Source organism: Pseudarthrobacter sp. RHLT1-30-1 (assembly GCF_059383415.1).
This window is the reverse complement of sequence record NZ_JBWZCG010000016.1, coordinates 1-57,671: the sequence shown is the minus strand read 5'-3', so window position 1 is coordinate 57,671 and position 57,671 is coordinate 1. Positions and strand designations below refer to the sequence as shown.

General features: G+C 67.6%; 45 protein-coding genes, 1 pseudogene and 1 riboswitch (1 of these 47 running past the window's edge). Of the genes and pseudogenes, 26 read left to right on the top strand and 20 right to left on the bottom strand.

The features are described 5' to 3' along the window. The 4 genes from AC50YM_RS12790 to glyA all read right to left on the bottom strand — a co-directional run. On the bottom strand, positions 1 to 611 hold the 5' portion of the coding sequence (locus AC50YM_RS12790; protein WP_494957327.1) for an ABC transporter permease. It extends 292 nt beyond the left edge of the window; 611 of the gene's 903 nt are visible here — the first part of the coding sequence; the start codon lies at positions 609 to 611; its stop codon lies off the left edge, out of view. Then, positions 604 to 1,554: an ABC transporter ATP-binding protein gene (locus AC50YM_RS12785; protein ID WP_494957326.1), complete on the bottom strand. Its 951-nt coding sequence runs from the start codon at positions 1,552 to 1,554 to the stop codon at positions 604 to 606. Before AC50YM_RS12785 ends, AC50YM_RS12790 begins: the two co-directional genes overlap by 8 nt. 215 nt (positions 1,555 to 1,769) lie before the next feature. Next, a complete protein-coding gene (locus AC50YM_RS12780) occupies positions 1,770 to 2,720 on the bottom strand; it encodes a bifunctional methylenetetrahydrofolate dehydrogenase/methenyltetrahydrofolate cyclohydrolase (RefSeq protein WP_494957325.1) in 951 nt (316 codons plus the stop codon). Positions 2,721 to 2,723: 3 nt separating this feature from the next. Further along, on the bottom strand, positions 2,724 to 4,025 hold the full coding sequence (glyA, locus tag AC50YM_RS12775) for a serine hydroxymethyltransferase (RefSeq protein ID WP_494957324.1): 1,302 nt from the start codon (positions 4,023 to 4,025) through the stop codon (positions 2,724 to 2,726). A gap of 171 nt (positions 4,026 to 4,196) precedes the next feature. Next, positions 4,197 to 4,282: riboswitch (ZMP/ZTP riboswitch) on the bottom strand. A gap of 60 nt (positions 4,283 to 4,342) precedes the next feature. On the opposite strand from glyA, the gene purU reads away from it, so the two are divergent. The 3 genes from purU to AC50YM_RS12760 all read left to right on the top strand — a co-directional run bounded on the left by purU (position 4,343) and on the right by AC50YM_RS12760 (position 6,266). Further along, positions 4,343 to 5,203, top strand: coding sequence for a formyltetrahydrofolate deformylase (gene purU / locus AC50YM_RS12770; protein ID WP_494957323.1), 861 nt, complete (start codon positions 4,343 to 4,345; stop codon positions 5,201 to 5,203). 41 nt (positions 5,204 to 5,244) lie between these two features. After that, positions 5,245 to 5,655 (top strand): class I SAM-dependent methyltransferase, encoded by a 411-nt coding sequence (locus AC50YM_RS12765; protein WP_494957322.1) that lies wholly within the window; start codon positions 5,245 to 5,247, stop codon positions 5,653 to 5,655. Between the two features lie 92 nt (positions 5,656 to 5,747). After that, positions 5,748 to 6,266, top strand: coding sequence for a gamma carbonic anhydrase family protein (locus tag AC50YM_RS12760; RefSeq protein ID WP_494957321.1), 519 nt, complete (start codon positions 5,748 to 5,750; stop codon positions 6,264 to 6,266). A gap of 4 nt (positions 6,267 to 6,270) precedes the next feature. On the opposite strand, the gene AC50YM_RS12755 is transcribed toward AC50YM_RS12760, so the two are convergent. Both AC50YM_RS12755 and AC50YM_RS12750 read right to left on the bottom strand, forming a co-directional pair. Continuing rightward, positions 6,271 to 7,974 carry a flavin monoamine oxidase family protein gene (locus AC50YM_RS12755; protein WP_494957320.1) on the bottom strand — a complete coding sequence of 568 codons (1,704 nt, stop codon included), beginning with the start codon at positions 7,972 to 7,974 and terminating at the stop codon, positions 6,271 to 6,273. After that, positions 7,971 to 9,512 (bottom strand): amino acid permease, encoded by a 1,542-nt coding sequence (locus AC50YM_RS12750; RefSeq protein ID WP_494957319.1) that lies wholly within the window; start codon positions 9,510 to 9,512, stop codon positions 7,971 to 7,973. Before AC50YM_RS12750 ends, AC50YM_RS12755 begins: the two co-directional genes overlap by 4 nt. A 149-nt stretch (positions 9,513 to 9,661) precedes the next feature. On the opposite strand from AC50YM_RS12750, the gene AC50YM_RS12745 reads away from it, so the two are divergent. Continuing rightward, the gene (locus tag AC50YM_RS12745; protein WP_494957368.1) at positions 9,662 to 11,440 is read left to right on the top strand and encodes a PucR family transcriptional regulator; all 1,779 of its coding nucleotides are present in this window, start codon (positions 9,662 to 9,664) and stop codon (positions 11,438 to 11,440) included. Here the strand turns inward: AC50YM_RS12745 and AC50YM_RS12740 are convergent. Then, positions 11,419 to 12,210, bottom strand: coding sequence for a nitrilase-related carbon-nitrogen hydrolase (locus AC50YM_RS12740; protein ID WP_494957367.1), 792 nt, complete (start codon positions 12,208 to 12,210; stop codon positions 11,419 to 11,421). The genes AC50YM_RS12745 and AC50YM_RS12740 overlap by 22 nt on opposite strands. Before the next feature lie 265 nt (positions 12,211 to 12,475). Here AC50YM_RS12740 and AC50YM_RS12735 point away from each other — a divergent pair, with 265 nt between their 5' ends. The 7 genes from AC50YM_RS12735 to AC50YM_RS12705 all read left to right on the top strand — a co-directional run bounded on the left by AC50YM_RS12735 (position 12,476) and on the right by AC50YM_RS12705 (position 21,461). Continuing rightward, positions 12,476 to 13,666, top strand: coding sequence for an ROK family transcriptional regulator (locus AC50YM_RS12735; RefSeq protein WP_494957318.1), 1,191 nt, complete (start codon positions 12,476 to 12,478; stop codon positions 13,664 to 13,666). A gap of 130 nt (positions 13,667 to 13,796) precedes the next feature. Beyond that, positions 13,797 to 15,353 (top strand): multiple monosaccharide ABC transporter ATP-binding protein, encoded by a 1,557-nt coding sequence (mmsA, locus tag AC50YM_RS12730; RefSeq protein ID WP_494957317.1) that lies wholly within the window; start codon positions 13,797 to 13,799, stop codon positions 15,351 to 15,353. Between the two features lie 58 nt (positions 15,354 to 15,411). After that, the gene (gene mmsB, locus AC50YM_RS12725; RefSeq protein ID WP_494957316.1) at positions 15,412 to 16,680 is read left to right on the top strand and encodes a multiple monosaccharide ABC transporter permease; all 1,269 of its coding nucleotides are present in this window, start codon (positions 15,412 to 15,414) and stop codon (positions 16,678 to 16,680) included. Positions 16,681 to 16,754: 74 nt separating this feature from the next. Next, a complete protein-coding gene (locus tag AC50YM_RS12720) occupies positions 16,755 to 17,855 on the top strand; it encodes a substrate-binding domain-containing protein (RefSeq protein WP_494957315.1) in 1,101 nt (366 codons plus the stop codon). Between the two features lie 201 nt (positions 17,856 to 18,056). Further along, on the top strand, positions 18,057 to 19,511 hold the full coding sequence (locus AC50YM_RS12715; RefSeq protein WP_494957314.1) for an ABC transporter permease: 1,455 nt from the start codon (positions 18,057 to 18,059) through the stop codon (positions 19,509 to 19,511). Positions 19,512 to 19,513: 2 nt separating this feature from the next. Then, positions 19,514 to 20,221 (top strand): ABC transporter ATP-binding protein, encoded by a 708-nt coding sequence (locus AC50YM_RS12710; protein ID WP_494957313.1) that lies wholly within the window; start codon positions 19,514 to 19,516, stop codon positions 20,219 to 20,221. Positions 20,222 to 20,390: 169 nt separating this feature from the next. Further along, positions 20,391 to 21,461, top strand: a complete 1,071-nt coding sequence (locus AC50YM_RS12705) for a Gfo/Idh/MocA family protein (protein WP_494957312.1) — start codon at positions 20,391 to 20,393, stop codon at positions 21,459 to 21,461. A gap of 1,168 nt (positions 21,462 to 22,629) precedes the next feature. Here the strand turns inward: AC50YM_RS12705 and AC50YM_RS12700 are convergent. Further along, a complete protein-coding gene (locus AC50YM_RS12700) occupies positions 22,630 to 22,773 on the bottom strand; it encodes a hypothetical protein (protein ID WP_494957311.1) in 144 nt (47 codons plus the stop codon). Between the two features lie 853 nt (positions 22,774 to 23,626). Between AC50YM_RS12700 and AC50YM_RS12695 the strand changes: the two genes are divergently transcribed. Together AC50YM_RS12695 and AC50YM_RS12690 are read left to right on the top strand one after the other, a co-directional pair. After that, positions 23,627 to 24,889, top strand: coding sequence for a serine/threonine-protein kinase (locus tag AC50YM_RS12695; protein WP_494957366.1), 1,263 nt, complete (start codon positions 23,627 to 23,629; stop codon positions 24,887 to 24,889). Next, positions 24,886 to 25,401 (top strand): mucin-associated surface protein, encoded by a 516-nt coding sequence (locus tag AC50YM_RS12690; RefSeq protein WP_494957310.1) that lies wholly within the window; start codon positions 24,886 to 24,888, stop codon positions 25,399 to 25,401. The genes AC50YM_RS12695 and AC50YM_RS12690 overlap by 4 nt, the downstream gene beginning before the upstream one ends. 113 nt (positions 25,402 to 25,514) lie before the next feature. Here the strand turns inward: AC50YM_RS12690 and AC50YM_RS12685 are convergent, their stop codons facing one another. Both AC50YM_RS12685 and AC50YM_RS12680 read right to left on the bottom strand, forming a co-directional pair. Continuing rightward, positions 25,515 to 27,734, bottom strand: coding sequence for a catalase (locus AC50YM_RS12685; protein ID WP_494957309.1), 2,220 nt, complete (start codon positions 27,732 to 27,734; stop codon positions 25,515 to 25,517). A 217-nt stretch (positions 27,735 to 27,951) separates the two neighbouring features. Further along, positions 27,952 to 30,171: an NADP-dependent isocitrate dehydrogenase gene (locus AC50YM_RS12680; RefSeq protein WP_494957308.1), complete on the bottom strand. Its 2,220-nt coding sequence runs from the start codon at positions 30,169 to 30,171 to the stop codon at positions 27,952 to 27,954. A 246-nt stretch (positions 30,172 to 30,417) separates the two neighbouring features. On the opposite strand from AC50YM_RS12680, the gene AC50YM_RS12675 reads away from it, so the two are divergent. Beyond that, positions 30,418 to 31,419 (top strand): trypsin-like serine peptidase, encoded by a 1,002-nt coding sequence (locus tag AC50YM_RS12675; RefSeq protein ID WP_494957307.1) that lies wholly within the window; start codon positions 30,418 to 30,420, stop codon positions 31,417 to 31,419. A gap of 566 nt (positions 31,420 to 31,985) precedes the next feature. Here AC50YM_RS12675 and purH read toward each other — a convergent pair. Continuing rightward, entirely contained in the window at positions 31,986 to 33,671 is a 1,686-nt protein-coding gene (gene purH / locus AC50YM_RS12670; protein ID WP_494957306.1) for a bifunctional phosphoribosylaminoimidazolecarboxamide formyltransferase/IMP cyclohydrolase, read from the bottom strand. A gap of 151 nt (positions 33,672 to 33,822) precedes the next feature. Here purH and AC50YM_RS12665 point away from each other — a divergent pair, with 151 nt between their 5' ends. Further along, positions 33,823 to 35,175, top strand: coding sequence for an MFS transporter (locus AC50YM_RS12665; protein ID WP_494957305.1), 1,353 nt, complete (start codon positions 33,823 to 33,825; stop codon positions 35,173 to 35,175). Positions 35,176 to 35,285: 110 nt separating this feature from the next. Here the strand turns inward: AC50YM_RS12665 and purN are convergent, their stop codons facing one another. Beyond that, positions 35,286 to 35,861 (bottom strand): phosphoribosylglycinamide formyltransferase, encoded by a 576-nt coding sequence (gene purN / locus AC50YM_RS12660; RefSeq protein ID WP_494957304.1) that lies wholly within the window; start codon positions 35,859 to 35,861, stop codon positions 35,286 to 35,288. A gap of 39 nt (positions 35,862 to 35,900) precedes the next feature. Here purN and AC50YM_RS12655 point away from each other — a divergent pair, with 39 nt between their 5' ends. Continuing rightward, entirely contained in the window at positions 35,901 to 36,341 is a 441-nt protein-coding gene (locus tag AC50YM_RS12655) for a hypothetical protein (RefSeq protein ID WP_494957303.1), read from the top strand. Positions 36,342 to 36,387: 46 nt separating this feature from the next. Here the strand turns inward: AC50YM_RS12655 and AC50YM_RS12650 are convergent, their stop codons facing one another. Continuing rightward, entirely contained in the window at positions 36,388 to 37,704 is a 1,317-nt protein-coding gene (locus AC50YM_RS12650; protein ID WP_494957302.1) for a cell division protein PerM, read from the bottom strand. 253 nt (positions 37,705 to 37,957) lie between these two features. On the opposite strand from AC50YM_RS12650, the gene AC50YM_RS12645 reads away from it, so the two are divergent. Further along, positions 37,958 to 38,362: a DUF4383 domain-containing protein gene (locus AC50YM_RS12645; RefSeq protein WP_494957301.1), complete on the top strand. Its 405-nt coding sequence runs from the start codon at positions 37,958 to 37,960 to the stop codon at positions 38,360 to 38,362. 369 nt (positions 38,363 to 38,731) lie between these two features. Here the strand turns inward: AC50YM_RS12645 and AC50YM_RS12640 are convergent, their stop codons facing one another. From AC50YM_RS12640 to AC50YM_RS12620, 5 genes are all read right to left on the bottom strand, one after another. Further along, positions 38,732 to 39,961 (bottom strand): MFS transporter, encoded by a 1,230-nt coding sequence (locus AC50YM_RS12640; RefSeq protein ID WP_494957300.1) that lies wholly within the window; start codon positions 39,959 to 39,961, stop codon positions 38,732 to 38,734. A 222-nt stretch (positions 39,962 to 40,183) separates the two neighbouring features. Continuing rightward, on the bottom strand, positions 40,184 to 41,284 hold the full coding sequence (locus AC50YM_RS12635; protein WP_494957299.1) for a phosphotransferase family protein: 1,101 nt from the start codon (positions 41,282 to 41,284) through the stop codon (positions 40,184 to 40,186). Continuing rightward, positions 41,281 to 42,519 carry an acyl-CoA dehydrogenase family protein gene (locus AC50YM_RS12630; protein ID WP_494957298.1) on the bottom strand — a complete coding sequence of 413 codons (1,239 nt, stop codon included), beginning with the start codon at positions 42,517 to 42,519 and terminating at the stop codon, positions 41,281 to 41,283. Before AC50YM_RS12630 ends, AC50YM_RS12635 begins: the two co-directional genes overlap by 4 nt. Positions 42,520 to 42,597: 78 nt before the next feature. After that, positions 42,598 to 43,392, bottom strand: a complete 795-nt coding sequence (locus AC50YM_RS12625; RefSeq protein WP_494957297.1) for an SDR family oxidoreductase — start codon at positions 43,390 to 43,392, stop codon at positions 42,598 to 42,600. Positions 43,393 to 43,394: 2 nt separating this feature from the next. Beyond that, complete coding sequence (locus AC50YM_RS12620; RefSeq protein WP_494957296.1) at positions 43,395 to 45,053, bottom strand: class I adenylate-forming enzyme family protein; 1,659 nt, start codon at positions 45,051 to 45,053, stop codon at positions 43,395 to 43,397. Between the two features lie 130 nt (positions 45,054 to 45,183). On the opposite strand from AC50YM_RS12620, the pseudogene AC50YM_RS12615 reads away from it, so the two are divergent. After that, positions 45,184 to 45,423, top strand: a pseudogene (locus AC50YM_RS12615) (TetR/AcrR family transcriptional regulator); the annotation flags it as partial. Positions 45,424 to 45,435: 12 nt separating this feature from the next. Continuing rightward, the gene (locus AC50YM_RS12610; protein WP_494957365.1) at positions 45,436 to 45,864 is read left to right on the top strand and encodes a TetR-type transcription factor C-terminal domain-containing protein; all 429 of its coding nucleotides are present in this window, start codon (positions 45,436 to 45,438) and stop codon (positions 45,862 to 45,864) included. A 154-nt stretch (positions 45,865 to 46,018) separates the two neighbouring features. Here the strand turns inward: AC50YM_RS12610 and AC50YM_RS12605 are convergent, their stop codons facing one another. Next, positions 46,019 to 46,198, bottom strand: a complete 180-nt coding sequence (locus tag AC50YM_RS12605; RefSeq protein ID WP_494957295.1) for a hypothetical protein — start codon at positions 46,196 to 46,198, stop codon at positions 46,019 to 46,021. 54 nt (positions 46,199 to 46,252) lie between these two features. On the opposite strand from AC50YM_RS12605, the gene AC50YM_RS12600 reads away from it, so the two are divergent. The 7 genes from AC50YM_RS12600 (at position 46,253) to AC50YM_RS12570 (ending at position 56,517) form a co-directional block, all read left to right on the top strand. Further along, on the top strand, positions 46,253 to 47,131 hold the full coding sequence (locus AC50YM_RS12600) for an HNH endonuclease (RefSeq protein ID WP_494957294.1): 879 nt from the start codon (positions 46,253 to 46,255) through the stop codon (positions 47,129 to 47,131). 238 nt (positions 47,132 to 47,369) lie between these two features. Beyond that, positions 47,370 to 48,806: a flotillin family protein gene (locus AC50YM_RS12595; protein WP_494957293.1), complete on the top strand. Its 1,437-nt coding sequence runs from the start codon at positions 47,370 to 47,372 to the stop codon at positions 48,804 to 48,806. After that, entirely contained in the window at positions 48,803 to 49,054 is a 252-nt protein-coding gene (locus AC50YM_RS12590; RefSeq protein ID WP_494957292.1) for an NfeD C-terminal domain-containing protein, read from the top strand. Before AC50YM_RS12595 ends, AC50YM_RS12590 begins: the two co-directional genes overlap by 4 nt. A gap of 298 nt (positions 49,055 to 49,352) precedes the next feature. Beyond that, the gene (locus tag AC50YM_RS12585) at positions 49,353 to 50,501 is read left to right on the top strand and encodes a glycosyltransferase family 4 protein (RefSeq protein WP_494957291.1); all 1,149 of its coding nucleotides are present in this window, start codon (positions 49,353 to 49,355) and stop codon (positions 50,499 to 50,501) included. Further along, the gene (locus AC50YM_RS12580) at positions 50,498 to 51,940 is read left to right on the top strand and encodes a UDP-glucose dehydrogenase family protein (RefSeq protein WP_494957290.1); all 1,443 of its coding nucleotides are present in this window, start codon (positions 50,498 to 50,500) and stop codon (positions 51,938 to 51,940) included. Before AC50YM_RS12585 ends, AC50YM_RS12580 begins: the two co-directional genes overlap by 4 nt. A gap of 121 nt (positions 51,941 to 52,061) precedes the next feature. After that, positions 52,062 to 54,278, top strand: a complete 2,217-nt coding sequence (locus AC50YM_RS12575) for an EAL domain-containing protein (RefSeq protein WP_494957289.1) — start codon at positions 52,062 to 52,064, stop codon at positions 54,276 to 54,278. A gap of 133 nt (positions 54,279 to 54,411) precedes the next feature. Further along, complete coding sequence (locus tag AC50YM_RS12570) at positions 54,412 to 56,517, top strand: putative bifunctional diguanylate cyclase/phosphodiesterase (RefSeq protein WP_494957288.1); 2,106 nt, start codon at positions 54,412 to 54,414, stop codon at positions 56,515 to 56,517. A gap of 93 nt (positions 56,518 to 56,610) precedes the next feature. Here AC50YM_RS12570 and AC50YM_RS12565 read toward each other — a convergent pair whose 3' ends face one another. Then, entirely contained in the window at positions 56,611 to 57,459 is an 849-nt protein-coding gene (locus AC50YM_RS12565) for an SDR family NAD(P)-dependent oxidoreductase (protein WP_494957287.1), read from the bottom strand. Between the last annotated feature and the right edge of the window lie 212 nt (positions 57,460 to 57,671).

Here is a 57,671-nt window from a genome sequence, read left to right as displayed (position 1 = left end):
GCGTAGGCCATCAGCGGCAGCCCGAAGGCCAGCCCGGCGAGCGTGGCGACGAGGATCGAGACCCAGCCCCAGCCGCTCGGTGACGCCCCGAACAACGCCACCACTATGAAGTAGATGGCGGACTGCAGCGCGAAGCGCACCGTAACGGCGATGATCTGCCCGAACGCGATCTGCTCCGGCGTCAGCGGCGAGGCGTGCGGCCCGTAGTAGATCCGGCGCCATTTGAACCCGTCCATCACCGGGAAGGTGAACTCGTTCGCGGCGGTCATCACGGCGGCCGAGATCAGCAGCGCCGGCGCGATAAAGGTCAGGTAGCTGACGCCGCCGAAGCCGGCCGCGCTGTTGGTGTCGACCAGTGTCGCCAGTCCCACGCCCATGGCGAAGAGGTAGGCGACGGGCTGCCCGACGCCGTACATCACGATGGTCCAGCCGTAGCTCTTCATCACCCGGAGCACGTGTTCGGCGAAGTACAGCGACCCGTAGCGCCGGGCGCGGGCGGCCGAGACCGCCGGGGAATGGGCTCTCAGTGCGGGGGCCGCCGGTGCGCCCGGTGCCGCGTCCGTCGTCGTGGTTCCCGCAGGTTGTTCCGGCCGGCCGGCTTGCCTAGTCAACGAGGCTCCGGCCGGTCAGCCGAAGGAAGACGTCCTCGAGCGAGGAACGTCGCACCAGCGACGTCACCGGGCGCAGCCCGCGCGCGGAGACCTCCTCGAGGGCGGCCTCGCCGTCGTGGGCGTAGATCAGGACGCGGTCCGGAAGGGTTTCGACCCGCTCACCGATGCCCTCGAGTTCGGCGGCAACCGTGGCGTTGCGCTCCGAGCCGAAGCGCAGCTCGAGGACCTCACGCGTGGAGTACTCGCGGATCAGGCTGGCGGGTGACCCCTCGGCCATGATTTTGCCCTTGTCCACCACGATCAGCCGGTCGCAGAGCTGCTCCGCCTCGTCCATGTAGTGGGTCGTGAGGATCAGCGTGACGCCCTGTTCCTTGAGCCGGAACAGCCGGTCCCAGAGGATGTGCCGGGCCTGCGGGTCCAGCCCGGTGGTGGGTTCGTCCAGCAGCAGGATCCGGGGTTCGTTGATCAGGGACCGTGCGATCGTGAGCCGGCGCTTCATGCCGCCGGAGAGGGCGTCCACCTTGGACTTCGCCTTGTCTGTGAGCTGCGCGAATTCCAGCAGCTCGTCGGCCTTGGGCCTGAGATAGCTCATCGGCAGGCCGAAGTAGCGGCCGTAGACCAGCAGGTTGTCCCTGACCTTGAGTTCCTCGTCGAGGTTGTCCTGCTGCGGGACCACGCCCAGGTGCGCGCGGACCTCCGGCCCGTTCCGGTCCGGGTCCAGGCCCATGATGCTCAGGTTCCCGGAGGTCCGCTGGGACACTCCGCCGATCATCTTCATCGTGGTGGACTTGCCGGCACCGTTGGGGCCGAGCAGGCCAAACGCCTCCCCGGCGGGCACGGAGAAGGAGATTCCGTCGACCGCGACAATGTCGCCGTAGCGCTTCGTCAGGTTCTCGGCAGTGATCACGTACTGCGGCGGGCCGGCTTCGGCGGGGCTGCTCATATGAGCGTCCTTGGGTGAGGATTCTTTGGAGACGAGTTCAGGCACCCGAATCACGGTAGTGGATACCGCCGGAGTATGAAAGGGTCTTTTCGTAAAAAATCCAGACGTTTGCCATTCCGTGATGTCCGGGGCTTAAACCGCTCAGGGCGCCGCCTCCGGAAAGGAGGGGCGCCCTGAGGTGCGGGACTTTTTCGGCTCCGGAACAGGCTCCCGGGCTAGACCGCTGCGGCGCCATCCGCCTCGGCCAGCTGGCGTTCCGCGGTTTCCACCACGTTGGCCAGCAGCATCGCGCGGGTCATCGGGCCCACTCCCCCGGGGTTCGGGGACAGCCAGGCGGCGACGTCGGCCGCTGCCGGCTCCACGTCTCCGGTGACCACAGCCTTGCCGGAGCCGTCGTCGACACGGCTGACGCCGACGTCGAGCACGATGGCGCCCGGCTTGAGGTCCGCCGCCTTGATCATGTGCGGCTGGCCGGCCGCGGCGATCACGACGTCGGCCTGCCGGAGTTCGGCGGGCAGGTCAACGGTGCCGGTGTGGGCGAGGATGACCGTGGCGTTGACGTCCTTGCGGGTGAGCAGCAGGCCCACCGGGCGGCCGATCGTGACCCCGCGGCCCACCACCAGCACCCGTTTCCCGTTGAGGCTGATGCCGTGCCGGGTCAGCAGCTCCACGCAGCCCTTCGGTGTGCAGGGCAGCGGGGACTTCATCGGTCCGCCGACGTTGGCCACGAGCCGGCCGAGGTTCATCGGGTGCAGGCCGTCGGCGTCCTTCTCGGGGTCCATGGCCTCCAGGATGACGTCCTGGTCAATGTGCTTGGGCAGCGGGAGCTGGACGATGTAGCCGGTGCATTCCGGGTTGTCGTTGAGCTCCCGGACCACGGCCAGGAGCTCCTCCTGGGTGGTGTCCTCCGGCAGGTCACGCCGGATCGACGTGATGCCCACCTCGGCGCAGTCCTTGTGCTTGCCGCCGACGTACCAGGTGCTGCCCGGGTCCGAGCCGACCAGGATGGTGCCCAGGCCCGGGACGATCCCGCGGGTCTTGAGCGCGGCGACGCGTTCGGTCAGTTCGGCCTTGATGGTTGCGGCGGTGGCCCGTCCGTCGAGGATCCGGGCGGAGTCAGCCGCGGGGGCGGTCTCAGCCGTGGGGGCGGTCTCTGCAGAAGTCATGGACTACCACTGCTCGTGCTGCGGGTACAGCGGGAAGTCAGCGGCGAGCTTGTCCACGCGGGACTGCAGCGTTTCGATGTCCGTGGCGGAGCCGGCCTTCAGCGCGGTCGCGATGATCTCGGCGACCTCGGTGAACTCCTCCGCGCCGAAGCCGCGGGTTGCCAGCGCCGGGGTGCCGATCCGCAGACCGGAGGTCACCATCGGCGGGCGCGGGTCGAACGGGACGGCGTTGCGGTTGACCGTGATGCCGACCGAGTGCAGGAGGTCTTCGGCCTGCTGGCCGTCGAGCTGGGAGTTGCGCAGGTCCACCAGGACCAGGTGCACATCGGTGCCGCCGGTGAGGACGGAGACGCCGGCGTCGGAGACGTCGGACTGGTTCAGCCGGTCCGCGATGATCCGGGCGCCTTCCAGGACGCGTTCCTGGCGTTCCTTGAATTCCTCCGTGCCGGCGATCTTGAAGGCAACCGCCTTGGCGGCAATGACGTGCATCAGCGGACCGCCCTGCTGGCCCGGGAAGACGTTGGAGTTGATCTTCTTGGCCCACTCCTGCTTGGCCAGGATCACCCCGGAGCGCGGGCCGGCGAGGGTCTTGTGCACGGTGGAGGTGACGACGTCGGAGTGCGGGACCGGGCTGGGGTGCAGTCCGGCGGCCACGAGGCCGGCGAAGTGCGCCATGTCCGTCCAGAGCAGCGCGCCAACCTCGTCGGCGATCGAACGGAAGGCGGCGAAGTCAAGGTGCCGCGGGTAGGCGGACCAGCCGGCGATGATGACCTGGGGCTTTTCAGCGATGGCCTGGGCGCGGAGCTTGTCCATGTCGATGCGGAAGTTGTCTTCCTCGACCTGGTACGCGGCAACCTGGTAGAGCTTGCCGGAGAAGTTGAGCTTCATGCCGTGGGTCAGGTGGCCGCCGTGGGCCAGGGACAGGCCTAGGATCTTGTCGCCCGGGGTGATCATCGCGGAGAGTGCCGCGGCGTTGGCCTGGGCGCCGGAGTGCGGCTGGACGTTGGCGTACTCGGCGCCGAAGAGTTCCTTGACCCGGTCGATCGCGAGCTGCTCGGCGATGTCGACGTATTCGCAGCCGCCGTAGTAGCGGCGGCCCGGGTAACCCTCGGCGTATTTGTTGGTCAGGACCGAGCCCTGGGCCTCCATCACGGCGCGGGGGGCGAAGTTTTCGGAGGCGATCATTTCCAGGGTGCCGCGCTGGCGGCCCAGCTCCTGGGCCAGGACGGCGGCGATTTCGGGGTCAAGCTCGGCCAGCGGCTGGTTGCTCACGGCGGCTGACGAAAGGCTAAGGGAGGTGGTCACGGGGAACTCCTGGCTAGGCGACGGGCACTGCTTAAGGTCAGGTTACCGGCTGGCCCGCGCGGCGTCCCTAAATTACGGCCCCGGAACGTGGGGACGTGGAAAGGGACCGGCACCCGTTTGCGGGGTGCCGCTGCGGGCCGGCAGCGGGGTGCTGCCAACCGGACAAACATGACCCTCGGCCCAGGCGTACGATCCGTGGTCTTCGTAGATGCCGCTCCCTGGTGGTTAGCCACCCAACGCCAGTTGCGACGGATCCAGACTACCCCAGGCCGGCGGCCGCGCCCCAGCCGGCGCCTACCCGCGGGTAGGCTGTCTGGGTGACTGACGACCAGCTGACAGCTTCCTATGTTCTGACCTTCTCCTGCCCGGACCGCCCCGGAATCGTGCACGCCGTCGCGGGCGCGCTGCTCGTCGCGGGCTGCAATATTACGGACTCGCAGCAGTACGGCAGCCAGAGCACCGGGACGTTCTTTATGCGCGTCGAGGCGACGACGGCGGCTTCCTCGCTCGCGCTTCGCACCGCCCTGGAGCCGGTGGCCCAGGCCTTCGGGATGCAGTGGACCCTCAACCCGGCGGGCCGGAAGGTGCGCACCCTGCTGATGGCCAGCACCTCAGCGCACTGCCTCAATGACCTGCTGTTCCTGCAGCGCTCCGGCACGCTGCCGATCGAGATCCCGGCGATTGTGTCCAACCACCGGGACCTGGCCGGCCTGGCCGAGTTCTACGGCATCCCCTTCCACCACATCCCGGTCACCCCGGCCACCAAGGCCCAGGCCGAGGATGAGCTCCGCGCGCTGATGGCCGAGCACGACATCGAGCTCACCGTCCTGGCCCGCTACATGCAGATCATTTCCAACGGGCTGTGCCAGGAGCTGACCGGCAAGGCCATCAACATCCACCACTCGTTCCTCCCGTCCTTCAAGGGCGCCAAGCCCTACCACCAGGCCCACGCCCGCGGCGTGAAGCTGATCGGCGCGACCGCGCACTACGTGACGGCGGCGCTGGACGAGGGGCCGATCATCGAGCAGGAAGTCATCCGGGTGGACCACCGGCGCACCGCCGAGCAGTTCGTCCAGATGGGACGCGACGTCGAGGGCCGCACCCTGGCCCAGGCAGTCCAGTGGCATGCCGAGCACCGCGTACTGCTGGACGGCAACCGCACGGTTGTATTCAACTGACACCGGTTGTATTCAACTGACGCCGGGCATTGAATAGAGGTATGGCACTTTCCGGAGAAGACCCGCTGACCGAGTTCGTGGCCCTGCTCAAGTCCGAAGGCCGCAAGGGGGTGCTGGGCCTTGACTGCGGCCCGGGCACGGACGGACTGCGCTTTGTCCAGGCCGGAATCCATTTCACCGGGGTGGACCCCTCCGAGGACCACATCCACGCCGCACGGGCCCGGGGCCTGGAAGCCTCGGTCGCTGCTGCCGGTTCGCTGCCGTTCGCCGACGCGACGTTCCCGTCCGTGTGGGCCATCGACGCCCTGACCGGACTGCCGCCGGAGGAATGGGACGACGTCGTCCGCGAACTCGGCAGGGTCGCGGCGCCCGGCGCCCCGATCGCCGTCGTACTGCCCGAACAGGACGCACCCGAACCCACCGGCTTCACTGTGTTCCGCTCCCCCGGCTGACCCAACCGAATCCCAGCAGGGGCCCTTTTGGGCGCTCAAAACGGCCCCTGCTGCGAGTCGGATGGGCAGGGAATGTGTCCTAGGCTGGGGGCATGGCTCCCATTTATGCTTTCGCCGGCGACACCCCGGCTGTCCACGAATCCGCCTTCATCGCACCGACCGCTTCGGTGATTGGCAAGGCAACGCTCGCCGAGAACTCCAGCGCCTTCTACGGGGTCTCCGTCCGGGCCGACACGGCGGCGATCACCGTCGGCGCCGGCACCAATCTGCAGGACAACGTGGTGCTGCACGCGGACCCGGGTTTTCCCTGCACGGTCGGCGCCCGGGTCAGCGTCGGCCACAGCGCCGTCGTGCACGGCTGCACGGTCGAGGATGACTGCCTGATCGGCATGAGCGCCACCATCCTCAACGGCGCGGTGATCGGCGCCGGCTCGCTCATCGCCGCCGGCGCCGTGGTGCTGGAAGGAACAGTGGTCCCGCCGCGCTCGCTCGTCGCCGGGGTGCCGGCCAAGGTCCGCCGCGAACTCAGCGACGAGGAGTTCGCCGGCGTCCAGCAGAATGCGGCGCACTATCAGGATCTGGCCCGAGCCCACCGCGAACTTCACGGCTGAGAAGCTAGTCCAGGGCGATCGGGCCCAGCTCGTCCAGCACATCGCCCGGGCCCGGGTTCCCCTCGGCCGATGACCCGCCAAGGTGGTTGACGACCCCCCAGACCGCGTTTAGCCCGGTGGTAACCGCACCTTCGGCCCATCCCGCGGTGAAGGATACGTCGTCGCCGGCCAGGAAGATGCCGCGCTGCCGGTCCGGGAGTTTGTCCTGCTTGAAGTGGCTGAAGAGCCGCTGCTGGTAGCGGTAGTGCCCCGGCAGGTTGGCCTTGAAGGCCCCCATGAAGTTGGGGTCCGCCTCCCACGAGACGGTGATGGGCTGGCCGACGATGTGGCTGGCGATGTCCACGTCCGGGTAGATCTGCGCGAGCGAGTGCAGCATGAGCTCCACCCGCTGGTCCGCGTCCAGGGACAGCCATTTCAGCGCGTCATCATTCCAGGTGTAGGACAGCAGGATCACCGCGGGCTTGTCCGGACCGTTGTCCAGGAGGTACGTGGCACGGTTCAACCGGTCCGTCAGCGTCATGGACATGACCTCGCGGCCCGTCCGGGGATCGAGGTCCTTCCAGAAGGGCCGGTCGACCATCACAAAGGTCTTGGACGACTGCATGTAATGCGAACGCTCGATCGCTGTCCACAGTTCGGCCGGGAACAAGGTTTCTTCGGTGTGGATCCGCGTCGACAGGAGCCACGACTGGCACGTCGTCACGACGGCGGGATAGGCAGCTTCGCGGCCCCACCGTTCCCGGATGCGGAAGTCGCTGCTGCCGTCCCGGGCGATCCTGTCCACAGCGCCCCGCGGCGCACCGGCGTGCAGCGACGCCAGCGACGTTCCGTCGGGCCAGTGGACCATGCCCGACGGCGCGTGCTGCCAGAGCGCTTCCGGGAGCCGTTGCGCTCCGCCTTCAATGAGCCGGTGCGCGTCGTCGGCGTCGGTGTAGACCACCCGCAGGATCTCGAGGATGGAGTTGGGGAAGTCCGTATCCCAGCCACCCGTGCCGAAGCCCACTTGACCGAACGCCTCGCGGTGGGCGAAGCCGGCCTGCTTGAACGAGTCGCTTCCTGCGATGAATCCGTAGAAGGTCTGTTCATCCAGGAGAGGAAGGAGCCCGTTCCACAGCTCCTTGATCCGGGCGGTATCCCGGGCGCGGATGGCGTCTTGCATCTCGGTGAACTTGGCGCCGTCGTTGACGGCAGCCTTCCATGCCTCCGCGACTTCCAGGAAAAACGGCGGGAGGTCCGCCGGGGTGCGGGCGTAATATTTCTGCCCGGCAAGCTCGATCACCGTGCTGGAGGTCGACGCCGCCAGCGGGTTGGGGAACTCCGCGGTCGCCAGCCCGAGCATCTCGACGTAGTGGTAAAACGCCTTGCCCGAGACCGGGAAACGCATCCCGCCGAGGTCGGCGACCACGCCGGCGGCGGAGGGGAAGCTTGCGGTCCGCAGCCGGCCGCCGATCTGGTCCGCTTCGTAAATGACCGGGCGGAGGCCCAGTTTCATCAGCTCGTAGGCCGCAACCAGCCCGGAGAGCCCGGCACCGACGACGGCGACCTCCGTCCCGTGCAGTTCGGGCGGTACCGCCCCCAGACCGTCGGCGTGGGCCAGGTAATGGTCGTAGCTGAACGGGAAATCCGGATTCAGCATGGTGATGGGCGCCCCGGCGCCGGAGTCCGGCGTCGTCGGTCCGGGGGCCGGGAGTTCTGTGGCGGTTGTCATGAGTGGTGTGCCTTCATCGGTTCGGGGCTCGAAGTGGTGTCGGAGGGGGCTGCGGCGGACAGTTCACGGTATTCCTCATGGCTGAGCGCCGCTACCCGGGAGTTCCTGCGGCCATAGCCGAAGTAGACGGCCAGGCCCAGCAGCATCCACAGCCCGAAGACCACCCACGTGTCGGCGCCAAGGTTGAGCATGAGATAGCCGCACATGGCGGCGCCGAGAAGGGGTGTCAGCGGAAACAGCGGGACGCGGAAGCTGCGTTTGAGTTCCGGCCGGCTGCGCCGCAGGTAGATCACGGCGATGTTGACCAGGGCGAAGGCGAACAGGGTGCCGATGCTGGTGGCGTCGGCGAGCGCGCCGAGCGGGACCAGGCCGGCGGTGAGTGCGACCACAATGCCGACAATCAGGGTCCCGGCAACCGGGGTGCCGGTGCGGGGCGAGACACGGCCGAAGATCCTGGGGACCATTCCGTCCCGTGCCATGGAGAGCAGGATGCGGGTCTGGCCGTAGAGGACAGTCAGCACGATGCTGGCGATGGCCAGCACGGCGCCGACGGCGAACACCAGTGCAATCCAAGGCTGTCCTGTCGTTTCCTCCAGGATCTTCACGAGGGCGGCTTCGGTACCGTCGAACCATCCCCACGGGCGAGCACCGATCGCTGCGACGGCGACGAGCACGTAGATGGTGGTGACGATCAGCATCGAGAGCAGGATGGCCCGGGGCAGGTCGCGCTTCGGATTGCGGGCCTCCTCGCCTGCTGTGGAGGCTGCGTCGAATCCGATGTAGGAGAAGAACACCCGGGAGGCGGCCGCCGAGACGCCGGCTGCGCCCATCGGCATCAGCGGCTCGAAGTGTGCGGCGGTGAAGGCGGTGAAAGCCACGGCGCAGAAGAACAGCAGGATGCCGACCTTGACCAGCACAATGGCGGTGTTGATTCCGGCGCTTTCCTTGGCGCCGCGGACAAGCAGCGCCATGGCCAGGACCACGATCACGATTGCCGGCGCGTTCAGCACGCCGCCGTCTCCGGGGGGCTGCGAAATGGCGTCCGGAAGTTCCAGGCCGAAGACGGCGAGCGCTTCGTTGACGTACTGGCCGGCGCCGACGGCGACGGCGGCCACCGACACGGCATATTCCAGCACCAGGCACCAGCCGCAGATCCAGGCCATGCCTTCGCCCATGGTCGCGTACGTGTAGGAGTAGCTCGATCCTGCCGCCGGCACCAGCCCGGCCATTTCGGCGTAAGAAACAGCGGAGAGCAGTGCAGCGAGGCCGGCGATTGCGAAGGAGATCCAGATCGCCGGTCCGGCCAGCGGCACGGATTCGCCAAGGATCACGAGGATGCCGGTGCCGAGGGTGGCGCCCACACTGATCATCGTCAGTTGCAGCACACCGAAGCTGCGGACCAGCCGCGTGCCGCCGTGGCCCGTTTCAGCTTCGCTGACGAGCTGTCCGATCGGCTTGCGGCGAAGCAGTTGCGCCGTCAGGCCGGGACGGTCCGTGGTGGCCGGTGGCCGTTCCCCAATCAGAGTTGGCACAGTCATCGTTGACGTCCGTTCTTCAGTAGTGTCATTTTCCCCGCGCCCAGCCTAGGCTTGTGAGCCAGCTCTCATGGTTGTGCAAAATGACCTATAGTCTTCAGCCATGAGACTTAATGCACTGAGGCCCCCGGTTCTGGAGTGCCGTGGCAACCATGGCTGCTGACGACGCCGAACGGCTGGGGTTCGTCACCCTGGCGCAGTTCCTGCGCCAGCTGCCGCCGGAACTGGCGGTCCTTCACGACGGCGGCAACGGGGCTGAGCGGCTGCGCTGGGTGGAGCCGAGCGAACTGGAGGATCCCACCCCGTACCTGCTCGACGGCGAGTTCCTGCTCACGGCCGGCCTCCCGTTCCTGGGACCGGGCGGGGACAAGGAGTTCGCGGACGCCTATGTGAAGCGGCTCGTCGCAGCGCGGGTCTCCGCGCTGGGCTTCGGGCTGGAACCCTACTTCGACGCAGTGCCGGAATCCGTGGTCCTGGCCTGCCGGCGGCACAACCTGACCCTCGTAGCCGTCCCGGATACCGTCCCCTTCGCCGCAGTCGGCCTGGCGTTCTCCCAACTGCTGGAATCGGACAATGCCACGACATTCCGGCAACTCGCGGACACGAACAGGCAGCTGATGCGCGCAGTGCTGTCGGCGCGGCCGGAATACGAACTCCTGGCCGCCCTCGCGCAGCGGGTTCCGGTCTGGGCGGTGCTCGTGGGTGCCGACGGACGGCTGCGTGCCCGCGGAACCGCCGGGGCCCCGGGGGAACACGCAACGCCGGGCGTGGACCTGGCAACACTGCAGCCCCTGCTGGCCAGGCTGCTCTCGGGCAGCGGTCCCCGCGTGGAAATGGACTCGTTCAGCACGGCAGGTTCGGCACTGGTTTTCGGATATCCCCTGCGCAGCACCCGGGACGCCAACCTCGGCGCCCTGATCCTCGGGACCGATGCCCCGCTGACGCCGGCACAGAACAGCGTCGTCTCCACCGCTGTCGGACTGCTGGAGCTGCTGGTGCGGCAGCGTACCAGCGGTTCACTGGCGCCCAGCCAGCTCGCCACCGCACTGTTGCTGCATCCGGAAAGCCTGGTGTCGGGGGGCACCCGTCATCTCAACGGACTCAAGGACCTGCTGGCGCAGAGCGTTTCCTCCACCCGGTCCGGGCAGCTGCGCGTGCTCCTGGGCATCCGCCCGGACGCTGCCGGGACTCCCGCCGGCCCTGCCGGCACCACCGGCCCTGCAGGCACCACTGCGCCGGCGGGCACCGCGCATGCCGGCACCACCGCCCCGGGCCGCGCCGGCCGCTCGGGCGACAGTCCCGTCCGGGAGCTGCTGGAGTGGCGCCGGATGTTTGATACCAAGCTGGTGGAGATCACCGATGACGGATTTGCCGCCATCACCCGGCTGAAGGTCGACGACGCCGTGCTGGCCGGCGTTGAACGGCTCGGCTGGCGCCTGGTCATCGGGAGCCCCACCGAACTCTCCGGCCTGGCGGAGGCCTACCAGCGGGCCTGGTCCCTACGCGGCCGCGTTGTGACCACGGGGCGCAGCGTCCGGGTTGATGAGGTGACGTGGTCCGTTGCCGGGCTGCTCGGCAAGGACGCGGGCGCCATGCTGGCAGCCCGGCTGCTGGCCCCCGTCCTGGCACTGGAGCCGGAGCGGCGGGATGACCTGCTCGGCATCCTCCGCGCCTGGCTCGCCGAGAACGGCAGCTGGGATGCAACGGCCAAGTCCACGGGCCTTCACCGCAACAGCATCCGCCGGCAGATCGGCATCCTCGCGGAGCTGCTGGAGCTTGATCTCAACCAGGCGCAGGCCCGGGCGGAGCTCTGGATTGCCTTGCAGTACACGGACGAGCTGCCCGGGATGCGGGCGCCGGAGACGGCTTCCCCGGATTCCGGCACCCTCATGCCTGTTCAGCTGCCCATTCAGCTGCCCCAGGAGCGGTAGACCTCGGGCCGGAGATCGTCAAGATAGGCCACTGCGTGCCCGGCCAGCCCGGGCCCGGGCAGCTCGGCGAACAACAGCTCGGGCCCGGGTCCGGCCGAGGCCAGGAGGCCGCCATCCGGAGCCGCCACGACGCTGCCGCCCAGGAAGTCGCAGCCGTCCTCGGTCCCGGAGTGGTTGGCGTAGGCCACCGTTAGGTGGTTCTCCAGCGCCCGCGCCCTGATCAGCACCTGAGGCACGGCCTCAAACCCCTCGCCGAGGGCGGTCGGGACGAGCAGCAGTTCAGCGCCGCGCAGCGCGGCGGCGCGGACCGACTCGGGAAACTCCACGTCGTAGCAGATCACCATGGACGTCCTGACCCCGTGAAAGTCCACGACGCCGGGGCTGGCCCCGGCCGGGACAAACGCCTGGCGTTCCTCCGGGCCGAAGAGGTGGACCTTGGCGTAGCTGAGGAGCTCGTCCCCGTTCTCGTCGACGAGGGTGGCCGTAATCTGCCACTCTCCTGCTGCGGTGACGGCGGGGAGGCTGTAGACCAGCGCGATGCCGTTCGTGCGGGCAATATCCGCCAGGGCCTGCCGGATCGTGGCCAGCGCCGCCGGGTCCAGCTCCGCCCGCAGCCGGAGAGGCGCATACCCCACCGGAAAAAGCTCAGGAGTGAGGAGCAGCTGGGCACCGGCCGAAGCGGCCGTGGCAGCGGCGGCATCCACCGCACCGCAATTGGCATCGATGTCCAGCACGGCGGCGTTCGCCTGCATCAGGGCCAGTAGCACCATTACCACCTCAGCATCCCGGGGCCCGACCTTGGCGGCGGACTCTCGCCCCTCCAGCGTAGCGACGCGGGACAAACGCCGTCCCGGTGCATTTCCGCCCGGCCGCGGCGGCAGCAGGGCGGAATGCCCCGCCCACCCCCCGCGGACTCACCCACGGACCCGACTGCCGGGCCCTCGAGGGGCCCGCGCAGGGCCCGGCCGCGGACTTCTCCACCCACCTTGCGTTAACTTCTTGACTACAACACGCGAATGCGGCAATCTTCATTGCATGCCCTCACCAACGCGCTCAACGAGGAGCCGAACCAAAAACCCCGGATCCCAATCCGCCCTCCGGCACCTGAACCAGCAGCGGATCATTGAGTGCCTGCTCGCCGGGCCCTCCACGCAGGCGGAACTGGCCCGGCAGACCGGCCTCTCCACGGCCACCGTCTCGAACATCGTCAAGATCATGCAGGACGCCGGACTGGCGTCCACCGAACCGATCACCAGCTCCGGCCGGCGGGCGCTGAACGTCCGGCTCAACAGCAACGGGGCCGTCGCAGTCGGCATCGACTTCGGCCGCCGGCACCTCCGCGTCGTCCTTGCCTCACTGAGCTACCACGTGATCGCCGAGGATTCCGTCCTACTCCCCCTGGGCCACCACGCCGAGGAGGGGATCAGCGCAGCCGTCGGGCTGCTGGAGCGGATCCTGGCCAGCAGCGGTGTGGAACGAAGCGCCGTCGTCGGAGCCGGCGTCGGCATCCCGGGCCCCATCGACCGCCGCACAGGGACGGTGGCGCAGGGCGCCATCCTGCCCGAATGGGTGGGCATCAACATCCTGCAGCGCCTCGAGGAGGCTCTGGATCTCCCGGTCTTCCTCGACAACGACGCGAACCTGGGCGCCCTGTCGGAAGTGACCTGGGGGCCCCACACCGGCATCAGCAACCTGATGTTCCTCAAGATCGGATCCGGCATCGGCGCGGGCCTGATCCTGAACGGGGCGCCCTACTACGGCCACGTCGGAATCACCGGCGAAATCGGCCATGCGACCATCCACGAGCACGGCCTGGTCTGCCGCTGCGGGAACCGCGGCTGCCTGGAAACCATCGCCTCCACGACCACCATGATCGAACTCCTGAGCCGCGGCGAGGACAAGCCGCTCGCCCCGGAGGACATCGTCCGCAAGGCCCTCGCCCGGGACTCGGCGACCCTGCGTGTCGTGGACGACGCCGGGCTCGCCGTCGGCCGCGCGCTGGGCAATGTGGCCAACCTGATCAACCCGGAAGTGATCGTGGTCGGCGGCCCGCTGGCGGGCCTCGGCGACCTGCTGCTGGACCCGATCCGGCGGGGCCTGATCCGGCACGCCGTGCCGGTGATCGGTGAGACGACGACCCTGACGATGTCCTCCCTCGGCGACCGCGCCGAGTCCCTCGGCGCGACTGCCCTGGTGTTCCAGCACGCCGGAATCCGGCGGAACTGAGCTTTTCGTTATCTGGCCGTTGCGTTAAAGACTTGACGACAACGCTGTGATCAAGTTTACTTTTCCATCAGACGGCCCTGCGGTTTGCAGGGGCGGACAACGAAGTCATGCATTGGAGGCGTAAGGGCAAATGACGTCCCTCAACACGCACAGCGATCCGATAATTCTCGAGATGCGCTCCATCACCAAAGAGTTTCCCGGCGTTAAAGCCTTGTCCGAGGTAAACCTGCGGGTAAAGGCCGGCGAGATCCACGCCATTTGCGGGGAGAACGGCGCCGGCAAGTCCACCCTCATGAAGGTGCTCTCCGGGGTTTACCCCTTCGGCACCTACGACGGGGACATCGTCTACCAGACCGAAGTCCAGCAGTTCAAGGACATCCGGGCCAGCGAGCACGCCGGCATCGTGATCATCCACCAGGAACTCGCGCTGATCCCCGAGCTGTCCATCATGGAAAACATCTTCCTGGGCAACGAGCCCACCAAACGCGGGGTGATCGACTGGGCCGAAGCGCGGATCCGTTCCACCGAGCTGCTGGCCAGGGTCGGGCTCCGCGAGGACCCGGAAACCCCGATCAAGGAAATCGGCGTCGGCAAGCAGCAGCTCGTCGAAATCGCCAAGGCGCTGAACAAGTCGGTGAAACTGCTCATCCTCGACGAGCCCACCGCGGCGCTCAACGAATCAGACTCCCAGCATCTGCTGGACCTGATGCTGGGCCTGAAGGGCAAGGGCATCACCTCGATCATCATTTCGCACAAGCTGAACGAGATCGAGCAGATCGCGGACTCCATCACCATCATCCGGGACGGCAAGTCGATCGAGACGCTGGACGTCAGGGCCGACGGCGTCGACGAGGACCGCATTATCAAGGGCATGGTGGGCCGGACCCTGGAGTCCCGCTTCCCGGACCACGAGCCGAAGATCGGCGAGGTCTTCTTCGAGGTCAAGAACTGGAACGTGGGCCACCCGCAGATCCAGGACCGCCTGGTCTGCAAGAACTCCAGCTTCTTCGTCCGGCGCGGTGAGATCGTCGGCTTTGCCGGGCTGATGGGCGCGGGCCGGACCGAGCTGGCCCGTTCCATCTTCGGCCGGTCCTACGGCCGGTTCCTCTCCGGGCAGCTCTACCTGGACGGCAAGGAGATCGAGCTTAAGAACGTCAAGCACGCCATCGACGCCGGACTGGGCTACGTCACTGAGGACCGAAAGTCCCTGGGGCTGAACCTACTGGACGACATCAAGGCGACCACGGTCTCGGCGAACCTCCGCAAAGTCAGCAAACACAACGTGATTGACGCGAACAAGGTCTTCACCGTCGCCGAGCAGTACCGCAAGTCCCTGCGGACCAAGGCGCCGTCCGTGGAGGAGGGAGTCGCCAAACTCTCCGGCGGCAACCAGCAGAAGGTGGTGCTGGCGAAGTGGATGTTCACCGAGCCGGAGCTGCTGATCCTGGACGAACCGACCCGCGGGATCGACGTCGGCGCCAAGTACGAGATTTACGGCATCATCCAGCAGCTGGCCAACCAGGGCAAGGGCGTCATCGTCATCTCCTCGGAGCTGCCGGAGCTGCTGGGCCTGTCAGACCGCATATACACCATTTTCGAAGGCGCCATCACCGGCGTGCTGAACAAGGACGAGGCAAGCCAGGAAAGCCTCATGAAACTCATGACCTCCGCACGCAAGTCAGCCTGACCCGCTGTGGCCAACTGCTCCGAACACTCCGAACACTCCGGAAACAAGGACTGAAACAATGAACGCGCTCAAGAAGCTCTTTGGCGGCAACACCCGCCAATTCGGCATGATCTTCGCCCTCGTGGCCCTGATCGTCTTCTTCCAGATTGCAACCGATGGCCGCACGCTCACCCCGGGCAACGTCATCAACCTCTTCAACGGCAACTCCTACATCCTGATCCTTGCCATCGGCATGGTCCTGGTGATCATCGCCGGGCACATCGACCTCTCGGTCGGCTCGGTGGCGGCGTTCGTAGGCGTCTGCGTGGCCCTCTTCATCCGGGACTGGGGCATCCCCTGGTACCTGGGCGTCCTGCTGGGGCTGCTGCTGGGCGTGCTGATCGGCGCCTGGCAGGGCTTCTGGACGGCCTATGTCGGCATCCCGGCGTTCATTGTCACGCTGGCCGGCATGCTGATCTTCCGCGGCGCCAACCAGTACGTCGGCCACTCCAACACCATCCCGGTGCCCACGGACTTCCAGAAGATCGGCTCCGGCTACCTGCCCGAGATCGGACCCCCCACCGGCTACAACAACCTGACCCTGCTGCTGGGCCTGCTCGGCGCCGGCTTTGTGATCTACAGTGAAATCCGGTCCCGCCGCAACGCCAAGGCCCTCGGCGCCGAAGTGCCCGAAGCCTGGGTCAGCATCACCAAGCTGGTCCTGATCTGCGGCGCCATCCTCTACGCCACCTACCTCTTCGCCACCGGCCGGCCGGGCACGTCGTTCCCGATCCCGGGCCTGATCCTGGCGGCCCTCGTGCTCATCTACGGCTTCGTCTCCTCCAAGACGATCATCGGCCGCCACATCTACGCGGTCGGCGGCAACCGTCACGCCGCGGAGCTCTCCGGTGTCCAGTCCAAGAAGGTCAACTTCCTGGTCATGATGAACATGTCCGTCCTCGCCGGCCTCGCCGGCATGATCTTCGTCGGCCGCTCCACCGCGTCCGGGCCGTTCGACGGCGTCGGCTGGGAACTGGACGCCATCGCGGCCGTGTTCATCGGCGGCGCCGCGGTGACCGGCGGCGTCGGCACCGTGATCGGCTCGATCGTCGGCGGTCTGGTGATGGCCGTGCTCAACAACGGCCTGCAGCTCCTCGGCGTCGGCGCCGACCTGACCCAGATCATCAAGGGCCTCGTGCTCCTGATCGCCGTCGCCTTCGACGTCTACAACAAGTCCCAGGGCAAGAAATCCATCATCGGACTGATGTTCAAGAACTTCGGCCGGAACAACGAGCTCAAGCCCGACGAGACCACCTCCACCAAAGAGGTCATCTCCAAGGGTGCCTAGTCCGGTCCCTGATCCGCTCCCCTGTACCCATTTCACGATTCTCCGTACACCATCTAAAGAAAGCGAACCAAGCAATGCGACTGATAGGTAAAGCAGGAAAGGCAGCGGCAATCGCTGCAATCGCGGCACTGGCGCTGACGGCCTGCGGCCGCAGCGACACCGGGACCACCGGAGGTTCCACCGGCGGCGGCGAAGCATTCCCGAAAGACTCCATGATCGGCGTCGCACTCCCCCAGAAGACGTCCGAAAACTGGGTCCTGGCGGAGAAGCTCTTCAACGACGGCCTCAAGAGCGCCGGCTTCAAGCCGGACGTGCAGTTCGCCAACGGCGGCGTTTCGGAACAGCAGAACCAGATCAGCGCCATGATCACCAAGGGCGCCAAGGTCATCATCGTCGGAGCCATCGACGGCGCGCAGCTGGGCACCCAGCTCCAGCAGGCCAAGGACTCGGGCGCCACGATCATCGCGTATGACCGTCTGCTGCTGAACACCGCCAACGTCGACTACTACGTCGCCTACGACAACTTCAAGGTTGGTGTCCTCCAGGGCCAGGCACTGCTGGACGGAATGAAGGCCAAGAAGGCCACCGGCCCGTACAACATCGAACTGTTCGCCGGTTCCCCCGATGACGCCAACGCCAAGGTCTTCTTCAACGGCGCCATGAGCATCCTCAAGCCGAAAATCGACGACGGCACCCTCAAGGTGCTCTCCGGCCAGACGACCTTCGAGCAGGCCGTTACCCAGGGCTGGAAGGCAGAGAACGCCCAGCGTCGTGCTGACACGCTGCTGACCGGCAGCTACGGCAGCGAGACGCTTGACGGTGTGCTGTCCCCGAATGACACCCTGGCCCGTGCAGTCCTGACCTCGGTCAAGGCCGCCGGCAAGCCGCTTCCGGTGATCACCGGGCAGGACTCCGAAGTGGAGTCCGTGAAGTCCATCCTTGCCGGTGAGCAGTACTCCACCATCAACAAGGACACCAGCAAGCTTGTCGAGCACGCAATCACCATGGTCAAGGACCTCCAGGCAGGCAAGAAGCCTGAGGTCAATGATGACAAGTCCTACAACAACACGGTCAAGGTTGTTCCGGCGTACCTGCTGGAACCGGTCATTGTGACAAAGGAAAACGTCAAGACGGCCTACGTCAACGACCCGGTCCTCGGACCGCTCACGAAGTAGTTCCTGTTTAGACAGCACCCGAAGAGCCCCGGTTCCGCCTCACGGCGGGCCGGGGCTTTTTGCTGCCCGCGTCCAGGGCTCGGGGCGCGAGCCCTTTCACAGCGGATCCATAGCTCCGGGCTGCGATCCGCACAGCGGCCCGTACCAGTCTGGGTTCAGCCGCCGGCCATTCCGGCCGGCCTGAAATCCCCTAGGAGTCACGTGAGCGTCCTTGCCCGGAGTATAGGCAACGCCTTTAGAAACAAGGTCCGAACAGCGGCCGTGGTGGCCGTGCTGGCGGTTGCCATCGGCCTCGCGCTGGCCATGCTGGTGGCCAACCAGGCTGTCGCCGGGAAAGTCGCGGAACTGAACGCCTCGGTGGGCACCGTGCTCACCGTCAATCCCGCCGGCGGGCAGGGCTTCGAGGGCGGCGGCGAGCCGCTGACCGCTGACCAGGCCGCGACGGCGGCTGCCGTGCCCAACGTGAGCACCGTCGTCGGCACCAAGGCGCTCCGACTGCGCAACGCCGACGCCGCCGCCCAGACCGGAACGGGCGGCCAGGGAGGACCAGGCGGCCAGGGACGTCCAGACAACCAGTCCGCCACCACCGTGACCACCAGCCTCACGGCCGCCGTCGACGCCGGCACGCTCGGCACCCGCAACCAGGCCGCGGAGGGCAGCACGGGAACCTCCGGCACATCCGGAACCGCCGCCGCGGTGCCGGCGTTCTCCGTGCCGATCACGGCGACTGGTATTGGCGCCGAAGTTGACGCCACCGGCAAGGCACTGGAACTGACCGAAGGCACCGGCCTGGGCGACTACACGGCGGCCTCCACCGGCGCCCTGCTGGGCACCACGCTGGCCGAAAAGAACGGCCTCACCGTCGGCTCGACATTCACCATCAATAGCCAGGACCTCACCGTGGCCGGCCTGTTCGACGCCGGAACCTCCTTCGGCAACAACGCCCTCTACCTGACGCTCCCGGCGGCCCAGACACTCGCGGCACTCCCCGGCGAACTGTCCACCATGATCGTCACCGTCAATTCCATGGAGAACGTCGACGCCGCCAAGACGGCGCTGCAGGACGCGCTCGGCACCGGCAGCGCAGATGTCAGCCAGGGCCAGCGGAACCTTGAAACCGCGGTCAGCTCGCTCGGCAGCGTCAAGAACATCTCCTTCATCGCCTTCGTGGCGGCCCTGTCCACCGCAGGCCTGATCATCCTGCTGATCATGGTCATGCTGGTCCGCGAACGCCGCCGGGAAATCGGTGTGCTGAAGGCAATCGGCGCCCCGAACCGCACCATCGGCCTGCAGTTCGTGCTGGAGGCGCTGGTCCTCGTGGCCCTGGGCAGTGTGGTGGGTGCCGCCGCCGCGTCCTTCGCCAGCGGCGGCATCGCGTCCGCGCTGATCAGCTCCAACACCACCGCTGCCTCCGCCACGACGGTTGCCGGCCAGCGCGGCGGCCCGGGCGGCATGCCCGGCGGATTGCCCGGCGGCGATCCGGGCAACCCCCTCGGCGGGGCCAGCCAGCTGCTGACGTCCGTGACCGCGAGCGCCTCCCCCGGCGTCATCGCCGCCGGAATCGCCGCGGTGTTTGGCGTCGCCATCGTCGGGGCGCTCGTTCCCGCGCTGCTGACCGCCCGCATCCGTCCCATCGAAGTCCTCCGAGGAGAGTAGCCATGATCGAAGTCAAGAACCTGGTCCGCACGTTTAAGTCCGGCGACCGCACCATCAAGCCGGTCAACGATGTCAGCTTCGAGCTTGAGCAGGGCACCCTGGCCTCGATAGTGGGCAAGAGCGGCAGCGGCAAAAGCACCCTCCTTTCCCTGCTTGGCGCCCTGGACAAGCCCACCAGCGGCGACGTCCTCGTCAACGGCGTGAGCCTGGCCGGGATGCCGGACGGCAAGCTCACCGAGTACCGCCGGCGGGACATCGGTTTCGTGTTTCAACAGTTCAACCTGATCCCCAACCTGTCCGCGCTGGACAACGTCATGCTGCCGATGGAGTTTGCCGGGATCCGGAAAGCGGCCCGGTCCGAGCGTGCCCGGGCGTTGCTGGAGCAGGTGCAGCTCGAACCGGACAAGCATGGGCGGCGCATCAACCGGCTCTCCGGCGGCGAGCAGCAGCGCGTGGCGATCGCCCGCGCACTGGCCAACTCCCCCAAGCTGATCCTCGCGGACGAGCCCACCGGCAACCTGGACGAACAGACCGGCGAGCACATCATCGAGCTCCTCAGTTCGCTGAGCCGGGACCACAACACCACCATCCTCGTCGTCACCCATGACCGCTCGCTGGCCAACAAAACCGACCGGCGGTTCCGGCTGCAGCAGGGCCGGCTGACGGAGGAGGCTGCGCGCGTCCGGGTCCCGGCAGGGTCCTCCGCCTAGCGGATCGCGCCACAGACCGCCGCGGAAGCCGGGGGTCCCCGCCCCCGGCTTCTAGCGGCCCAAACCCCGACGCCCGAAGCCCTACTCGCGAACCCCCAAATCCCGAAGCCCGCCAAGTATCCGGCGTGCACATCCGGGTCACGACCGGCCCGGGTGAGAGGATGACACCATGACCGCACACATCGCCGCGCCGTGGTTGTCCAGCCAGCCGGACCCCGATCCCCGCACTGCCACCGGCGCCAGGCTGCGCTGGGGCGTCATCGCCACGGGAAGCATTGCCGCCTCCGTGACCCGCGATCTGGAACTCCTCGCCGACGCCGAACTGTACGCGGTCAGTTCGCGCAGCCAGGCGGCGGCGGATGCCTTCGCCGCCGATTTCGGTTTCGCCCGGGCCTACGGGGACCAGAACGGGGAGACCGGCTATCAGCGGCTGCTCGCCAACGACGCGGTCGACGTCGTATACGTTGCCACCCCACATGCCCACCACCATGAGATTGCCCTGGCGGCGCTGAACGCGGGCAAGCACGTGCTGTGTGAAAAGTCGTTCACCATCAATGCGCGGGAAGCCTCCGAACTGGTGTCCGTGGCGCGGGCCAACGGACTGTTCCTGATGGAGGCCATGTGGAGCCGCTTCCTGCCCAGCATGCAGCGCGCCTTCCAGATCGCCGCCTCCGGCGAAATTGGGGAGGTCAAGTGGGTGGGGGCGGACCTCGGCTTCCCGGCCCCGTATTCGCCCGCCTCGCGCCTCTGGGCACCCAAAGACGGCGGCGGCGCCCTGCTGGACATCACCGTGTACCCGCTGCTCTGGGCCCTGGGCACCCTGGGCTTTCCACAGACCGTCAGTGCCACCGGCTGGCTGAACGACGACGGCGTCGACGCCCAGAACGCGCTTACCCTCGGCTACCACCACGGCGCCCAGGCGCAGCTGACGTCGTCCCTGCTGGCGCACGGCCCGCGGACCGCCAGCGTGGCCGGCAGCGAAGGGTTCCTGCAGTCCATCGGCTCGATCAACAACCCCAAGGAACTCCTGGTCCGGGTCGGCTTCGACGATCCCCGCAGCGAGACGTTCGACGTCGTGGGACGGGGCTACAGCTACGAACTGCGCGAGGTGACCCGCTGCATCCAGCACGGGCTTACGGAAAGCCCCGTAATGCCGCTCGAGGACTCCCTGAACACCATGCGGCTGTTCGACGGCGTGCGGGCCCAGCTCGGAGTGAGCTACCCAAACGACGCCCGTTAGACGCGGTTTTGCGCGGTTAAACCGGGCAAAGTTTACTTTGTGCTCTGGACTCACCCCGGCGCCCGGACTTACCCTAGAGGCAACCACCGGACTTTCGGGGAAATGGGGTGTGCGCATGGACCCAGCATCAGTCCCCTTGCGCGCGCGCCGCTTGCTCCGCCGCGTACTCATAGGAGGCGTTGCCGGCGCCGCCTGGCTGGCACTCTCAGCAACCGCTGCGATCGCGGACGACGCCGCCATTCCTACTCCCCCGGCCGACGCCGCAATCGCAGAAACCGTCCCCCTGACCGCCGTCCCCGCCGTCACGTTGGCAGCGCCACCAGCGTCCGCGGTCGTCGAAGAAGCTGTCGGGGGCATCTCCATGCCCGCCGGTACCCCGTGGACGGCTGTTCCGGTCCCGAGCGCCATCGAGCCGACGCCGGTCGCCGCCGTTACGATCTCTCCTGCCCTCCCGTCTGATCCACCCGAACCCGCACCCGCACCGGAACCTGTCCTCGAACCGTCAGCGCTGCCAGCTCCCCCACCGGAACCTGCCCCCACGCTTACGGCCGCGCCGGCTCCCGCGACCACGGAAGACGCCATTCTTGCCCCGGTGCCCACGGCAACCGTGCCGGCACCGGCCCCCGCCCCGACACCCACACCCACACCCACGCAGGTTTCTGAACCGGCGCCCGCCTCAACGCCAACTCCAACACCAACAGCCGTGCTTGCTCGCGAACCGGTTACTTCCCCGACACCGACGTCAAGTTCGACACCGGCACCGACACCGACGTCAAGTTCGACGCCGGCACCGACACCGACACCGACGTCGAGTTCGACGCCGAAACCGACACCGGCCGTGACCTCCCCGGCTCCGTCGCCTGCTCCAACCTCGCCAGTGACTGAACCGGGTGTTGAGCCCTCGCCGCAGCCCACCGGGCCGGTCCCCGTTCTAACGCCGGACTCCACAGATCCAGTGCTGGCCGTGCCGGGGTCTGCAGACCCGCTGGTAACGGACCCGGCGCTTGTGCCGGCAGATCCCGCAGTTGCTGACGGCGCAGTCGTTGTTGACCCGTTGATTACCGACCCGGCCCTCCTGGACGCAGCACTCCCCGTGGTACTCCCCGTGCTGCTGCTCCCGGCTCCGGATCCGGTCCCGGGGGACCCCGTCGTCGTCACCGCGTCCGAACTACCCGCAGATTGCCAGGTTCCCGACGAATCCGTCGCGGTCATGCAGGAGGCCTCCCCGGCCCTGCGCGCTGAGTTTCTTGAAACTGCCGGGTACCGCTCTGCCCTCGAGGGCCCCATCCAGCTGGCCGGGAACGGGCAGCATTCTGGAAGTATGCCCCCTTCGGGATCCGCGCCGGGAGGCACACCGCCGCCAGCACCTGCTGGCAAAGACGACCCTGTCCCGTTGCCCAATGGGACAGGTCTGCCCGCTCCCAACGCGCTACCTGCAGCCCCCGGTTCCGGATCCGGGAACACACTTTCCTCCGGCGGTCCCGGCGGCGCTGCTGCTTGGCTTCCGAACCAGTACTTGGTCATTCCCACAGCCGGCGCAGAACCCATCAGTGGGCCGCTCGAGCACGTCCACTCGGCCGTCGCCGCTGACCCCAGTTCATCTCCTGACTAGTTAGCCGTCTCTGCACTCCACAGAGCACGGCCAATCGGGCTGCCTTGGGCGCCCGCCAACTGTCATTCAGGAGATCCCCAATGGACGCCACCGTCCGCTGCCGTAATTCCGGCAACCCTCTTTCCGCTGTCGCGTCGCCTCTCACCGGCCTGACGCCGCCAGCCCCTGCCCAAGCCCGCCCTGGCCGAGTGCCGGCGCGCCGCAAACAATCCCCGCGCTATCAGGAGCGCCCACCCTAGGCGCGCCGACGCCGCAAGGTCTCGTGAGGCCGGAACGGAGTCGTTGGGTCCGCTGGGGGATCCAACGACCACCAGCTCAGGCAAAGCTATCGTCGTTGGGTCCGCTGGGGGATCCAACGACCACCAGCTCAGGCAAAGCTATCGTCGTTGGGTCCGCTGGGGGACTCAACGGCACCGCAGGAGAAATGTGCAACCTCCGCCCGCACGGCGGCCCTCGGTCCCCGGCCGCCGTGCGCGGAGCTAATACCCGTCCCGGTATCATTCTTAGGGGCGCCGCCGTGGCGCACGGGGGAAGGACGGGGACCAGCGTGGAAATTGATTCGCCCAACAGCGACACGGCAGAGCTCTTGGGCGGCCGCTACCGGCTGGGGGAACTGATCGGCCGCGGCGGAATGGCGTCGGTCTACAGCGCCAAGGACACGAATCTCGGACGCGAGGTGGCACTGAAGCTCTTTGCCCCGCAGTCCGCCGATCCTGACGAGCTCAGGCGTCAGGAAGCCGAGATCGAACTGCTGGCCACCCTAAATCATCCGAGCCTGGTGACCCTCTTCGATGCCGGCACGGACACCCGCATTCCCGAGGAACCACGGCCGTTCCTGACCATGGAGCTCGTGGACGGGCAAGACCTCCGGGCCCGGATCCGGCACAGCCCGCTGCCGCTGGAGGAGATCGCGGTTATCGGCGCAGGCGTGTCGGACGCCCTGGCCTACGTGCACTCGCTTGGCATCATCCACCGGGACATCAAGCCGGCAAACATCCTGCTCGTTCCGGTCCGGCCCGGAGAGCCACTGCGGCCTAAACTTACCGACTTCGGGATCGCCCGCATGATGGACGGGACCCGGCTGACCGCGACTGGCACCATGGTGGGAACCGCCGCGTACTTGAGCCCGGAACAGTCCCGGGGAGCCGACCTGGGCCCGGCAAGCGATATCTATTCGCTCGGACTGGTCCTGCTCGAATGCATCAAGGCCGAGATCGAGTACCCCGGCAGTGCGGTGGAGTCCGCCGTCGCGAGACTGCACCGCGCCCCGGCTATCCCCGATTCCGTACCCGCCGAATGGGCCAAACTGATCCGGGCAATGACAGCGGTGGACCCCTTGGACCGCCCGTCCGCCGCGGACCTCGAAAAAGCGCTGCGACAAGCCTTGGTCTCCCCCGGATCGCTCCCCGGACCCGTCGCCGAAGAGCGCACCCGCGTGCTGCCCGCCCCGCCGGCCCGCCCCCCGGGGCTATCCCCCGCCAGGCACGGCGCCCGCCCGGGCACCACTGCCCCCACGGATGATGGCGGCCACAGCAGCACCGGGACACGGACGCTGCACGTCCTCGACCCGGACGCGGTCACCCCCGCGCCGGCCGGTCGCGGGTCCTTGCTCTCCCGGACCGTCTCGGGCTTCCGGCGGGCCCGGCGCCGCACCCGGATCCTGCTGTCCCTCGCACTGCTGGCGGTTGCGGCGGGTACCGTTGCGGCCACCGTCGCCCTTGCAACCCCGGAACCACCCGGCGTCGTACCCTATCCGGCCGTAACCGGCGACCTGGGGCAGCACCTCCAGGAGCTGCAAAAGAGTGTGGAACCATGAACCTGACCACCTTGCAGGTCTCCGGAGCCCGGCGCGGCGGCTCCCGCCCGGTAATCGCCGGCTGGGTCCTGGGCACCGTGCTCCTTACCGGAACCCTGGCCGGCTGCGCCCCGGCCCCGGAGCTGGACCGCGGTGCGGCACGGCAGCTGCAATCCCAGGTCCTGGCCGTGACCGAGGCCGCCGCGGCCAATGATCCGGCCACGTCCCTGCAGCAGCTCGACGGGCTGGTGCTGAAACTGGACGAGGCGGCCGCCCGCGGCGAAGTGTCGTTCAAGCGGCATCAGAGCATCCGCGCGTCCGTCGAGACCGTGCGGACAGACCTCACCGCCCAGCAGGCCGAAGCCGCCCGGGTCGCTGCCGAGCAGGAAGCGGCAGCGCAGGCTGCCACGGCAGCCGCCGCCAAGGCCGAAGCCGATGCAGCGGCAGCCGCAGCCGCAGCTGCTCCGCCGCCCGCCGTCGCGCCCCCGGCCGACACTGGCAAGGCCAAAGGAAAGGGCAAGGGCAACGGCTAAGGCCGCGCCGCGCGGGAGTCAACCGCGGCCCCGCTGACAAAGGAGGGAGGAGCCCCGCAGGCTCCTCCCTCTTTTATCTCTATTATCTCCCCCCTCCGGGCGGTCGGGCGTGGTTACGTGCCGGTTCCGGTGGCGGGGAAGCGTTCCCAGGCCCGGTGTGCCGCCAGCAGTCCCGCGATCTGCGCGACGACGTCATCCGCCCCGTCCCCCAAGGCGATGCCCGCAGCATCGGACGGAATGCTTGCCCCGTCCAGGCAGGCGCCCGCCGGGCCCCAGCCACCGATTGCCTTGGCATGCCGGAACATCTCCGAGAGCAGCAGCACAACGCGCGGATCAAGCGAAGCCCCCGGCTCACCGGCCTTGGCGTCCCGTCCCTGCGCGGCGTCCTTGGCCGGGGCACCCGAAGCGGCCACCAGCACGGCGTCGAACTCGGTGGAGCGGGCCGTGAGGTAGGTGCGCTGGACCGGGACGCCGCCGTCGGCTCCGCCGAGGAAACCGCCGGCCGGAGCGATAACGAGCGGCACGATCCCGACGGCGTCGAGCGCTGCCCGGGCGGCCCGGACGGAGTCCAGGTCGCTGTCGCCGTCGGCGATGATGCCCACCACACGGCCGGCAACAGGCCAGGACCCGCCGATCTGGGACAAGGCCGGACTCGGGGCGGAGTCCTCCACCTGTTCGCCGGCCTGCGGGGCCGGCATGCCCAGCCCGGCGGCCACTGCCGCGCACAGGCCGGTGTCGATGTTGGCCAGCGCCAGCAGCTGCCGCTGCCGGATGGTTTCCTCGCGGCACTTCCCCAGTTCGAAGGTGTACGCCTGGATCACATGGTCCTGCTCCACCGGGGCCAGGCTGCGGAAGAACAGCCGCGCCTGGCTGTAGTGGTCATCGAAGGAGGCCGGTGACTTCCGTTCCTTGACAGCGGCGGCGAGCTCCTCGGGGACATCGATGAACGCGCCCAGGTCCGCGCCGGCGAGGAACGGGCAGCCGCCGTCGAGCGAATTCGGGTGGTAGGGCGCCGCTCCCCCGTGGACTGCCGTCTGGTGCATGCCGTCGCGGAGCATGTCGTTGACGGGCGCCTGCGGCCGGTTGATTGGAAGCTGGCCGAAGTTGGGGCCGCCCAGCCGGCTGATCTGGGTGTCGATGTAGGAAAACAGCCGGACCTGCAACAGCGGATCGTTCGTCACGTCGATGCCCGGGACGAGGTGGCCGGGGTGGAAGGCGACCTGCTCGGTTTCGGCGAAGTAGTTCACCGGGTTGGCGTTCAGGGTCATGATCCCGATAGGCTTCACGGGCGCCAGTTCCTCCGGGACAAACTTCGTGGGGTCGAGCAGGTCGATCCCCTCGAAGAACTCCTCCGCGGTGTCCGGGAAGACCTGCACGCCGAGTTCCCACTGCGGGAAGGCGCCCGCCTCGATGGCGTCGGCCAGGTCCCGCCGGTGGAAGTCCGGGTCCATGCCGTTGATCAGCTGGGCCTCCTCCCAGAGCAGCGAATGCACGCCCTGCTTGGGCTTCCAGTGGAACTTCACCAGACTCGTGGCGCCCTCGGCGTTGACGAAGCGGAAGGTGTGGACGCCGAAGCCCTCCATCGTGCGGAACGAGCGCGGCAGGGCCCGGTCGGACATGTTCCACATGGTGTGGGCCTGGGCTTCGGTGTGCAGAGTGACGAAGTCCCAGAAGGTGTCGTGGGCGCTCTGGGCCTGCGGGATTTCGCGGTCGGGATGCGGCTTTCCGGCGTGGATGATGTCCGGGAACTTGATGCCGTCCTGGATGAAGAAGACCGGGATGTTGTTGCCGACGAGATCGAAGGTTCCCTCGTCGGTGTAGAACTTGGTAGCGAAACCGCGGGTGTCCCGGACCGTGTCCGCCGAACCGCGGGAGCCCAGGACGGTGGAGAAGCGGACGAAAACGGGGGTTTCGACGTCCTTGGCCAGGAACCCGGCCCGGCTGATGCCCGACGCCGACCCGTAGGACCGGAAGACGCCGTGCGCCCCGGCACCGCGGGCGTGGACGACGCGTTCCGGGATGCGCTCATGGTCGAAGTGGGTGATCTTCTCGCGCAGGTGGTGGTCCTGGAGCAGCACCGGACCGCGCCGTCCGGCCTTCAGCGAGTGGTCCGTGTCCGAGAGCCGGAGTCCCTGGGCTGTGGTGAGGTAGGCCCCCGACTGGGCACGCGAGTTCACCGGGGCGCCGGTGGGGCTGCCGGTCGGTGACACGGCTTCGGGCCCCTGCTGGTCGGGCTTGGGCGGAAGCGGCTCGCGCGGCGTGGTGGGCTCCTCCACCACGGGCGGTTCCACCGACGGTGCGCCGGGTATCTGGATGTTGCGCTCTGCTGGCATGGGATGACTCCTCAGGGTAGGCAACCTTGGCCCCGGACCGGGGGCTACCCTATGGCATCCCCGCCGAAACTAAGCTTGCTTAGTACCATAGGTGACAGTCCCTGCGCAGGCAACAGCTTTCCTGTTGCCGGACACGTAAAACGCCGAACGGCGCACCGGATAATTCCGGAGCGCCGTTCGGCGTGCCACACTGCCGGCTGGTGCCGGCTGGCGGGGTCTAGCCCAGCATGGACAGCACTTCACTGAACTTCGCGGAGGGGCGCATGGCCGCAGTGACCTTGGCCTCGTCCGGGCGGTAGTAGCCGCCGAGGTCCACCGGGGAACCCTGGACGGCGAGGAGCTCGCCGACGATGGTTTCCTCGCCGGAATCCAGCGCACCGGAGACAGCAGCGAAGGCTGCGGCCAGCTCGGCGTCGTCGGTCTGGCGGGACAGCTCCTGGGCCCAGAACTTGGCCAGGTAGAAGTGGCTGCCACGGTTGTCCAGCTCGCCGGCCTTGCGCTTCGGGGACTTGTCCTCAAGCAGGAACGTGCCGGTGGCGCGGTCCAGGGTGTCGGCGAGGATCTGCGCTCGGGCGTTGCCGGTGGACGTGGCGAGGTGCTCGAAGCTGACGGCGAGGGCCAGGAACTCGCCCAGGCTGTCCCAGCGCAGGTGGTTTTCCTTGAGCAGCTGCTGGACGTGCTTCGGGGCGGAGCCGCCGGCGCCGGTCTCGAAGAGGCCGCCGCCGTTGATCAGCGGAACCACGGAGAGCATCTTGGCGCTGGTGCCCAGTTCCAGGATCGGGAAGAGGTCCGTGAGGTAATCGCGCAGCACGTTGCCGGTCACCGAGATGGTGTCCTCGCCCTTGCGGATGCGCTCCAGGGTGAACGCCGTGGCATCGTCCGGGGACATGATGCCGATCTGCAGGCCCTCGGTGTCGTGTTCCTTGAGGTATTCCTCCACCTTGGCGATCATCTGGGCGTCGTGCGCGCGGCCCTTGTCCAGCCAGAAGATGGCCGGCATGGCGGATGCGCGGGCGCGGGTGACGGCCAACTTGACCCAGTCGCGGACCGGCACGTCCTTGGTCTGGCAGGCGCGCCAGATGTCGCCCGGGGCGACCTGGTGTTCGATCAGCACGGTGCCGGCGTCGTCGACGATCTGGACGGTGCCGGCGGACTGGATCTCGAAGGTCTTGTCGTGGCTGCCGTATTCCTCGGCGGCCTGAGCCATCAGGCCGACGTTCGGGACGGTGCCCATCGTGGTCGGGTCGAAGGCGCCGTGGGCGCGGCAGTCGTCGATGACGACCTGGTAGATTCCGGCGTAGCTGCTGTCCGGGAGGACGGCGAGCGTGTCGGCTTCCTGGCCGTCGCGGCCCCACATGTGGCCGGAGCTGCGGATCATGGCCGGCATGGAGGCGTCCACGATGACGTCGGAGGGGACGTGCAGGTTGGTGATGCCCTTGTCCGAGTCGACCATAGCCAGCTCGGGGCCGTCGTTCAGGCCCTTGGTGATGGCCGCCTCGACGTCGCCGCGGATCTCCTCGGGAAGATCCTCAAGGCCGTTGAGGATGGAGGCGAGACCGTTGTTCGGGCTCAGGCCGGCGGCGGCGATCTGGGCGCCGTAGGTGTCGAAGAGCTCGGCGAAGTACGCCTTGACGACGTGGCCGAAGATGATCGGGTCCGAGACCTTCATCATGGTCGCCTTGAGGTGGGCGGAGAACAGCACGCCCTCGTCCTTGGCGCGGGCAACCTGGGCGGCGAGGAAGGCGTCCAGGGCGGCGGCGCGCATCACGGTGCCGTCGATGATCTCGCCGGCGAGGACGGGGAAGGCCCGTTTGAGGACCTTGACCGTGCCGTCTTCCTTGAACAGCTGGATCTTGATGTTGGTGTCGGCCTTGATAACCACGGACTTCTCGTTGGCGCGGAAGTCGTCGGCGTCCATCGTGGCGACGTTGGTCTTGGACTCGGCAGTCCAGGCACCCATGCTGTGCGGGTTCTGGCGGGCGTAGGCTTTGACCGAAAGCGGCGCGCGGCGGTCCGAGTTGCCTTCACGCAGCACCGGGTTGACGGCGGAGCCCTTGATCTTGTCGAAGCGGGAGCGGATGTCCGTCTCCTCGTCCGAAGAGGGGTTGTCCGGGTAGTCCGGGAGGGCGTAGCCCTGGCTCTGGAGCTCCGCGATGGCGGCCTTTAACTGCGGCGTCGAGGCGCTGATGTTGGGCAGCTTGATGATGTTGGCTTCGGGCTTCTTGACGAGGGCGCCAAGTTCGGCCAGCGCGTCACTGACGCGCTGCTCCTCGGTGAGGTAGTCGCCGAACGCGGCGATGATACGGCCGGCCAGCGAAATGTCGCGGGTCTCCACTTCCACACCGGCCGTCGAAGCGAAGGCTTCGACAATCGGCAAGAACGAATAGGTTGCCAGCATCGGCGCTTCGTCGGTGTGGGTATAGATAATCTTTGCCATTGCTCGGGCGTCTCCCTGAATGTCTGGGTATTTCCGGAATTTTGTGCTATTTCAACATGTCTAACTTACCCGAGGGAGCCGGGTTGCCGCCTACCGGCGTCGTCGTGCGCGGATTCCATGACGCACGCAACACGACATGACAGGAGTTGACAGGAGTCTTTACAGGCTGGTCAAAGTGCCGTAGTTTCGTTCCATTACAGCGGCCACCACGGGCGGCCGCCCCGCTTTCCACCGGTTAGGACACCCATGAGAACACCCAAGACTCTGGCCACCAGCCTGCTCAGCCTCTCCGCGGCTGCACTATTGGCCCTGAGCGCTGCGGGCGCTGCGAGCGCTGCGCCGGCATCCGGCCCTACCCCGTCGGCGACGTCGGGAATCAGCAGCCACACTGTCACCGAAACCGGCGGAGCGGAGTACTGGACGGAGGAGCGGATGCGCAACGCCATCCCCGGCGATGTGCTGGCCGAACGGGCGCTGCAGAAGGGGGCAAACTCCAAGGCGGCCGTGAACCGTCCGGCGGAAGCGGGCGCGCCCAGCACCGTCGAGTCGCAGGCACCGAGCCTGCAGGCGAAGGAAATCCAGACCAAGGTGAACGCGAGCGAAACCCCCGTCAAGCACATTGGCAAGGTCTTCTTCACGCTCGGCGGCGCCAACTATGTCTGCTCCGGCAACTCGGTCTCCGCCACGAACAAGAGCACCGTTTCCACCGCCGGCCACTGCGTCAACGAGGGCCCGGGAGCCTTCGCCACCAAGTTCACCTTCGTCCCGGCCTACCTCAACGGCGCCGCGCCCTACGGCATGTGGACGGCCAAGTCGCTGCACGCCCCGACCCAGTGGAGCTCGGGCGGGGACATGACCTACGACACCGGCTTCGCGGTCATGAACCCGCTCAACGGCCAGAGTCTCGCGGACGTGGTCGGCGCTTCCGGTGTGCAGTTCAACGCAGCCCGCGGCCTGAGCTACAAGTCCTTCGGCTACCCCGCGGCCCGGCCCTTCAACGGTGAATCCCTGAAGAGCTGCACCGGTACGGCCACGAACGACCCCTACAACCCGCAGTTCAACTCCCAGGGCATCCCCTGCAACATGACCGGCGGCTCTTCCGGCGGGCCGTGGTTCATCGGATCCAGCTCCACCGGCTACCAGAACACGATCAACAGCTACGGTTACGGCAGCAAATCCACGACGATGTACGGACCGTACTGGGGCTCCGTCATCCAGCAGGCCTACACCACCGCGGCCGCCTCCTAGCCCGGCCTACAACCAACCCCCAACGCGGGGTCACTTGCGGTCCATTCCAGCAGCGCGGATGGGCTGCAAGTGACCCCGCGTTGGCGTTTCGCTGGGGTGCGCGGCGGCGTCTCAGCGGCACGGCGTCACGGCGTCACGGCGTCACGGCGTCACGGCGTCACGGCGTCACGGCGTCGCAGGTCACCGCTTCACGGGGCACCGCGGGACATGCCCTCCGTCCGGACCCAGCACTGGACATAGACCCCGTATGCCCGGTGCTGGGCCCGGGGAATGAGCATGTCCCCCAACCCAGGACTGCACACCGGGCCCGCGCCACACGATCTCCACGGGACATGCACTCCCCCGGCCTCCAAGCATGGACATATGGCCCTTATGCCCACCCGTAGCCACGAAAAATGGACTTGCCCTCCGGGAAGGGAGGGCATGTCCATTCGTGGTGAAACTTGGTGGGGAAACTACGTTCCGTGCCGCCAGAGCCGCGGCGCGAATCGCCGCGGGCCTGGCCTACTGTCGCACCGGCCCCGCAGTGAACCAGCCGAACAGCCGACCAGCCGCGCAGCTACCGCCTAGTGGAAGAAGTGCCGGGCGCCGGTGAAGTACATGGTGATGCCGGCGGCGTTGGCTGCGGCGATGACTTCCTCGTCGCGGACCGATCCGCCGGGCTGGACGACGGCGCGGACGCCGGCGTCGATCAGGATCTGCAGCCCGTCGGCGAACGGGAAGAACGCGTCCGACGCCGCGACTGCACCGCGGGCACGCTCCGGCGCACCGCTCGCGTCGGCGTTCGAGGCACCGCCGGCGCCGTCGACGTCGGAGTCCACGCTCACGCCGAGGGAGTTCGCCCGCTCGACGGCGAGCTTGCAGGAATCGAGGCGGTTGACCTGGCCCATGCCGATGCCCACGGCGGCACCGTGGTCGGCGAGCAGGATGGCGTTGGACTTCGCGGCGCGGCAGGCGGTCCAGGCGAACGCGAGATCGGCGAGGGTCCCGGCGTCGGCGGCCGCACCGGCGGCGAGGGTCCAGTTGGCGGGGTTGTCGCCCTCGGCGTCGACCCGGTCCGACATCTGCACCAGCACACCGCCGGACACCTGCCGGATTTCGGAGGGGTACCGGCCGTAGCCCTCCGGCAGGGCGAGGAGGCGGATATTCTTCTTCTTGGACAGGATTTCCACGGCCTCGTCCTCGAAGCCCGGGGCGATCACGACCTCGGTGAAGATGCCTGCGACGGTCCGGGCCATGCCGGCGGTGACCGTGCGGTTGGCAGCGATCACGCCGCCGAACGCGGAGACCGGGTCGCAGGCGTGCGCCTTGGCGTGCGCGTCCGCGATGGGGTCCGCGGCGGAGGCGGAACCCACGGCCACACCGCAGGGGTTGGCGTGCTTGATGATCGCGACGGCGGGCTCGGCGAAGTCGAACGCGGCGCGCAGGGCGGCGTCGGCGTCGACAAAGTTGTTGTAGCTCATCGCCTTGCCGTGCAGCTGGTCGGCCTGCGCGATGCCGGCCGGGGCGGCCCGGTCCACGTAGAGGGCGGCCTGCTGGTGCGGGTTTTCGCCGTAGCGCAGGACCTCGGAGCGCTCGAGCGACAGGCCGGCGTAGGCGGGCCAGTCGATCACGCCGTCGCCGTCCTCGTCGAGGAACTGGCTCGCGGTCCAGCTGGCAACGGCGGTGTCGTAGGTTGCGGTGTGCGCGAAGGCCTTGGCGGCGAGCCGGCGTCGGGTCTTCAGGTCAAAACCGCCGGCAGCAGCGGCAGCAACGACGTCGTGGTACGAGGACGGGTCCACCACAATGGCGACGGCGGCGTGGTTCTTCGCCGCGGAGCGCACCATCGCGGGGCCGCCGATGTCGATCTGCTCGACGACGTCGTCCAGCGCGGCGCCCGACTTCACCGTTTCCACGAACGGGTAGAGGTTGACCACAACGAGGTCGAACGGCTCGATCTCCATCGAGGCGAGCGTGTCCATGTGGGCCGGGACGCGGCGGTCGGCGAGGATGCCGCCGTGGACGCGCGGGTGGAGGGTCTTGACGCGGCCGTCCAGCATTTCCGGGGAGCCGGTGACTTCCTCGACTTCCTGCACCGGGATGCCGGCGGCGGCGATCCTCTTGGCGGTGGAGCCGGTGGAGACGATCTTGACGCCGGCGTCGTGCAGGCCCCGCGCGAGCTCCTCCAGACCGGTCTTGTCGTAGACCGAAATCAGGGCCCGGCGGATGGGAACACGGTCGATGGATACACGGTCAAGCTGCGTGAAGCTCACAAAAGTCTCCGTCTTATATCGCGGCGGGGCCGCGGGTGGTGGGGATGGGGTCAGTTTATCGCGTCGGCGCACCGGGCCAGCCCGCGCGCCGGAGTGTGAAGCGCACGGCACGGGCGCGCGCGGGCACGTAGAGTTTTCCCAGGAGGCTGAGATGAATACGTACACCACTGTGCCCAGCGGCGAACAGGTGGTCCAGGAACTGCCCTGGCGCTGGAAAGTGCAGGGCCGGATCTTCCTGATCGGCGGCCTGGGCTTTATGTTCGACGCCTGGGACGTCACGCTCAACGGCATCCTGATTCCGTTGTTGTCCAAGCACTGGGCGCTCTCCCCGGGCGAGGCCGCCTGGATCGGCGCCTCGAATCTGATCGGGATGGCCCTGGGCGCCTTCGTCTGGGGCACCATCGCGGACACGATCGGGCGCAAGAAGGCCTTCACCGCCACCCTGCTGATTTTCTCGCTTTTCACCGTGCTCGGCGCGTTCTCCCCCGACTTCCTCTGGTTCGTCGCGTTCCGCTTTCTGGCCGGCTTCGGCCTGGGCGGCTGCATCCCGGTGGACTACGCGCTGGTGGGCGAATTCACACCCCGCAAGCAGCGCGGCAGAGTCCTGACCGCGATGGACGGCTGGTGGCCGATCGGGGCCGCCTTGTGCGGATTTGTGTCCGCCGGGCTGGTGGCCCTGTACGGGGACTGGCGGCTGACCATGCTGGTGATGGTGCTGCCGGCGCTGCTGGTGTTCTGGATCCGCCGCAGCGTCCCGGAATCCCCGCTGTTCCTGATCCGCAAGGGCCGGCGCGATGAGGCCGCCAAGGTGATCGACGACCTCGTCGCGGCCACCGGGGCCGAACCCCGCGTCTACAGCCTGCCCGAGGCGCAGGACGCCCCGCGGCTCTCCGCCGGCAGCGCCTGGATCCAGCTCCGCGCGCTCTGGCAGTACGACTGGAAGATCACGACGGCGGCCTGGGCCCTGTTCTTTTCCATCCTGCTGGTCTACTACCTGTCGCTGACCTGGATGCCGCGGATCCTGATCGGCGCCGGCTTCGAGGAGTACAAGGCCTTCCTCACCACCGCGTCCATGGCCGCAGTCGGGCTCCTCGGCGTGGTGCTGGCCGCGCTGCTGGTGGAGCGGGTGGGCCGGAAATGGATCCTGGCGATCACCGGCCCGCTGTCCGCGCTGACCCTGGTGATCGTGGCGATCGTGGTGGACATCCCGACGGCGGCCGTGTTCTGGCTGCTGGTCTTCGGCTTCGTGGTGCAGGTGGCCATCCCGGTGCTCTACGCCTATGTCTCCGAGCTGTACCCGACGGAGCTGCGCGGTTCGGGCTTCGGCTGGGCCTCGACCTTCTCCCGGATCGGCGCCGGCTTCGGCCCGCTGGTGTTCGCCGCGTTCCTGTGGCCGGAGCTGGGCCTGGCGACGTCGTTCGCCCTCGCCGGCGGGCTGGTGCTGCTCAGTGTGCTCTGGATGGCGTTCTTCGCCCCCGAAACGAAACAGCGCCAACTCAAGTAGCGCACCCGCACCCCCTCCCCCGCGCCCGCGGCCGCCCCCGCGGATGCGCTATCACTTTTGGTGCTTCCCAGCCGCTCAGAAGCACCAAATGTGATAGCTCAGCGGTGGGGTCAGGCGGGGGTGTGCGCGGCGGCGAGGGACGCCAGCGTGGAAACCAGAAGCCGGCGCTCCACGAGCTTGATCCGTTCGTGCAGGGATTCCTCGGTCTCGCCCTCGCCGACCACTACGGCTTCCTGCGCGATGATCGGGCCGGTGTCCACCCCGGCGTCGGCCCAGTGCACCGTGCAGCCGGTGACCTTCACCCCGTAGGCCAGCGCGTCGCGGACCCCGTGCGCGCCGGGGAAGGACGGCAGCAGCGCCGGATGGGTGTTGAGGTATTTGCCGCCGAACGCGTTGATGAAGTCCGCGCTGACGATCCGCATGAACCCGGATGACACGACGACGTCCGGCGAGTACGCGGCCACGGCGTCGGTGAGCGCGGCGTTCCAGGCGGCCCGGTCCGGGTAGGCCTTGAAGTCCACCACGAAGGTCGGGATTCCGGCGGCGGCCGAGCGCTCCACCCCGTAGGTGCCGGGCCGGTCCGCGCCGACGGCGGCGATCTCGACGTCGAGCCGGCCCGCTTTCACGGCGTCGATGACGGCCTGGAGGTTGGAGCCGGTGCCGGAGACGAGGACTACGATGCGCATGGTCCTAGCTTATGGGGCCGCTCGCGTAGGCTGGAAACCATGAATCCCCCGAACGACACCGCCGGCAGCCCGGGCACCCCGCCGCAAAGCCAGCACCCGCTCAGCGATGCCGCCAAAGCCTCGCAGGCGAAAACCCACAATCTGTTCCGCAGCTTCGTCGTGGCGGTGCTGGGGTCGTTCTTCGTCTACCAGCTGGACATCAGCTACCTCTGGCTCAGTGCGCTCCTGACGCTGATCGCGATCGTGCTGGGCGTCATGGTGCTGGTCCGGTACGCGAAGCTCAAGGAATCGAAGTTCGTGCTGTTCGGGACGATTTCCGGGCTGGTGGTCCTGGCCGTGCAGGTGCTGCTGCTCGTGTCCTCGGCGTTGTTCTTCAACCAGGTCCGGGACTACCAGCAGTGCTCCCGCCAGGCCCTCACCCAGCAGGCCGCGTCCATGTGCCAGACCCAGCTGGAAAAGACACTCCCCCGGTTCCGCTAAGCCGGGGTTCCGCTAGGAACCGAGCCGCGTCACGGCGGCCCCCGGGTCAGAGCGGGGCCGGCTCCAGGTCCGCTTCGCGCAGCTTCTGCTGGCGTTCCAGCCACGGCCCCGCCGCGTAACCGATCACGACGCCGATCCCCACCTCAGCGGCCACGAACAGGGCCGTCCGGAGAGGGTCGGGGCCAATCTCGGTGAGCCGCCCGATGCCGGCGGATCCCCGGGCCAGCCAGGCCAGACCCGCGGCGAGCAGCCCTGCGACGCAGCCGATCATCACGCCGAGTGCCAGTGTGGAGACCGTCGCGGTGAACCAGCGGGCGTGGATTTTGATGGACAGCCATTCATCGAGGTGGTTTTCGCCCTCGCGCAGGAACCACCAGCCGGCCAGGGTTCCGGCGAGGACGGGTACCACCAGCGCCGCCATTCCGTAGTCCAGCGATCCGGCCGGCAGCGCCGCGAACACCGGGATCGACGGCAGTGGTCCGACGGCGGTGCCGAGCGCCCCGGCCTGCGAGCCGACGCCAAGCGCCACCCCGGCGCCGGAGATCCAGGCGAGCGCGAAGACCGCCAGGTTGGGCAGGAAGCCAAGCTGCGCGATGGTGAGCACGGCGCCACCCACGGGTCCGGCGTCGAGCGCTTCGTAGACCGCGATCACGAGGTTCCAGTGGATGAACAGGGTGGCGGCGAGAAGTACGCAGGACATTGCCAGGCTGGCCATCAGCGCCACGAACCCGGCTTTGACCGCGGACCCCAGGTAGGAGCCGGCCCAGCGTGAATGCTGGCTGGTGCGGGAGAGCCAGTCGACGGCGTCGACGCCGATCAGGCGGCTCCACGAGCCGGCCTCACGGCGGGCGCCGATCACCATGCCGAGCCCGAACGGGACCAGCGGGACGAGGGCCGCGGACCAGAGGCCCACACCGACGTCGTCCGTCCGGCAGACGAAGGCGGTGGTCAGGCCGAAGCCGGCGTACATCAGCCAGGAGCCCAGCAGCGCCTGCCAGAGCTGGTCCGTGTACGAGGCCCGAGCCAGCCGTCGGCCGGCGCGCCAGGCGAGCAGGAACGGAATCAGCGTCAGGCCGAGCGGGATGAGCGAAAGGACGCCGGATTGCATATGGGCCGCGGAGCTGACGCCGGCGGTGTCCAGCAGCAGCGGAACGCCGTGGATCAGCAGCCAGGCCTGGCCGGCGAGGCGGGCCAGGACGTCGGGCTCGCTGTTCAGGAAACCGGCGGTGGCCCACACGGCGAGAATCGGAACGGCCACCACGAGTGCGGAGATGATGGCTGCCTGCGCGGACTCAAGGGCTCCCTGAAGCCACAAGGGCATCGGAAGTCCACGTTCCCCGGTCTGATCAGCGCGCAGTTTCATCGTGTTCCATGGTGCCACGTGGCGGCGTTCCGGCCCGTTCCGACAGGCCCTAGCCGTCGATTTCGCAGGTATTGTGCCCACGCTCCCGGGTCGCGTCGTGCCGTCAATTGGTAGGGTTCCCGGCGCTTTTTTCCCTACCCCGCCGTAAAATTGGAATGTCCGCAATCATTGGTTGGAGGCAGAAGAAATGACTACCGCATCTCCACATGCACACGGCATTCACTTTGGACGTACAGACGTCCAGAATGCCGGCATGGGTGTAGGTATCGTCCTTGCAGTCGTGGGCATCCTGGGGTTCATCCCCGGCATCACCACGCAGTACAGCTCATTGGCGTTCGTCGGACCCGGTTCCACAGCCCTGTTCCTGGGCCTGTTCCAGGTATCGATGCTGCTGAACATCGTTCAGCTCGCGATCGGCGCCACCGGTGTGGCCATGTCCCGGAACAACCCCATGGGTGCCCGGAACTTCCTGATGGGCTTTGGTCTGCTGTACATCGTTCTAAGCGTCTACGGGCTCATCGTTGGGGTGGGGTCGGCGGCCAATTTCCTGTCGCTGAACACCATTGATATCTGGGCCTTCATGATCATGGGCGTGGTAATGGTAGGCGCCGGTTGGCTGATGTCCCGGCATCTGTCCGACGACGCAGGGACCCGGTAAGCAAACAACCGGGAAAAAGGGAGCCGCGAATGAGTAACGTTTCATAGCATTCTGAAAATTCGTACTACCTGCTGGTGCAGTCGCCTCGCGGAAACGCAGTGGCTGTGCCAGCTTCCCTGTGTTGGGAGTTTTATCGGGGGCTGGGTTGGGCTCCTTGGGGTTGGGCCCCTTGGGGTTGGGCTTCTGGGGTGCGTGCGCGTGGGGGGGGTCTGGTGCGTGCTTGACCCTGGCTGGTGTGGCGGGACCTGGCTTCCGGCGCCAATCCTCCACAGATGGCCGCTGGAGCCCAAGCCTTCATAGCGGCCATCTGTGGCGGGTCGTTCGTGAGGTGCACCCGGCACTCAGCGGGCTCCGCGGCCCGGGTGGTTCTCAGGCGTCCTTGAGGTCGATGCCTTTGGTCTCCGGGAGCTTGAACACCGCGAGCGCCGTGGCGAGGCACAACACGATGATGTAGATGCTGGAGAGCCAGCCCAGGCTCCAACTGTTGAAGAGTGCGTTCAGGTACGGGGCCGTTCCGCCGAAGACCGCGACCGACAACGAATAGGCAAAGCCGATGCCCTGGGTGCGGACCTTCGTGGGGAAGTTCTCAGACAGCACGGCAGCGAGCAGCGCCCCCGGGATGGCGACTATACAGAGGGCCAGGGTGGCGGCGACTGCGAGTGTCCACCCATCGCTCGTGATCATTCCCATCAGCGGGAACTGCGCGGCCACCATGGCGACGGAAAATCCGATCAGCAGTGGACGGCGTCCGATCCGGTCCGAGAGCCGCCCCCAGAACGGCAGGGTGATAAGGGCAATCGATTGTGCGATCACGGAGGCCCAGTACGCGGTCTGCGGATCCATTCCCCGCTGGGTGATGGCGAAAGTGGATGCGTAGGACGTCCAGGTGTAGTGCGCGGCGGTGATCCCGGAGGTCATGGCGATCATCAGCAGGACGGCGCGGATGATGGTTTTGCGCGGGATTGGTGCGACCTCGGCGGCCGTGGCCTTGGCTTCGAAGACGTCGCTCTCTTCCATGCCCCGGCGAAGGTAGAGCGCAGCCAGTGCCAGCAGGGCCCCCAGCAGGAAGGGGATGCGCCACCCCCATTGCGCCACCCCGGCCGCACCCAGGATGCTTGTCACGCCGCCGCCCACGACATAGGCCAGCACCGAGCCGCCAAAGATGGCCACGAAAACGATGCTTCCCCACTGCCCGCGTTTGGCTGGCGGCGCGATTTCGGCGATGTACGTGTTGGCCGTGGCGGACTCGCCGCCGTGGGCAAAGCCCTGCGCAACCCGGGCCAGCAGCAGGAGCACGGAGGCCCAGATGCCGACCTGGCCATACGTCGGCATGAGCCCGATCAGGAGCGAACCGCCGGCCATGATCAGCATGGTGGTGATCAAGACAAACTTGCGGCCGCGCTTGTCCGCGATCCGTCCGAACACGATGCCACCGAGCGGGCGCATCAGGAATCCCACTGCGAACACCGCCAAAGTGGCGAGCAGCGCCGAGACAGGGTTCTTGGAATCGAACATCGCCGCCGCAATGAAGGGCGCAAAGACGGCGTAGGCGCTCCACTCGTACCACTCCAGCACGTTGCCGACGGTGCTGGCGAACATGGAACGTCGTTTGGAACGTTGATCGGGACGAGTCTGTTGCTGCCTGGACGGCGGGGCAGCCTCGAGTCGGATGGTGCTATCCATGGTGTGTCCTTCCCTACTGCGCTGTACGAGAAATTGGGCTGAGGCTAGATGAGGCGAGACATGGCTCTGGGGGCGGCCACGGTTGAGGAGCGGACGGCCCGGAACGGGCGGTCCACTGGTGGCGGACTTGACGCGGGTTTACTTCAGTCGGGTCGCGAGCCGTTCGGCGACGTCCAGCAGTTGCGGCACGCCGTGTTCCATGGCGGCGCCGAATCCGGTGTCGCCCGGACGTTCGCCACGCAACCAGCGGGTGTGGATCGCCTCGCTAAAGATCGCCGCCTTCCACAGGGCCAATGCCTGGTACCAGGGCAGCGGCGTGAGGTCGAGGGACATCCGCTCCTGGTACCTGTCGATCAGTTCCTGCCGTCGGAGGTACCCGGGAAGCCGGGTGACGGGCGTCAGTTCCATCGTGGTGAACGGCTCGTCCGCGTCGGCGTAGGTCGCGGTCAGATAGCCGAGATCGGCCAGCGGGTCCCCCAGCGTGGCCATTTCCCAGTCGAGCACGGCGGTCACTCGGGGTGGCCCGTCCGGGGCGAACATCAGGTTCCCCGTGCGGTAATCGCCGTGGATCACCGAATCGCGTTGGCTTTCCGGACGGTTGTCCTCGAGCCAGGACGCCAGGCGTCCGACGGCGGGCAGGTCCCGGGTCGTGTTGACGTCCCACAACGAGGCGAACCGCGCGACCTGGCGTTCCAGGTACCCCTGCGGCCGGCCGATCCTGGCGATCTCTCCGCTGGACACGTCCAGCGAGTGCAGGTCCGCGAGGGTGTCCACCACCGCCTCACTCGTAGCCCGGCGCGATGCGGGGGCGTCGAGGTGCGGGGGAACCGTGTCCGTGAGGACTGTGCCGTTGAGGTGCTCCATCACGTAGAACGGAACACCGAGGACGGAGTCGTCCTCGCACACGGCCAGGATACGTGGAACGGGCATGCCCAGGGGCGCCAGGGCCAGCTGGATCCGGGCTTCCCGCACCATGTCGTGGGTGGACTTGGGCAGCGGCGGCCGGGGCCCGCGGCGGAGCACAACGTCGGCACCGTTTCTGCGGAGCCGGAAGGTCACGTTTGACTGGCCGTCCCCGATCCGCTCCCACGCAAGGTCGCCTGACCCCAGCCCGGCTCCGTCCAGGAATTCGCGGACGGTGTCAAGGATGAGCAGTGGCGGCCGGGTCAGCGAAGCGGCCTGGTCCTCGCTGTCGACGACCTCGGGCTCGGCCACGCCCATGACCTCCGCGGGCTTCATGATGCGGCTCCGGCGTGGAACCGGGCAGCGCCCAGGAACGGCTCGCCCCCGGCAACAGCCCCGCGCCGGTGCGACGAGGCGCGCCGCGAGATGGCCCATTTGTGGGTTTCGTTGGCGCCGTCGTAGATCCGGAACGGGCGGACTTCGGCGGCGTACTGTGCCAGCGGCAGACCGTCGGACACGCCGTCGCCCCCGCAGAGCTGGATGGCCCGGTCGATAACCCGGAACACGGCCTCGGAGCAGTGGACCTTGGCGATCGAGGACATCGCAGAACCTGCCTTGGGATCGGAGACCAGGAGGGCTGCGGTCTTGGTGATGATGGCGTCCGAGGTTTCGATGTCGATCACGGACTGGGCGATCATCTCCTGCGCGATGCCGAGCTGCGCGATGGGTGACCCGAATATTTCCCGGGTGTCGGTCCGGTCCAGGGCGATGTCCAGCGAGCGCCGCGCCAGGCCGAGCCAGCGCATGCAGTGTGTGAGCCGGGCCGGTCCCAGCCGGACCTGGGCGTACTTGAAGCCGAGGCCGACTTCGCCGAGCACCGCCTCAGGTCCGACCGTCACGTTGTCGAAGTGCAGGTTCGGATGCCCGCCGGCGATGGTCCGGTCAATAGTGTGGATTGGGTTGCCCAGCCGGACGCCCTGGGCGTCCATGTCCACCAGGAACATCGTGGCGCCGTTCGGGTCCGTCCCGGCTTCCGGGGTCCGTGCCATGACGATCGCGAATCCGGCGTGCTCGGCCCCGCTGGTGAAACGCTTGTCCCCGGTGATGGTCCAGGAATCCCCATTGCGGGTCGCAGTGGTCAGCAGCCCGGCGGGGTCCGACCCCGCGCCCGGGTGGGGCTCGGTCATACCGAAGCAGGAGAACGTGTCACCGGCCGCGAGAGGCGCAAGATAGCGCCTTTTTTGCTCCTCGGTGCCAATGATGTTCAGCATGTGCATATTGCCCTCATCCGGCGCCATGCAATTCAGAACGGCCGGCCCGATCGGGGAATATCCGGCTTCCTGGAAGATCGGGGACCACTGGTCCACCGGCAGGCCCTGGCCACCGAAGGAGACGGGCACGTGCGGGGCGAACACGCCCGCGGTTTTGGCGGCTTGGCCGAGTTCGCGGCGGAGCCCTTCAGCCAGGCGTTCGCCCGGCCGCGGCTCGGCGGGGATCACAACGCTGCGGATGAACTCGCGGGTGCGGAGCCGGAGGTCTTCGACGGCTGGGGGCAAGGAGCTTTGGTTCATGGGAGGGTCCTTTCAGGCCGGAAGGCCTGGAGTGCTGACGCACAGCGTCGCTGGGGGCGCTGAGGCTGATGATGGGTGCTAGGCGGTGCCGCCGGCGGTCAGCAGGCCGCCGTCGACGGTCAGAATCTGGCCGGTAATCCAGTCGGCATCCGGGGAGGCGAGGAACGCGACGGCGGCGGCCACGTCCTCGGGGACGCCGAGCCGTTTGAGCGGGTATTGCCCGGCGACCTCTGCTTCCTTGCCTTCGTAGAGCGCCTTCGCGAACTGGGTCTTGACGACGCCGGGGGCGACGGCGTTGACGCGGATCTCGGGGCCGAGTTCGACGGCGAGAGTGCGGGTGAGGTGGGATACCGCGGACTTGCTGATCCCGTAGAGCCCGATTCCTTCGGAGGGAGTGTCGCCGGTCACGGAGGAGATGTTCACGACGCAGCCGCGGCGGTCCCGGAAGCCCAGCCCGGGGTGGGACAGCGCACCCTGCACCCAGGCGAGGGTTCCGATGACGTTCACGTTGAAGACCTTGCGCGCGGCGTCGAGGTCGAGTTCGGCCAGCGGACCGTACACCGGGTTGATGCCGGCATTGTTGACCAGGATGTCCAGGCCGCCGGTTTCGCGGGCAATCAGCTCGAAGACCGCCTGTTGGTGGCCGGCGTCGTCCGCTTTGCCGGCGACTCCGTAAGCGGTGCCGGCCGGGAAGGAGGCGACGGCATCGTCGAGGGTCTCCTGCGTCCTGGCCGTCAGGATGACCCGGGCACCTTCGGCCGAGAGCCGGCGGGCGATGGCCAGGCCGATGCCGCGGCTGGAGCCGGTCACCAGGGCGGTTTTGCCGTCGAGCCGGCGGGGGGTGGTGGGCTGGGTCTTGTTCTGTCCGGTCACGTTCAGTCCTTCAGGTTCAGGCCGCGGAGTTCCCGCCGCTGGATCTTGCCGGTGTGCGTTTTGGGCAAATCGTTCAGGATGTAGACGCGGCGGGGGTACTTGTAGGCCGCCAGCCGCCCTTTAGCGAAGGAAATCAGCTCGGTGTCGGTCGCTTGTCCGCCGGCCTTCAGCGAGACGTAGGCAACCACCGCTTCGCCGCTGTAGCTGTCCGGCTGGCCGACCACCGCGGCTTCGAGGACCGCCGGGTGTTCATAGAGGGCGTCCTCGACTTCCCGCGGCCACACCTTGTAGCCGGAAACGTTGATCTGGTCTTTCATCCGGTCCACGAGGTAGATCCAGCCGGCCGCGTCCATGATCGCCACGTCCCCGGTTCGCAGCCGGCCGCCGGGAATCGCCGCTGCTGTCTCTGCGGGCTTGTTCAGGTAGCCGGGGGTCACCTGCGGTCCGCTGAGTTCCAGCTCCCCCGGTTCTCCGTCTGGAACCGGTTCGCCGTCCGGTCCAATGACCCGGGCAACGAGATTCGGCAAGGGCACGCCGATCGCGAGGGTGCCGCTGGCGGGGTCGACCGGCGCGACCGAGCCGGGCGGCACCGCGATCACGGCCGAGGCCGTCTCGGTCATGCCGTAGACGTTGTGGATGTACCGGCCGAAGCGCGCCTGGAAAGTCGCGACCGTGGCTGGCGGGATCGGAGCTCCCCCGGAGTAGATGTACTTGAGCGTCGCGAACTCCGCGGACGACGCGTGGGCCAGGTCCAGGAGCGCATTGAACACGGTGATGGACCCGATCACATGGGTCACGCCGTGCCTGTTGAACGATTCGAGGATGACCTCCGGCCGGACCCGGTTGATGAAAACAAGGTTCGCGGGGTGGATGAGCGCCGTCACCGCGGTGGCCACCGCCCCCGTGATGTGGAAGAGAGGTGCCACGGCGAGCACGACGTCCCCTGCCGCAAGATGCTGCCATTGGGCGTAGCCCGTGGCCACGCTCAGCACGTTCCGGTGGGTTCCCAGGGCACCCTTCGCCGGGCCGGTGGTTCCCGATGTGTAGGTCAGCAGGGCCACGCTGTCTCCGGTGAGGGTCGGCGGGACGGGGACCTGGCCGACCCTCCGCTGGAGGATCGAGCGGAGGTCATCCTCCGTGCGTTCAAGCCGGATCGACGAACGAAAGACCCGCGGATCGTCCTCGTTCTGGAAGTCCAGGTCCGAAGTGGTGATCGCCCAGGCCACGCTGCTGCCGCGGAGCGTCTCCGTCACGTCGGCAATTTCGCCGTCGAGGCAAACGATTCCGACGGCGCCCGAGTCGTCGATGATGTTGCGGAGCTCTTTACCCTTGTACATCGGGTTCAGCATCAGCGCTGTCCCCCCGGACTTCCAGATGGCCAGCATGCACAGTGCGAACTGCGGGATGTTCTGCAGGTAGATGCCGACGGCACTTCCGGGGCCAACGCCCCGCTGTTGAAGTTCGACGCTGAGCGCGTCCGTGAGAGCGTCGACGTCGCACGCGGACAGCGTTTGGTCGAAGTAGGTGACCGCGGTGGCATCCGGCGCCTGCCGGACGCGCTGGGTCCACGCTTCATTGATGGTCCCGGCGGCCGGCTCGATGCGGGACTGGACGCCGTCGGGATACAGGGCAGTCCAGGCTGGGTCTACGGTTTCGTTCACGGCGATGAGTCTCTTCTTCGTTGAACAGAGGACGGTGAATCTTGTGTGACTTATATTACTTTACCGAGCGCTCGCTCGGTTCAATCGAATATAGTGTAGATACACAACTACGGCAAGGGGTCACCGGGACATGGGCGGACAAGGTGCCACGCATTCAACGGCGTCGGCTGCGGCAACTGGATCAGCGCGCCCGGCGACTGCGAGCGCCCAGGGAGGGTGGCAGGATTTCTCGCCGCCTGTCCTCCGCCCTGCCCTGGCAGCAGCTCTGGCGTGCTTCACGGAGAACGGCTATCACGGGACCACGATCCGCCAGGTTGCCACCCGGGCAGGCTTGTCCGTACCCGGCCTTTACCACCATTTCCCGTCCAAACAGGCACTCCTCGTGACTCTCGATGCCGAAGCCATGAACGAGTTGTGGCGCCGGAGCACGGCAGCCCTGGCCGACGGCCCGCAGGGCGTGCTTGACAGGTTCAACCGGCTGATCCGTTGCCTCACGCTCTTCCACGCCCACCGGGGCAACCTGGCTTTCATCGCCCTCAGCGAGATCCGCAGCCTTGAAGGATCCGCACGCGCGGAACACATCGCAGCCCGCGACCGCCAGCAGGCTCTTCTTAGCGAGATCATCGATGAAGGTGTAACCGCCGGTATCTTCGACGCGCCGCACCCCCGCGAAACGAGCCGCGCGATAACCACCATGTGCACTGGCGTGGCCCAGTGGTACCGGATCGACGGCGAGCTCACGCCCGAGGAACTTGCCGACCGCTACGGCCGGCTGTGCCGGCTGACTGCGGGGGCAGCAGCGGGGGGCTGACTCAGCGTATGTGGACATCAGCGCGTTTGGGCGCGTTGCGGCGAATCGCGGCAATATCAGTGCTTCAGCTGCACCAACAGCATGGCCGCTGAGCGTCCGCGCCCAGCGGCCATGCGTCCAGTTGCCCGCCAGGGGCTGCACTTGGAAGCTGCAGTTAGAACCGGACGAGGGAGTACGGGAGGCTTGGCAGGTTCCCGGCCGTCCACGGGCGGTCCGAAGGCTCCACCGGAATCTGGCCGCGGCCGTCGCGGATCACCAGCACCACCGTGCCAACGATGGCGAACAGGGCAACCGCTGCCAGGATGAAAAGCAGTACGACAAATGACCCGGTCATGTCCAACACCTCTGGATTAATTTTACTGCGGTCCGCGCCTGCGAGAATGGCCAGATGACCGCCATCATCCTGGGCTGGAACCCGGACCGCTGGAACGACTGGAACTACGCCGAAGTCGCCGAGCGCGTCGGTGCGACCGGCCTGCACCTCCAGCCGTGGAGCGCCGGCCACCACGCGAACATCGGTTTGGGGACGGACGCCTGGCTGCTCGTGCAGGGAGCCACCGGGCCGGGACTGATCGGCCACGGCGTGGTGGTCTCGCAGCAGACCGAGCCCGGACAGCTCTCGCACGCCTCCACCGATTCCAGGGCGGACGAGACCCTGACACACATCCAGGTGGCCTTCGACTCGCTCCTACCGCTCGGCGAGCAGATCGGCGGCGACGTTCTTATCGAGGCGCTGCCCGGGGTGCCGTGGGACAGCGCTGAGGCGGCAGAGCTGGACCTGGACCCGGCCGAGGAAGCATCCGTCAGGGCCCTCTGGCGTGCTTTTGGACCGCAGCCGGGGCCGGACCCCACGCGGCCCGGCCCGGGCACCTACCCGCAGGACGCGCTCATCCGAGTCGAGGTAAACCGCTACGAACAGGACCCCGACGCGCGGCGGGCCTGCATTGCGCACTACGGCAGCAGCTGTGCCGCCTGCGGGTTCTCCTTTGAGCAGAGCTACGGCGAGATCGGCATGGACTTCATTCCGGTTCACCACCTCGTGCCGGTCTCCCAGCTCGGCAGCGGCTATGAACTCGATCCCATCACTGACCTCGTCCCGCTCTGCGCGAACTGCCATGCCATGGCGCACCAGGGGGTGAGCACCCCGCGGACCGTGGCCGAGCTGCGCCGGATCATCGGTGACGCCGGGTACCTCCGCGGATCCACCGTCTCCGCCGAACAGCTCGAGGCCCAGCAGCAGGCCCGGGAGCTCCTGGGACCGCAGTAACTCCACGGTGCGCCGTCAAACGAACCGACCTGCCGGCACCTCCTGCGGGGGTCGGAGGGCAGCTTGCGTCCCCGCATTTTCTAATCGCTGGACTTTGCGGCCGGGAGCACATCAGACTGTCTACAACAGCTGGATTGGCGGGCCCGCACTTCCGCTTTCGCGTCCGGCCGGGTTCTATCGGCGGAGCGGTTGGGGGCCGTGCCGCGCGACCTTTTCCAGCATCGTGAAAGGACCTGGTATGCCGGATTTTTCAGCATTCTTCCCGCTATTTGCCACGATCATCGGCGTGGCTGTTGTCATCGCCGTTATTTGGCTGACCACCAAACTGATGTGGAAAGTGGCAGAACCCAATGAGGCTCTCATCATCTCGGGGCTGACGCGGGGAACCCTGGAAACCCGGGAGGGAATGGACTTCAAGATCGTCACCGGCAAGGGCGCGCTGGTGTTTCCCGGCCTGCAGACCGTCAGGACCCTGTCCCTGACCCTCAATGAAACCGAGCTCAAAGTCTCCTGTGTGACGTCGCAGGGCATCCAGGTGATCGTCGAAGGTGTTGTGATCTACAAGATCGGGGATGCCCCGCCGTTCATCGCCAACGCCGCGCGGCGCTTCCTCGGCCAGCAGCCAAAAATGGAAAGCCAGGTCTACAACGTTTTCGAGGGGCACCTGCGCTCGATCATCGGCAGCATGACCATGGAGGAAATCATCCGCGAGCGCGACAAGCTCGGTTCACAGGTCCGCAGCGCCAGCGGCGTTGAAATGGAAAAGCTGGGGCTGGTGGTCGATTCGCTCCAGATCAAGGACCTGCAGGATCCCACCGGCTACATCGAGAACATCGCCAAACCGCACATCGCCCAGGTCAAGATGGAAGCGCGCATCGCCGAGGCCACCAGGAACCGTGAGGCCGCGGAAAAGGAAGCCGAAGCGGAGGCACTGATCGCGGACGCACAGAGTATCTCGGCCATCCGGCAATCCGAGGCCCAGGCCAACGCCGAACGGGCCAAGGCACAAGCCGCCCAGGCGGGCCCCCTCGCCGACGCGACGGCCCGCCAGCAGGTGGTGGTCCAGGAGACCGAAGTGGCCAAGCTTGAAGCGGACCGGGAGGAACAGAAACTGCAGACCACCGTCCGCAAGCCGGCCGACGCCAAGGCCTATGCAAAGCGCACCGATGCCGAGGGCCAGAAATCCGCCGATATCAGCGCCGCGGAGGCGCTGGCCCGGCGCACGGAACTCGAAGCCGAGGCCAATGCCAGACGCACGGAACTGCAGGCCAACGCCAACGCCACCGCGGCAGCGGCGGCGGCCGGCGCCACCCGGGTCACCGGCGAGGCGGAGGCTGCGGCCACGAAAGCCCGCGGCGATGCTGCCGCGTCGGCGATCAAGGCCAAGGCGTTGGCCGAAGCGGACGGCATCAAGGCACGCGCCGAGGCCCTCGGTACCAACCAGGAGGCCGTTATTTCACAGCAGCTGGCGGAAAACATGCCCGCCATCATCGCGGCAGCAGCGGAGCCCTTCGCCCACGTTGGCCAGTTCACCGTCCTCAATGGCGGTGAGGGCATCAACCGCATGATCGGCGGGATCCTGGCCCAGGTGGGCGACTATCTCCCCGCTCTCAGATCCGCCCTTAGGAATGGCCGGGAGGATCCAAAGAGGCCCACGAAAGCTCCGGATGCATGATGCACAGGGACGTTGACCGGAGCCTCACCGGCAGGATCGGGCGGGTTACCGGTCGCATCGCGCCGGGCACCATCGGCGAAGTCATGCTGCCGTTCCGTGGCGGAACAAGCGCCTTCCACGCCCACCCGTTCGACAAGGCCAGTGTCTTCGCGGTGGGTGAGGAGGTCCTGGTCATCTACTACGAGCCGCCGCAGACCATCTACGTGGATGAGCTGCCGGACGTCCTGAGGAAAGACGCCCGCGGTTAGAAGCGCCACACCGGGCACGGCACGGCCGGCGGGATTCCGGGCCGAGGCGCCACCAACGCGGCCCGAGGTCTTTGCCACCGTCTAGAGTGCGGACACGGCCGCGGCCCGGGTGGACATGCTCATTCTTCGCTGCAGGGCCTGGGCATACCGGGATTATGTCCAGCCCTCGGCCCGGCCGGAGGGCATGCCCACCGAAGCGCAGCGGATTCCGCCCCAGCACCGCCTTGTTAACCCACTCTTCCCTCCCCCGCCATGCGCCCAGCCCCGTGCCGAAAGCCTGTCCGCGCACCGTGGAGGGGTGAGGATCGCAATTGTTGCTGAGTCATTCCTGCCGCTGATGAATGGGGTAACCCACTCGATCCTGCGGGTACTGGAGCATCTGCAGGAGCGCGGAGACGAGGTGCTCGTGATCGCGCCGTCCACGCAGGACGCGGAGGCCCCCAACGAGGTCTACGGGGCGCATGTCCACCGGCTGCCCTCGGTTCCGCTGGCCGGCTACGCGAACGTTCGGGTGGCGATGGGCGGTGTTTATCGGGTCAAGCGAATCCTTGCCGACTATGCACCGGACGTGGTCCACCTGGCCTCGCCGTTCGTGCTCGGCTGGCGCGCGGCGCAGGCAGCACACCATCTGGGAATCCCCACCATCGCCATCTACCAGACCGAGGTCCCGGGCTACGCCGGGCGGTATGGCGTCCCCTTCCTGGAGAACTGGGCCTGGAACCGGGTGGAAAACATCCACCGGCTCTCCTCCCGGACCCTCGCCCCGTCCAGCTTCGCGGTCAACCAGCTCCGCGGCCGCGGCATCCCCCGGGTCGAGATGTGGCGGCGCGGCGTGGATACCGAGCGGTTCTCCCCCGCCAAGCGCGACGCCGGATGGCGGGCCGCCGTCGCCCCGGCCGGCGAGCGCATCATCGGCTACGTGGGCCGGCTCGCGGTCGAAAAGCAGGTGCAGGACCTCGCCGTGCTGGCCGACGTTCCCGGCACCCGGCTGGTGATTGTGGGCGACGGACCCCAGCGGCAGGCCCTCGAGGAGGCCCTGCCGGACGCCGTCTTCACCGGTTTCCTCGGCGGCGAGGAACTGGCCAGGGCTGTGGCATCCTTCGATCTCTTCGTGCACCCCGGCGAGTTCGAGACCTTCTGCCAGACCATCCAGGAGGCGATGGCCTCGGGCGTGCCGGTGGTCGCCACGGGCCGCGGCGGTCCGCTGGACCTCGTCGAGAACTCCCGCACCGGCTGGCTGTATAAACCGGGCGACCTGGCCGCGCTGCGGAACCACGTGGTGGACCTGATGGGCGACGACGCCAAGCGCCGCGCGTTCGCAGCAGCTGCCCATGCATCGGTCCAGGGCCGGACATGGTCCGCCTTGGGCGCCGAACTGGTCCAGCACTACCAGGCGGTCCTCGCCGCCGACATCGCCGCACCAACCACCCAAGGAGTCACCCTGTGAGAATTTCCGTGATCGGCTGCGGCTACCTTGGCGCCGTGCACGCGGCCACCCTGGCGTCGATGGGCCACCGCGTGGTGGGGATCGACGTCGACGCCGCCAAAGTCGAGCAGCTGGGCCGCGGTGCGGCGCCGTTCCACGAGCCCGGGCTGGACGAACTCCTGCGCGACGGCGTCGCCACCGGCCGGCTGAGCTTCTCCACGGAATTCGCCGACGCCGCCTGCGCCCAGCTGCATTTCCTCTGCGTGGGCACACCGCAGTCCAAGACCTCCGACGGCGCCGACCTCCGTTACCTCGTCGCCGCGACCGAGGCCCTCCTGCCCCATCTGGCCGCCGGGTCCGCCGTGGTGGGCAAGTCCACGGTTCCGGTCGGCACGGTGGACATGCTCAGCGGCGTGTTGGCGGAGCGGCCCGACGTGCTCCTGGGCTGGAATCCCGAGTTCCTGCGCCAGGGCACCGCGGTCAGGGACTCCCTGGTCCCGGACCGCTTGGTCTACGGCGTCCCCGAAGGCGGCTTAGCGACCAGCGGCACGGCAGCCAGCGGCTTAGCGACCAGCGGCACCGCGATCACCGCAGCCCTCGACGCCGTCTACGAGCCCCTGCTGGCCGCCGGGGTTCCGCGGCTGGTGTGTAACTTCGCCACAGCGGAACTGATCAAATCGGCGTCGAACGCGTACCTTGCCACCAAGCTCAGCTTCATCAATGCCATGGCCGAGCTCTGCGACGCCACGGGCGCCGATGTACGGCAGCTGGGCTCGGCGATGGGCCTTGATCCGCGTATCGGGAGCCGGTACCTCCATGCCGGCCTCGGGTTCGGCGGCGGCTGCCTGCCCAAGGACATCCGCTCCCTCCGGGTCCAGGCGGCCGGTCTGGGCGTGGATTCGGTGGACCAGTGGATGGACGTGGTGGACTCGATCAACCGCGACCAGCGTTCCCGGACCGTGGGGCTGGCCCGGGAGCTGTGCGGCGGCCAGCTGAGCGGCCGCCGGCTCACGGTGCTCGGCGCGGCCTTCAAACCGGATACCGACGACATCCGCGACTCCCCCGCCCTGGACGTTGCCCTGCAGCTGGCGTCGCACGGCGCGCATGTCACCGTGACGGATCCTGCCGCGATCAACAACGCGTGGCTCCGCTACCCGCAGCTGCGCTTCGAACCGGCCACGGGCCAGGCGCTGGAGGGTGCGGAGCTGGTGCTGCTGCTGACCGAATGGGATGAGTATGTCGCGCTCGCCCCGGCCGACGCCGGGGCGCTGGTCCGGCGCCGGATCCTGCTTAACGCCCGGAACGCCGTCGACGCCTCCGCCTGGGAAGCGGAAGGCTGGACCGTCCGCGGCCTGGGCCGCGCAACCAGCCCCACCGCACCCGCGCCAACCGGCCCGAACCGGGCCCCGGGCCACCAGCTCATTTCGACCAGCGCACCCGGCGCTGACCGGACCGCCTGAAACCCCGCCGCTGAAACGCGGGCGTAACGCGGCATCTCGCTACCGGCCACCCCTATGATTTCCGGAGGGGAGGACGCGAAATGAACTACCGGTGGTCCCAGATTCGAACGGCAGTAGCGCGGTGACGGCTTTCTCGCACCCTGCGCCCGACGCCGAGGCGGTCTTCGAATCCAGCCCCGACGCCCTCCTGGTGATCTCCGAGGAGGGCACCATCCGCCTGGTCAACGCCGCCACAGAGCGCCTGTTCGGCTACACCCGCGAGGAGCTCGTGGGCCAGGACCACCGCATGCTACTCGCCGAGGGGTTCCGGAGCAGCTTCCATCGGCACGTTTTCGACCTCCGAAAGGAGGCCGACGGCGGCCCACTCACCAAAGCTGACACCCCAGCCGCCGGCAACGACGGCCCGCTCGCCAAACCCGCCGCCCATGCCGACCCCGGCCTCCCGCCGGTGGAGGCCTACGGACTGCGGCGCGACGGCACCGAGTTCCAGGGCGAAGTGGCCTGCTCGCTGCTGGTCGGGGACACCAGCGACGCGCCGGTCAGCGTGGCCGTCGCCGTCCGCAGCACCTCGCACCGGCTCGCCGCCGACGCGGGACTCCGTGAAGCCCTGTCCCTGCTCAGCGCAACGCTGGAATCCACGGCCGACGGCATTCTCGTCGTCGACGGCAAAGGCCGGATCGCCAGCGTCAACAACCAGTTCACCTCGATGTGGGGCATCCCGCGGGAGCTGCTGGCCACGCAGGACGACGACGCTGTGTTGAGCTTCGTCCTGGACCAGCTGGTGCACCCCGCGCAGTTCGTGGAAAAGGTCACCGCGCTCTATGCCGATCCGGACGCCGAAAGCCACGACGTCCTGGACTTCCGTGACGGCCGCACCTTCGAACGCTACTCCCGCCCGCAGAAGGTCGCGGACCGGGTCGTCGGCCGCGTGTGGAGCTTCCGCGACGTGACCCCGGCCCGGGTCGCGCAGGACCTGATCACCCAGGCCCTGGCCGACCTGGCCGAGAAAGCCGCGCAGCTCAAGGCCCTCGCCTTCCAGGACCCGCTGACCGGGCTGTCCAACCGGCAGCTTTTCAACGACCACCTCGAGGCGGCACTGCGCGGGCCGTGCGGCACCGCCGTCGACGTCCTGCTCCTGGACCTTGACGACTTCAAGGAGGTCAACGACATCCTGGGCCACCACGCCGGGGACCAGCTGCTGGTCGAGGTGGGCCGGCGGCTGCGCGAGTGTGTCCGCCCGAGCGACGTTGTAGCACGCCTGGGCGGTGACGAATTCGTGGTGCTTCTGGTCGGCTCGCTGGATCCCGGAATGGTCGCCGAGCGGATCGTCGCGTCCCTGAAGGCGCCCCTCTGGATCGACGGCACCATGCTCCACCCGAGCCTCAGCCTGGGCCTGGCGTCGATCAACGAGGACGCAGTGGACGCCTCCGAGCTGCTGCGCCGGGCCGACGTCGCGATGTACGCCGCCAAAGCCGCCGGGAAGAACCGGTACCTGCGGTTCCGGCCCGAGATGATGAAGAGCCTGGTCGAGCGGACCGAACTGGAGGCCGGGCTTCGGCTGGCCGTGGATGCCGGCGAGATCACCGTGCACTACCAGCCCATCCTCTCGGCCCGGCGCGGCGTCGTCGAGACGGTTGAGGCGCTGGCCCGCTGGGAGCGCGAGGGCGGCATCGTCTCCCCTGAGCAGTTCATTCCGGCCGCGGAACGCAGCGGCCTGATCGTCGAAATTGGGACCGAGGTGCTGCTCAAGGGCTGCACCGAACTGGGGCCCTGGCTGGCGGAGGACCCCTCGCGCGCCCTCGCGGTCAACGTTTCCGGGGTGCAGCTCCAGCACGGGGACTTTGCCGAGCTGCTGCTGGCCGTCGCCCGGAGCACCGGGGTGGATCCGCGGCAGCTGGCCGTGGAAGTCACCGAAAGTGTCTTCTTCCACGACGACGGCCACGTGATCCAGCAGCTCACCGCGCTCCGGAACGCCGGCGTGCGGGTCGCGCTGGATGACTTCGGCACCGGATTCTCCTCGCTGGGACGGCTCCAGGGGCTCCCCGTGGACACCTTGAAGATCGACCAGTCGTTCACGTCCATGATCCACACCGGCGATGAGAAGCTGCCGATCCTTGACGGCATGATCACCATTGCCCACGGCCTGGGCCTGAGTGTCACGGCCGAAGGCGTCGAGACGGCGGCGCAGGCCGAGTACCTGAGCAAACTGGACTGCGATTCGCTGCAGGGTTTCCTGTTCGCGCGCCCAACCGCCGCGCCCGGTCTGCGGTCCGCGATCGCCCGGTCCAACGCCGCGTTCGCCGTCCTGCGGGGTGAACGGGTGTCCGGGCCGCGGTGACCCGGCAGAGTCCGTTTCCGGGGTACTGCATTCGGGGCCAACGGACCCTATGATTCAGGGAAAGAAGTGTCCACGGCGCGCCGCCGGGACAGTCATCAGCACATCAACCGTCGCTTTGGGGGCCGGTATCGCCGTGGGAACAGGGATTGAAGAGGGCCTGCTTGAGCAGAGTCCCGACGCTTTCCTGCTGCTGAACACTGACGGAACCATCGCTTTTGTGAACGCGGCCGCTGAGCGCCTCTTTGGCTACCCGCGCGACCAGCTGCTCGGAACGGCGCACAACATCCTGCTCTCCGAGGACGAGCGCGGCGGCTTCCTGCGGGTCCTGGGCCGGCTGGGCCGCGGCAGCCTGTCCGTCAGCCGGCCGTTCGCTGCGGCAGGCCGCCGTCGGGACGGCCGTGAGCTGTCCCTGGAGATCACCTGCTCGCTGGTCACGGTCGATGCCAGCCCGGCCATGGCGGTAGCCATCAGGGACGGGAGCCACCGGGAGGATACCGATTCCGGCCGGCGGCTGGCCGTCTCCCTCCTGGATGCCACGCTGGAATCCACCGCTGACGGGATTGTCGTCATCTCCACCGAGGGACTCATCACCGGGATCAATGACCAGTACCTGAAGCTGTGGGGCATGCCGCCCGAGATGATCACGGCTGAAGATCCGTTGGCGCTGGTCACCTTCATTTCACGGCAGCTGCGTGATCCGGAGGGCTTCCTGCAGAAAGTCACGGAACTCTATACGGACAATGTCAGACAGAGCAACGATGTGCTGGATTTCAAAGACGGCCGCACCGTGGAGCTCTATTCCCGGCCGCAGAAAGTCGCCGACGTGGTCGTGGGCCGGATCTGGAACTTCCGGGACATCACCTCCAAACAACGCGCCGAGGACCAGGCCCGGCGCGCGCTGGCGGAACTTGCCGAGCAGGCAGACAAACTCAAGGAACTCGCGTTCCGGGACCCGCTGACCGGGCTCGCCAACCGGATCCTCTTCGCGGAACGCGTCGCCGCCGCCCTGCTGACCCGGGCTCCGGTGCACGTGCTGCTGTTGGACCTGGATGACTTCAAGGAAGTCAACGACATCCTGGGGCACCATGCCGGGGACGAGATGCTGGTGGAAATCGCGGGCCGGCTGCAGCAGTGCGTCGGGCCGCACGGCACCGTGGCCCGGCTCGGCGGGGACGAGTTCGTCGTGCTGCTGGTGGGCTGTAACGATTCCGATGCCGTTGCCCAGCGGATCGTCGCCACCCTGAACGCGCCGTTCTCCATCGAGGGCACCCTCCTGCGGCCGGGCCTCAGCCTCGGGGTGGCCTCGCGGAGCGCCGGGGCCATGACGTCCTCGGAGCTGTTGCGGCAGGCGGACCTGGCGATGTACGCCGCCAAGGAAGCCGGCAAGAACTGCTATCTGCACTTCAAGCCGGAGATGCTGGCCGAGCTGCTGACACGGACCCAGCTCACAGCAGGGCTGCGGCGGGCCGTGGAACTGGGCCAGATCATTGTGCATTACCAGCCGGTGGTGTCCACCGGGTCGCTGGACGTCGTGCAGTTCGAGGCTTTGGCACGCTGGCAGTTCGAGGGGAAGCTGATCCCGCCGGACGAGTTCATCCGGACCGCGGAACGCAGCGGTCTGATCCGGGACATCGGCGCGGAGGTGCTTCGCCGCAGCTGCGCTGAGCTGCAGCCCTGGCTTGGGGAGGACCCGACCCGGACCCTGGCGGTCAACGTTTCCGGCGTGCAGCTGCTGCACCGGGACTTCGCCGACAGCGTCCTGGACGTCGCGGCGCACGGCAAGGTGGATCCGCACCAGCTGGTGCTGGAGGTGACCGAAAGTGTCTTCTTCGACCCCCGATCCCACGTCATCTCCCAGCTCGAGAGCCTGCGCGGGGCCGGGGTCCGGGTGGCCCTGGACGACTTCGGCACCGGATACTCCTCGCTGGGCCGCCTGCAGGAGCTCCCGGTGGATATCGTCAAGATCGACAAGTCCTTCGTGTCGCTGCTGCACACCGGGGCGGAGAAGCTGCCGATCCTGACCTCGATGATCCACATGGCGCACAGCCTGGGCCTGAAGGTCACGGCCGAGGGCATCGAAACCCCGGAGCAGGCGCACTACCTGATGGACCATGGCTGCGATGCCCTGCAGGGCTTCCTGTTTTCCCGGCCTGAGCCGGAGCACCGGAGGGAACTCGGCATCCGCAACACGGCCGCGGCCGTGGCGGCGCTGGCCGGGGCCCCCCGCCGGGCTGGCTGAAGACCCCGCCGCAGCTGCGGCCTGCTGGTTCCGGCCGGCTGGGTTGCGGCCGGCTGGTTCGCGCCGGCTCTGGCCACGTCGGTTTATCTCCGGTCAGGTCCGGGGATCGAGCTCGCCCAGGTCTGCGCCCACCATGGCGGCGCTGCGCTCCCACAGGCCCCGCGCAAGCTCCGGGTCGTACGCCTGCTTGTTGGCTTTCGCCAGCGCCCGCTTGGCGTAGTAGGCACCGGAGATCCAGTCCTCCCCGGGTTTAGCCGTGGCGAGCCAGACCAGCGTGTCCGCGCCCTGTTCGGGGCTTAGCATGAACCTGTTCAGGAAACTCCGGTACATAAAACGGAACGGGCTGGTGGTGTCCGCCGCGAAGTTGGTGGCCACGACACCGGGATGGAAGGCCGCCGTCGAGATCCCGGCCGCCTGGTAGCGGTTGTTCAGCTCCGCGGTGAAGAGGATGTTCGCCAGCTTCGCGTTGCCGTACGCCAGATTCGCTGAATACTTGGTGGCCGTCTCAAGGTCGTTCAGGTCCAGCTTGCCGTACAGCGCGTTCGCGGCGCTGGACGTGTTGATGACCGTGGCGCTGCTGGCGGTGAGCACGTCCAGCAACTCGGTGGTGAGCAGGAACGGGGCCAGGTGGTTGATCTGGAAGGTCTTCTCATGGCCGTCAACGGTGAGCCCGCGGTGGCCCATGATGCCGCCGGCGTTGTTGGCCAGGACATCGATCCGCGGGTACTTCTCCCGCAGCTGCGCGGCGAGTTGGCGCACCTGTGCCAGTTCCGCGAAGTCGCTGACGAAGTAGTCCGCGCCGATCTCTGTCGCGACCCTTGCCGTCTTCTCCGCGGAACGCCCGACGACGACGATCTGGTCCCCCTGTTTGCTCAGGGTCCGCGCGGCGGACGCGCCGATGCCGTCGCTGGCCCCGGTTATAACGATGGTCCGTGCGGTCATGAATGAGTCCTTTGAGCGGAATCGGTAAGCGGGCTGTCGGAATCGAGCCTACCGAACCACAACGACGCGGGGAGGACGGATGTTCCCTATGTGGATTGAGCGTTAAATGCGGGAGAGCCCCGACCTGTGTGGTTGGGGCTCTCGACCGTGTAATGATGTTCCGGCGGTGACCTACTCTCCCACACCCTCCCGGGTGCAGTACCATCGGCGCT

Excerpts from the sequence above, each read along its gene's own strand:
- AC50YM_RS12685 (WP_494957309.1), bottom strand. The coding sequence starts at position 27,734 with ATGCCAGCAGAGCGCAACATCCAGATACCCGGCGCACCGTCGGTGGAA.
- AC50YM_RS12765 (WP_494957322.1), top strand. The coding sequence starts at position 5,245 with ATGGCACTTTCCGGAGAAGACCCGCTGACCGAGTTCGTGGCCCTGCTC.
- AC50YM_RS12605 (WP_494957295.1), bottom strand. The coding sequence starts at position 46,198 with ATGACCGGGTCATTTGTCGTACTGCTTTTCATCCTGGCAGCGGTTGCC.
- AC50YM_RS12710 (WP_494957313.1), top strand. The coding sequence starts at position 19,514 with ATGATCGAAGTCAAGAACCTGGTCCGCACGTTTAAGTCCGGCGACCGC.
- AC50YM_RS12650 (WP_494957302.1), bottom strand. The coding sequence starts at position 37,704 with ATGAAACTGCGCGCTGATCAGACCGGGGAACGTGGACTTCCGATGCCC.
- AC50YM_RS12735 (WP_494957318.1), top strand. The coding sequence starts at position 12,476 with ATGCCCTCACCAACGCGCTCAACGAGGAGCCGAACCAAAAACCCCGGA.
- AC50YM_RS12645 (WP_494957301.1), top strand. The coding sequence starts at position 37,958 with ATGGGTGTAGGTATCGTCCTTGCAGTCGTGGGCATCCTGGGGTTCATC.
- AC50YM_RS12755 (WP_494957320.1), bottom strand. The coding sequence starts at position 7,974 with ATGACAACCGCCACAGAACTCCCGGCCCCCGGACCGACGACGCCGGAC.
- AC50YM_RS12635 (WP_494957299.1), bottom strand. The coding sequence starts at position 41,284 with ATGAAGCCCGCGGAGGTCATGGGCGTGGCCGAGCCCGAGGTCGTCGAC.
- AC50YM_RS12745 (WP_494957368.1), top strand. The coding sequence starts at position 9,662 with ATGGCTGCTGACGACGCCGAACGGCTGGGGTTCGTCACCCTGGCGCAG.
- AC50YM_RS12760 (WP_494957321.1), top strand. The coding sequence starts at position 5,748 with ATGGCTCCCATTTATGCTTTCGCCGGCGACACCCCGGCTGTCCACGAA.
- AC50YM_RS12640 (WP_494957300.1), bottom strand. The coding sequence starts at position 39,961 with ATGTTCGCCAGCACCGTCGGCAACGTGCTGGAGTGGTACGAGTGGAGC.
- AC50YM_RS12630 (WP_494957298.1), bottom strand. The coding sequence starts at position 42,519 with ATGAACCAAAGCTCCTTGCCCCCAGCCGTCGAAGACCTCCGGCTCCGC.
- AC50YM_RS12780 (WP_494957325.1), bottom strand. The coding sequence starts at position 2,720 with ATGACTTCTGCAGAGACCGCCCCCACGGCTGAGACCGCCCCCGCGGCT.
- AC50YM_RS12675 (WP_494957307.1), top strand. The coding sequence starts at position 30,418 with ATGAGAACACCCAAGACTCTGGCCACCAGCCTGCTCAGCCTCTCCGCG.
- AC50YM_RS12565 (WP_494957287.1), bottom strand. The coding sequence starts at position 57,459 with ATGACCGCACGGACCATCGTTATAACCGGGGCCAGCGACGGCATCGGC.
- AC50YM_RS12665 (WP_494957305.1), top strand. The coding sequence starts at position 33,823 with ATGAATACGTACACCACTGTGCCCAGCGGCGAACAGGTGGTCCAGGAA.
- mmsB (WP_494957316.1), top strand. The coding sequence starts at position 15,412 with ATGAACGCGCTCAAGAAGCTCTTTGGCGGCAACACCCGCCAATTCGGC.
- AC50YM_RS12705 (WP_494957312.1), top strand. The coding sequence starts at position 20,391 with ATGACCGCACACATCGCCGCGCCGTGGTTGTCCAGCCAGCCGGACCCC.
- AC50YM_RS12785 (WP_494957326.1), bottom strand. The coding sequence starts at position 1,554 with ATGAGCAGCCCCGCCGAAGCCGGCCCGCCGCAGTACGTGATCACTGCC.
- AC50YM_RS12720 (WP_494957315.1), top strand. The coding sequence starts at position 16,755 with ATGCGACTGATAGGTAAAGCAGGAAAGGCAGCGGCAATCGCTGCAATC.
- mmsA (WP_494957317.1), top strand. The coding sequence starts at position 13,797 with ATGACGTCCCTCAACACGCACAGCGATCCGATAATTCTCGAGATGCGC.
- AC50YM_RS12690 (WP_494957310.1), top strand. The coding sequence starts at position 24,886 with ATGAACCTGACCACCTTGCAGGTCTCCGGAGCCCGGCGCGGCGGCTCC.
- AC50YM_RS12700 (WP_494957311.1), bottom strand. The coding sequence starts at position 22,773 with ATGCTGCCCGTTCCCGGCCAGCTGGATGGGGCCCTCGAGGGCAGAGCG.
- AC50YM_RS12595 (WP_494957293.1), top strand. The coding sequence starts at position 47,370 with ATGCCGGATTTTTCAGCATTCTTCCCGCTATTTGCCACGATCATCGGC.
- AC50YM_RS12740 (WP_494957367.1), bottom strand. The coding sequence starts at position 12,210 with ATGGTGCTACTGGCCCTGATGCAGGCGAACGCCGCCGTGCTGGACATC.
- purN (WP_494957304.1), bottom strand. The coding sequence starts at position 35,861 with ATGCGCATCGTAGTCCTCGTCTCCGGCACCGGCTCCAACCTCCAGGCC.
- AC50YM_RS12655 (WP_494957303.1), top strand. The coding sequence starts at position 35,901 with ATGAATCCCCCGAACGACACCGCCGGCAGCCCGGGCACCCCGCCGCAA.
- AC50YM_RS12750 (WP_494957319.1), bottom strand. The coding sequence starts at position 9,512 with ATGACTGTGCCAACTCTGATTGGGGAACGGCCACCGGCCACCACGGAC.
- AC50YM_RS12680 (WP_494957308.1), bottom strand. The coding sequence starts at position 30,171 with ATGGCAAAGATTATCTATACCCACACCGACGAAGCGCCGATGCTGGCA.
- AC50YM_RS12590 (WP_494957292.1), top strand. The coding sequence starts at position 48,803 with ATGATGCACAGGGACGTTGACCGGAGCCTCACCGGCAGGATCGGGCGG.
- AC50YM_RS12600 (WP_494957294.1), top strand. The coding sequence starts at position 46,253 with ATGACCGCCATCATCCTGGGCTGGAACCCGGACCGCTGGAACGACTGG.